Below are 56,988 nucleotides of genomic sequence, written 5' to 3' on the forward strand. Positions count from 1 at the left end.
AATTTGGCTGAATTAATTGCATTGGTACGTGAAAAATTGCCAAATGAAGCTGACCTTTATGCACAATTAATCTCGGCAAGTGAACTAGATGAAAGTCAATCTAATAAACTGATTTTTAAAGCATTAGCTTTATTAAGTCCACAATCAACATCACTCACGCCATCGGCAGAGGCATTATTGAGCCAACTAAAAGTCCAATCTGAAGGTGTGAAGCAATTTTGGCAATCAGGCTTACCGCAAACGCCATTTGCCAAACAATGTGAACAGATCCTATTGATGATTGAAAAGCTGAAATTAGGGGGCTCATTTGATGATGCTCAAGATACTGAGCAACAACTGGCTGAACTTCGGGAACTTAAGGAAGGTACCCAACGCCATTTACGCGCCGATTCATTGATCATGACATTGGCGGAGCAATTGAAGTTAAGCCAACAACGTATCGAACTTATCGATAAAATTGAACAACGTTGTGATGAATTGGCCATTTTTCCGAGTAAAGAAAATGAATCTATGATTTCGAATGCATTAGCCAGTATGCAATCAAGTTCGATAGAAGCGTTAACCACATGGGTCGATAAACTAGGCAGCGCCGTGAGTTTAGCTGAGCAACAGGTTGTTGCCACTGCGCAAAGAAAAACGGTACTCGATGGGTTAGGGAAACTCGGTTATCAAGTGCAAGACACTGACGTTAAAGCATGGTTGGATGATGGCAAAGTGGTCGTCACACACCCAGCAACACCGGGGTATGGGTTAGAATTAGGTGGAAAACAAACGCGTTTTCAAGCACGGACAGTGGCTTTTTTTGCAGAGCGAGATAATTCACGTGACCAGGATGTTGATGCCATTTGGTGCAATCAGCACCAACAATTGCAAGATATTATTGCTCAGACAGATGCGGAACTTGTTGTTGAGCTGGCATTACCGGCGGGAAGTGGGGAAATGAAAGTGCATGAAAACCAATCTGAAGCGCAGCGTCGCAATATGGTGGTGAACCAGTTAAAAACCCGTAGCAAATAGCACATTAATGCAGCTAGCTAAAGTCATTAAAAAAGCTGAATTCGTTATGTGTGAATTCAGCTTTTTTGTTATATCTCCCTGTAATTATGCAGTATGCATACTTTGCGGGTTAGTTCGGCTTCTTTTACGTGCAAGCACTAATTTGCTATAAAGCAGGGCTATCACAAAATACACCGCCTGAGTAACAACGATAGTTGGCCCAGTTGTTGCGTTGATGTGGAAACTCAGGATAGTCCCAATAACACTCGATGTTACCGAAGCAATGATGGCGACAACCAACATTTTCCCAAAACTACGGCATAACACAAAAGCAATAATGCCTGGGGAAATTAGCATTGCAATCACCAAAATAATACCAACAGCTTGTAATGAAGCAACGATGGTGAGAGCGAGTAGTGATAGCAAGCCATAGTGGATTAATTTCACAGGTAAGCCAATGACTCGTGCTTGGTTAGGGTCAAAGCAATACAGCATAAAGTCTTTACGCTTCAGTAAAATAATTGCGATGGTGATACCTGCAAACAGTAAAATCTGTTTAAATTCGCTATCTGTGATCCCTAAAATGTCACCAAATAGAATATGTGTAAGGTGCTGTTCAGTATCTATTTTAGCAAACATAACCAAGCCGATAGCAAACATGCCTGAGAAGACGATACCCATTACCGTATCTTCTTTTATCCGACTATTTTCCTTTAAATAACCTGTTGCCACAGCACAAAACAAGCCAGATGCAAATGCCCCTATCGCTAATGGAATACCGAGTAGGGAGGCTAAAATGATCCCCGGTAAAACGGCATGGGAAATTGCATCGCCCATCAATGACCAGCCTTTCAATACTAAAAAGCAAGAGAGGATAGCGCATACCGTTCCACTAACAATTGCCGTAATCAATGCTTTTTGCATAAAGGGAAATGCAAACGGAGCCATCAGTAAGTCAATGAAATCACTCATGAGATGCTCCTTGTTGGTGCGATTGGTGCAGTCGAGCAACTTCCTTTTTGGCTTTACGTTTTGAGGCAAAAATACCGTGCTTAGGCGCAAAGAAAAATGCCAGCAGGAAAATAATGGTCTGTAAGGTGACAATTAACCCGCCTGTAGCACCATTAAGGAAATAACTGATATAAGCGCCAACAGCACTGGTTACAGTACCAATGGTGACTGAAATAATGAGTAAGCGTTTAAATTGGTCAGTTAATAAATAGGCCGTTGCACCTGGAGTGACGACCATCGCAATCACAAGGATTGCGCCAACTGTTTGTAAGGCAGCAACAGTACAAGCACTTAATAATGTGAAGAAAATAATTTTTAGGCGTAGAGGATTCAAACCTATTGAGCGAGCGTGGCTTTCATCGAAAAAAACGGCTAATAAATCTTTCCATAAGCACAATAGGACAATAAATGAAACGCCGATAATAATTTCTACTTGTAATACGTCAGAATCTGCAATACCTAAAATATTACCAAAAATAATACTTTGTACATTAACAGATGTTGGATTCAATGAAACAATCAACAAACCTGCCGCGAAAAAAGTAGAAAAGATAAAGCCAATAACAGCATCTTCACGTAAACGAGTTAGATGCTTTACTAATGTCATGGCAAGTGCCGCAAGGATCCCGGTAAAAAAGGCGCCTGCCGCATAGGGTAAACCTAAAGCATAAGCACCCGCCACCCCAGGAACAACGGAGTGGGAGAGGGCATCTCCCATTAATGACCAGCCTTTCAACATTAAATACGCTGATAAGAACGCACAGACAGCACCAACAATGGCGCTGACCCAAATGGCTTTTATCATAAAATCATATTCAAAGGGCTGTAATAACATCTCAATCATTCGGAACCCTTAGCTTGGTTTTTTCGAACGGGGGCATCATGGTCATGACCATAGAATACAGCCGCTCTTTCATCATCGGTAATGACGGTGACAGAGCGTGGGTCATCATCGTCATGAAGCTCTTGACCAGACAGGTTAATATGACGCAATACGCCACCGAAGGCTTGTTGCAGGTTTCGTTGCGTAAATGTCGTTTCAGTAGGCCCACTCGCTAAAACAGTACGATTGATTAAGATAACATGGTCGCAGAACTCAGGCACACTGCCCAAGTTATGAGTTGAAACGAGAATGAGATGGCCTTCGTCACGCAAACTACGTAGCAGGTCAATAATGGCATTTTCGGTCTTAACATCAACCCCAGTGAAAGGTTCGTCAAGGAGTAAAACTTTACCTTCTTGTGCGAGCGCTCGAGCTAAAAAAACTCGTTTTTTCTGACCACCGGAGAGCTCGCCTATTTGGCGATGCTCAAGCCCTGCAAGGTCAACCCGTTCTAATGCCATTTTGACAGCATCTTTATCGGCCTGTTTAGGGATGCGAAAAAAACCCATTTTGCCATAACGGCCCATCATCACGACATCAGAAACGAGAACGGGAAAATTCCAGTCTACTTCTTCTGTTTGTGGGACGTACGCAATCACGTTTTCTTTAAGTGCGGTTTTTATCGGTTGATCATTTAATGTCACACTGCCAGAAGATGGGGTGACAAGCCCCATAATAGTTTTAAATAGCGTTGACTTGCCACTACCATTTACGCCAACTAAGGCACAAATAGAGCCACCAGAGATAGTAAAGCTTGCGTCATAGATAGCGGTGTGACCATTATTATATGTCACCGTCGCATCATCGACGATAAGATTCGGGTGTTCGAATTGACTTGAGTGATTCATATTACTGTGAAAATCCTTTCGCTATCGTGTCTACAGTCGTATTTAAAAGGTCAATATATGTTGGTACTGGGCCGTCAGCAGTTGAAAGTGAGTCTACATATAATACGCCACCGTATTTTGCCCCTGTTTCTTTACTGACTTGGCGAGCCGGTTTGTCAGAAATTGTACTTTCACTGAATACTACAGGGATGTTGTATTTACGGACAGTATCAATCACCTTTTTCACTTGTTGAGGAGAACCTTGCTCTTCCGCATTGATTGGCCATAAGTAGACTTCTTTAAAGCCGTAATCATTAGTTAAATAGCTAAATGCGCCTTCACTTGAGACTAACCAACGTTCATTTTCAGGGATACGATTTAAGCGTTCACGTAAAGGGGCATCAAGCTCAGCAATTTGCTGCGCATATTTTTTTGCATTGGCATTATATGTTTCAGCATTTTCAGGATCATATTTGACCAGAGCTTGACGAATATTTTCAATATAAATTTTAGCATTGGCAGGAGACATCCATGCATGTGGGTTCGGGTTGTCTTTATATTCACCTTCACGGATTGGCATTGGCTCAATTCCTTCAGTGACTACGACAGCAGGGACATTTTTAAAATTTTCAAAGAAACGTTGGAACCACACTTCCAAATTCATCCCGTTCCATAAGATTAAATCTGCATCATAGGCTTTCATAATATCTTTAGGTGTCGGTTGATAACCGTGAATTTCCGCTCCAGGCTTTGTTATAGACTCGACAATTGCCGCATCTCCAGCTACATTTTGAGCGATATCTTGAATAATAGTAAAAGTGGTTACGACTTTAAACTTTTTAGCAAAAGCAGGCTGACTAAAAAAAATGATTGCTACCAAAGCAAACATACTGGTTAGTAAAGGTGCAGATAATCGAGATACGTTCTTCTTCATAAAAGTTGACCCTGACATTATTGGTTTAGCGTTTTTTAACATACAGTTGTTAAGGTTTATAACAATTATATTTTATATCCCAACTGATAATGATTATCAATATCAATTGAGAAAAATAAATATAAAAAGTGTGGAATAGCATTATTTATCATTATAGGCTTCTAAGTCCCATGGTTATTTGTATGACTAAAACACGTCCTGAAGTAAAAGTTAAGTAAAAATTATTTTATTTTTCTTAGGATTAGTTATTCTGCCATCGGCTTTCACCGCAGAGGATTCGACAGTGAAAAAAATAATTGGCGGTACTTTTGTGTTACTGCTACTTGCAGGTTGTTCAAGCGAACCAGATAGGCCTGTAACGAAACAGCGAATGTTAGAGCCGACAGGGCCAATAACAGCACAAAATACGGCATTTCCAAGAACGCCCTTTGACGAATTTATTCGTGACTCTGCGGCTCGTTACAGTGTAGATGAAACTTTAATTAGAGCGATTATTGAGGTCGAATCCAACTTTAGGCCTGAAGTTGTCAGTAAATCCAATGCAATAGGTTTGATGCAAATTAAAGCTTCGACAGCAGGACGTGACGCCTATCGTTACCAAGGGAAATCGGGGGAGCCGAGTTCTCGTGACCTAAAAGATCCACAAAAAAATATCGATATTGGTACAGCTTATATTCGTATTTTAAGGGAACAGCACCTTGCTGGAATAAGCCATCCTCAGACATTATATTATGCAACGGTTGTTGCTTATGTGAATGGGGCAGGAGCGTTATTAAGAACGTTTGATAATAATAAAGGTCGGGCGATAGCGATGATTAATCGCTTATCACCGGAAGAGTTTTATCAACATGTACAAACAAAACACCCAGCACCACAAGCCCCACGCTATTTGTGGAAAGTTAAAAATGCTTACAATGCACTAGCGATGTCTTATTGATATTCCTTCATTAAATGTGGGAGCTGCGCGACAATTTCAACAATGCCGTTGATAACAAATTGCACTCCCATACAGATTAATAAGAACCCCATCACCCGCGCGATTGCATCAATACCGCTGTTTCCAAGCCACCTCATGATAGAAGTTGCGCCTCTTAAGCCAATCCAAACGATAAGACTGGCAATAAAAAAAGTAATCACGGGGGCAACTTTTAAAACCCATGGAGCGAAACTCACATTACCTTGTAATGATGCAGTGGAGCTGATGATCATCGCAATAGTACCCGGGCCTGCAGTACTTGGCATTGCAAGGGGAACAAAGGCAATACTCGGTGATTCTTGGCGTTTTTTGGGAACATTTGGGTCATCAAGCGCATTGGTAGTCTGGTCTTCCCCTACATCACTACTAGGGAATAGCATGCCAAAGCCAATAAATGCCACAATTAATCCACCTGCAATTCGAAGCCCTGGGATTGATATTCCAAATGTGTTCATGACTAATTGGCCAGCATAAAAAGCGATTGTCATGATTGCAAATACATAAATAGAGGCCAACAGCGATTGATGGTCACGCTGCTCTTTAGTCATATTAGCAGAAATGCTTAGCATGACCGCAATTGCAGTTAAAGGGTTGGCAAGAGGAAGTAATAGTACCAGGCCAATACCAACGGCTTGAAATAGCTCAAAAAAATTTGTCATGGAAGTTAGATTCAAGCTCCTGATTAATGTGAATAAAATACCTTATCCCAAATGATAGCAAAATTTCTTATAGATCTGTAGGTTAGCATTTATAACAAGTGAGGTATTTTATAGTAGGAGCCGGCTATAATACGGAGGAATAAGAGTTAATATTAACTATCATCTATTAGTTTGTAGATAATTGGAGTTGTTCACATTAACTGTGGATAACAATGGCCTTGTTCTGTGAGTAACTTGCTTTTTTTGTTAATTAACAAGTGGATGAGTTGTTGTGGTAAAAGTATTCAATTTTTATAGGCAAAAAAAAACCTTTTTATAGGGGTATAAAAAGGTTAAGGGCATTTCGTAACAGGTTGTCTTTAAGTTGATATGGAATGTAGTATATCTGCTGCAATGTTATTTACTGATAATTTATGTAAATTCATTAAAAGAATTCAATGTAACAGACAACCAAAGAGTAAAAAAATATGTTAAACGGAATCAACCATTTAACTTTAGCTGTAACTGATTTAGATAAAAGTATTGGTTTTTATCAAGCACTACTGGGTATGAAGTTACATGCGAGTTGGAAAAATGGCGCCTATATTTCCTGTGGCGATTTATGGTTATGTTTATCATTAGATACAACTCGTCAATTTTTGCCCCCAGAAAAAACGGATTACACACACTATGCCTTTAACGTTGATGCGAAAGACTTTCTTATCGTTGTTGATAGGCTAATGCAAGCGAATGTCATTGTTTGGAAAGAAAATAAAAGTGAAGGAGATTCTTTTTATTTTCTTGATCCTGACGGCCACAAATTAGAATTACATGTAGGCGGTTTATTACAACGCTTAAAGAGCTGCCAAGAAAAAACATATGAAGAAATGAAATTTTATTAAAAAGAGTTATGGATTTCTTTACAAAGGATTTTTAGTTTTAAAAATAGCTTTACGCAGAGTTGTATATCCTATTTTCAATTAATTTTGAGTAATAGGAAAAAGAATGAAAAAACTTATAGCGACATTAGCCGGGGCGTCTATGCTATTAGTTTTGGCAGCTGCCATGTTACTAATTGTTTTCCCTCAGCAGTGGAAGCAAAGTATTTATCCAAATATATCTCAAGTCTTACCGACATCACTCAGTGCTATTTTGCCGCAGAGTTTAGCCAGTAATGATATTTGTAATAGCTTAGAGGATAACCTGCAAAGTTTTGCTAACTATCTTAAAGTGAATCAGGATGTCGTTGATGTAAAAGGAATGAATAGTTTAGATGAACAACTGGCTAATATTCAAACCAGAATTGACTCTATGCCAAGTGATGTACGAAATTTAGTTTGCCAGCAGGAGTACAGTAAATTAGAAGGTTTAAAAAGTGTGTTTTCATTAGGTTCCAGTAACTAATCATTTTTGCCGTTAATATTACACCTCTATATACTCTTCCACTCAAATTTATATATTCATTTATGTTATGCTAATAACACCATGTTGGCTTACGGGTAATGTAATGAATATATTTAAATTGCCATTATTGAATTGGTTAGTTGCTAATGGAATCGCGGTTTATTTTCTTTCCAGACAAGGTCTTTTAGACTGGACGTTTTCCGGTTGGATGGGAATTTTAGGTATATTAGTTGCGCTGGAGAGTGTGAGTTGGGTCGCGACGAGTCTTTATTATTTTTATAAACATAAAACATCACCAAATCCTACAGTTAAGGCAACGCATTTAGTCACTAATGGGCCTTATCGATTTTCACGTAATCCGATGTATTTAGCTTTTACATCAATGAGCTTGGCTTTAGCTTTTTTCTCGCACTCTTCTTATTTTTTGGTCGCAGGGCTAGTATTTTGGCTGATTACTGATTTATATACGATCCCACAGGAAGAGCGTTTTTTATCTGCATCATTTAAAAATGAGTGGGGAGATTATAGTAAGCAAACGCGACGTTGGTTATAGATTAGTAGAAATGAGACGCTTTATCATTTAATCTGTTTTGTATACTGAAAAATTTATGCAAAATATGTTAAGGATAATAATGAACTATCAGGTTGCGCCATTTTGGGTATATTCGGGTAAACTCGCGTGTTTTATAGTGATTAGCGTATTTTTTGCTTTTTTTTCGGTAAGTGGTTTTATGCTTTATTTATTTACCGTTGGGATTGTTTGGGCTGTCGTAGTCTCATTTAAAATTCATGGAATGAAAGAAAAAGGAATAATCTTAAAAAATAGCGATACTTCTGATTGGATGGTATATGTGAATGGTATTCCAGTCCAAGAAAGAAGACAAACTCTGTCTAATCCCTGTTTTGCAACGATACAGCATGCGAAGTCATTCTTTAGTATTGCCTTTATTATTCGGGCATTAATTCAAATTATCTTTTGTGTCTATTTATTTTGGCAAATAGAGAAATTAGATAACATTTTTGTACTATTATACGGGGTAATTGCCTCGTCCTACATCATTTATTCATTATGGCAATCAATTAAATCGGTTATCATTTTTCAACAAAATAAGATAATCAGTGAAAAGTTAATCGCGCCTAGTGGATCCCGTTGGTATAGTGTGTTTTTCAAGCAAAAAGAGAAACTATTTCCTGCATTGGATAACTTATTCATCATTTAATCGGGAAGGTGTTGATTTTTCATATGAAGAAGAACAATTAGCGGTATTACGCTATCACCCTAAAATAGGTCTGTGTTATCATTAGTAGTTGAGTTACTCACGATGTAACGAAATAGGGCGTTTAAGTTGCCTGTATTTGTGTACATATCTTGCATAGTGAAGTGAGAAATCGTTAGTAACGTATTGATTTATAACTTTGGAATAATCAAGCAAGTGATCTTTCGTGTGGGTCACCACTGCTGATGAGGATTTTTTAATGCCTGTTATTACTCTTCCTGATGGAAGTCAGCGTCAGTTTGACCATCCCGTTTCTGTGATGGATGTTGCTCGAGACATCGGAGCGGGTTTAGCTAAAGCCTGTATCGCGGGTCGAATTAATGGCGAACGCGTTGATACATGTGAAATAATTGAACATGATGCAAACGTATCCATTATTACGAGCAAAGATGAAGACGGACTCGAAATTATTCGTCACTCTTGTGCTCACCTGTTAGGCCATGCAATCAAACAATTATGGCCAAACACTAAAATGGCGATTGGGCCGACTATCGATAATGGTTTTTACTATGATGTCGATTTAGACCACATGCTGACCCAGGAAGACTTGGAAAAGCTTGAAAAGCGCATGCTTGAGCTTGCCAAAACAGATTATGATGTGGTGAAAAAACGTGTTTCTTGGAGCGAAGCTCGTGAAACATTTGTGGCTAGAGGCGAAGACTATAAAGTTGAAATATTAGATCAAAATATTAGTCAAGATGACCACCCTGGTTTATATCATCACGAAGAATATGTTGATATGTGTCGCGGTCCACACGTACCGAATATGCGTTTTTGCCACCATTTTAAACTACAGAAAGTGGCTGGCGCATACTGGCGTGGTAACAGCGATAACAAAATGCTGCAACGTATTTATGGCACTGCATGGGCTGATAAAAAACAATTGGCAGCCTATTTATTACGTTTAGAAGAAGCAGCTAAACGTGACCACCGTAAAATTGGTAAACAGTTAGATTTATACCATATGCAAGAAGAAGCGCCGGGAATGGCATTCTGGCATAATGACGGTTGGACAATTTTCCGTGAACTGGAAACCTTCGTACGCACTAAACTGAAAGCTTATAATTATCAAGAAGTGAAAGGGCCATTTATGATGGACCGCGTATTATGGGAAAAAACAGGTCACTGGGATAACTATAAAGACGCTATGTTCACGACGTCATCTGAAAACCGTGAATATTGTGTAAAACCAATGAACTGCCCAGGTCACGTACAAATTTTTAACCAAGGTTTGAAATCATACCGTGACTTACCATTGCGTATGGCAGAATTTGGCAGCTGTCACCGTAATGAGCCATCAGGTGCATTGCACGGCTTAATGCGTGTGCGCGGCTTTACTCAGGATGATGCACATATCTTCTGTACTGAAGAGCAAATCTTAAGTGAAGTCACTAGCTGTATTGAAATGATTTATGATGTTTACGCAACTTTTGGTTTCGAAAAAATTGTTGTAAAACTATCAACCCGTCCTGAAAAACGTATCGGTACTGACGAGATGTGGGACAGAGCGGAAGAAGACTTAGCTAACGCCCTGAAATCAAAAGGTATTGAATTTGAATATCAACCAGGTGAAGGCGCATTTTATGGCCCGAAAATTGAGTTTACACTGTATGACTGCCTTGACCGTGCATGGCAATGTGGTACTGTCCAGTTAGACTTCTTCTTACCGGGTCGTTTGACAGCTTCCTATGTAGGTGAAAACAACGAACGTATCGTTCCTGTTATGATCCACCGTGCAGTGTTAGGTTCACTAGAACGCTTCATTGGTATCTTAACAGAAGAGTATGCCGGCTTTTTCCCAACATGGTTAGCACCACAACAAGTGGTTGTAATGAACATTACTGATAGCCAAGCAGACTATGTTCAAGAATTAGTAAGCAAGCTGCAAAGTGTTGGCATTCGTGCAAAAGCGGACTTACGTAACGAGAAAATCGGCTTTAAGATCCGTGAGCACACACTGCGTCGAGTCCCTTACATGTTAGTATGTGGTGATAAAGAAGTTGAATCAGGTAAAGTTGCTGTTCGTACCCGTCGTGGTAAAGACTTAGGCAGCCTTGATGTCAACGAATTCATGACAAAACTGCTTGAAGAGATCCGCAGTCGTCAACTCAATCAGATGGAGGAATAAGGTATTAAAGGCGGAAAAAAACTCCCAACAGCGCGTCCAAATCGTATTAACGATGAAATTCGTGCAACAGAAATCCGTGTCACTGGTTTAGACGGTGAGCAACTTGGTGTAATGAGTGTGCGTGAAGCCCTCTTTAAAGCAGAAGAAGCTGGTGTTGACTTAGTCGAAATCAGCCCAAATGCTGAACCACCGGTTTGTCGTATCATGGACTACGGTAAATATCTTTATGAGAAAAGCAAATCTCAAAAAGAACAAAAGAAAAAACAAAAAGTTGTTCAAGTGAAGGAAATTAAATTCCGTCCGGGAACAGACGAAGGCGACTACCAAGTTAAATTGCGTAGCCTAATTCGCTTTTTGGAAGATGGTGACAAAGCTAAAGTGACCCTGCGTTTTCGTGGTCGCGAAATGGCTCACCAACAGATTGGCTTGGAAGTGCTTAACCGCATCAAAACCGATCTGGATGAACTGGCGTCTGTTGAATCATTCCCATCAAGGATTGAAGGACGCCAGATGATCATGGTATTGGCACCAAAGAAAAAATAATTAAGCCAGTATGGTTATAGCAAGTCATTGCTAGAGCCTAGCAGCGCTCATTTTGGGCGCTGCTTCTCTGTTTTATCCGAGTTTTCTTTTTATTAATGATGAAAGTAACCTCATAGCAGCTAAGATACGGGTGTATTTTACGTCTTGTTATTTGCTTCATTAATGGATAAAAATAATTACGTCAAAGCAATAATTGGCCTCAATAGCCAAGTTTTCAAACAGTTCAGTATGATTTATTGCAAGATTTACTTGAGTAATCCGGCAAGAAGCATTAAAATCCGCGGTCGAATCACTTTGTCAGCGCATCGCGCATTGAAGACAAACACAGAATATCGTACACACGTCAGGTATTAACTATTGAGCGGCGAGTGTATTTGCTTGAGAGAAGCAAATCTCTTTATCCAATTGGAGGAATGAAGTATTAAAGGCGGAAAAAGAATCCCAACAACACGTCCAAATCGTATTAATGATGAAATTCGTGTTCCAGAGGTCCGTTTAACAGGTTTAGACGGTGAACAGTTAGGCATCATGAGCGCACGCGAAGCGCTTGAAAAAGCTGAAGAAGCAGGTGTAGACCTAGTTGAAATCAGCCCAAATGCTGAACCGCCAGTTTGTCGTATTATGGATTACGGCAAATTCCTTTATGAGAAGAGCAAATCTCAAAAAGAGCAAAAAAAGAAACAAAAAGTTGTTCAGGTGAAGGAAATTAAATTCCGCCCTGGTACAGATGAAGGTGATTATCAGGTCAAACTACGCAACCTGACTCGCTTTCTGGAAGATGGTGATAAAGCTAAAGTTACACTGCGTTTCCGTGGTCGTGAAATGGCTCACCAGCAGATTGGTCTGGAAATGCTTAACCGCATCAAAGCTGATCTGGAAGAGCTGGCATCCGTGGAGTCTTTCCCTTCAAGAATTGAAGGGCGTCAGATGATCATGGTGCTGGCACCGAAGAAGAAATAATTAGGCCTGCAAGTAATATTCATTTATAGCAATATAGATGTTATTCGCCTAGTTAATTCGTAGTTAATCACAATGCGAAGTTGGAAATAAAAGAAATGCCAAAGATTAAAACTGTACGTGGCGCAGCAAAGCGCTTTAAAAAAACTGCAGGCGGTGGCTTTAAGCGTAAGCATGCAAACCTTCGTCATATCCTGACTAAAAAGTCAACTAAGCGTAAACGCCATTTACGTCCGAAAGGAATGGTATCTAAGGGCGATCTGGGTCTGGTAGTAGCTTGCCTGCCTTACGCATAAGTAAACAATTTAGTTAATTAAGATAAAAGACGATAGGAGATAGCTATGGCTCGCGCAAAACGTGGTGTAATCGCACGTGCACGTCACAAAAAAATTCTGAAGCAGGCGAAAGGTTACTATGGTGCACGTTCACGTGTTTACCGCGTAGCATTTCAAGCGGTAATCAAAGCTGGTCAATACGCTTACCGTGACCGCCGTCAACGTAAACGTCAGTTCCGTCAACTGTGGATTGCACGTATCAACGCTGCAGCTCGTCAGAATGGTCTGTCTTACAGCCGTTTCATCAATGGCTTGAAAAAAGCTTCAATTGAAATCGACCGTAAGATCTTAGCAGACATCGCAGTTTTCGATAAAGCAGCATTTACTGCTTTAGTTGAAAAAGCGAAAGGCGCTTTAGCTTAATTGTTTGCTTGAAAAGAGGAGGGGAACTTCCTCTTTTCATTTATAGCTATTTGTGTTAATACTTTAGATACAGTTAGTTATTAGGAATTTATTATTATGCATTCTGTAATTTTTCGTTTCTTTTTTTACTTTAGCACCTGAATGTCGGGGGCTTTTGCGCGTAAATAGAAAGAAGAAATGAAAAGTTACGCTAAAGCCTCCTTAGGGAGGCTTTTTTGTTTCTAGTTTTAGATTAAGTACAGTAAAATCAGTTAAGTATTCATTCATTACCAAATGGAATGTGAAGCTTAATATATAGTGAATAACTAGCAAAAAGACCAAGTGGTCATAAAGGGGAAACAATGCCACATCTCGCTGAGTTGGTTGCACAGGCAAAAGCAGCCATTGAACAGGCCCAAGATGTTGCTACGTTGGAATCAGTGCGTGTTGAATATTTAGGCAAGAGCGGCCATTTCACACTACAGATGAAAACGTTGCGTGATCTGCCTGCTGAGGAACGTCCAGCAGCAGGGGCTGTGATAAATGAAGCTAAAGTACAGGTTCAAGATGCACTGAACGCCCGTAAGGACGGGATGCAAGCTGAAATTCTTAATGCACGTCTAGTGTCAGAAAAAATTGATGTGTCATTACCAGGGCGTCGTATGGAAAATGGTGGGTTACACCCAGTAACCCGTACAATTCAGCGAATTGAAGAATTTTTTGGCGAATTGGGTTTCTCTGTTGAAACAGGTCCAGAAATCGAAGATGACTATCATAACTTTGATGCGCTAAATATACCTGCTCACCACCCCGCGCGTGCGGACCACGATACTTTTTGGTTCGATGCAAAACGCTTACTGCGTACGCAAACATCGGGGGTACAAATCCGTACAATGAATGGCCAACAACCACCGATTCGTATCATTGCCCCAGGTCGTGTATATCGTAATGACTACGACCAAACGCATACACCTATGTTCCATCAAACAGAAGGCCTGATTGTTGATAAAGATATCAGCTTTACCAATCTAAAAGGCACATTACATGATTTCTTGAATAACTTCTTTGAAGAAGAAGTCCAAGTACGTTTTCGCCCATCTTATTTCCCATTCACAGAACCTTCAGCAGAAGTTGACGTTATGGGTAAAAATGGTAAGTGGTTAGAAGTATTAGGTTGCGGAATGGTGCATCCAAATGTATTACGTAATGTAGGTATTGACCCAGAAGTCTATTCAGGTTTTGCATTTGGTATGGGAATGGAGCGCTTAACAATGTTGCGTTACGGTGTTTCTGACCTGCGTGCATTCTTCGAAAATGATCTTCGTTTCCTCAAACAGTTTAAATAAGGCGGGTCTATCTCATGAAATTCAGTGAACTATGGTTACGCGAATGGGTAAACCCGGCGATCAGTAGTGAAGCATTATCAGAACAAATCACGATGGCAGGTTTGGAAGTTGACGGTGTAGATGCGGTTGCTGGCCAATTTCACGGTGTTGTTGTCGGTGAAGTGGTTGAGTGTGGTCAACACCCAAATGCAGACAAACTGCGTGTCACAAAAGTTAACGTGGGTGGTGAGCGTTTACTAGATATCGTTTGTGGTGCACCAAACTGCCGTCAAGGTTTGAAAGTTGCTGTTGCCATCGTGGGTGCAGTATTGCCAGGTGATTTTAAAATTAAAGCAGCAAAATTACGTGGTGAGCCTTCTGAAGGTATGCTGTGTTCTTATTCTGAGCTGGGTATTTCCGATGATCATAGCGGAATTATTGAATTGCCGCAGGATGCCACTATCGGTACCGATATTCGTGAATATCTAAAACTTGATGATAATGCGATTGAAATCAGCATTACACCTAACCGTGCAGATTGTTTAAGTATTCTTGGGGTTGCACGTGATGTCGCAGTTATTAATAAATTAGCGTTAAATGAACCAGTTATTAACGCAGTGTCTGTGACGACGAAAGACACATTCCCAATTCGAGTCGAAGCGCCAAATGCGTGCCCACGCTTTTTAGGGCGAGTGATCAAGAATATTGATGTTTCAGCTCCGACACCAATGTGGATGAAAGAAAAGCTACGTCGTGGTGGAGTCCGTTCTATTGACGCGGTTGTGGATATCACCAACTACGTTTTATTGGAATTGGGTCAACCTCAGCATGCCTACGATCTAGACCGTTTGGACGGTGCAATTGTTGCTCGTATGGCTAAAGAAGGGGAGAAACTGGTTCTTCTTGACGGTAGTGAAGCAACATTAAAATCAGACACTTTAGTGATTGCTGATGAATCTAAAGCACTCGGGATCGCGGGTATTTTTGGCGGTGAGCACTCAGGCGTTAACAACGAAACCAAAAATATTTTATTAGAGTGTGCATTTTTTGACCCGTTATCAATTACAGGCCGTGCGCGTAATTACGGTTTACATACCGATGCCTCTCACCGTTTTGAACGCGGTGTTGACCCACAATTACAGTTTAAAGCCATTGAACGTGCAACCTCACTGATCGTGGATATCTGCGGTGGTGAAGTGGGTGAAATCATTGATGTCACCAGTGAACAGCATTTACCGAAAGCAGCCAATATTAAGCTGACGCGCAATAAATTAGACCGTTTGATCGGCCACTTTATTGAAGATGAGTTAGTTACTGATATTTTGACGCGCTTAGGTTGCAAAGTCACTGTTTCTGCCAACACATGGGACGTGGTCGCACCGAGCTGGCGCTTCGATATGCAAATCGAAGAAGATTTAGTAGAAGAAGTTGCCCGGGTTTATGGTTATAACAGCATTCCAGATGTGCCACTGCGTGCCGACCTGATCATGACTAATCATAAAGAAGCTAACTTACCTTTAAAACGTATTAAAGCGATGTTAGTTGACCGTGGTTATCAAGAAGCAATTACGTATAGTTTTGTTGATCCTAAAGTTCAAGCTTTACTGCACCCACAACAAGACGCATTGATTTTACCTAACCCGATTTCTGTCGATATGTCAGCGATGCGTTTATCGCTGTTGACTGGTTTATTAGGAACGGTTGTCTATAATCAGAATCGTCAACAAAATAGAATTCGTTTATTTGAGACAGGTCTGCGCTTTATTCCTGATAATCAAGCAGAATATGGAATCCGTCAGGAACCAATGCTTGCCGGGGTGATTGCAGGCAATAGATTTGAAGAACATTGGTCATTAGATAAACAAGTTGTTGACTTCTTTGACTTAAAAGGTGATCTTGAAGCTGTTTTTGAATTGACTGGGAAACTAAATCAAATTACATTTAAATCTGAGGCACACCCTGCATTGCATCCAGGTCAAAGTGCTGGGATTTATCTGGAAAATGAACACATTGGCTTTATTGGTGTGGTCCACCCAGAATTAGAACGCAAACTCGATTTAAATGGTCGTACGGTGGTGTTTGAGGTTCGTAGTGATGCGATAGCGCAACGTGTCATCCCTGAAGCTAAGGCGATTTCGCGCTATCCATCGAACCGCCGTGACATCGCTGTAGTCGTGCCAGAAGATGTGGCTGCTGCTGAAGTTTTAGCAGAGTGTAAAAAAGTTGGCATAAATCATATAGTTGGCATAAACTTATTTGATGTGTACTGTGGTGAAGGAATAGCAGATGGCTACAAGAGCCTTGCTATCAGTCTTGTCTTCCAAGATACCCAACGTACCATGGAAGAAGAAGAGATCACTGCTACCGTTGATCTGTGTATTGCTGCGTTAAAACAGCGATTCCAAGCCTCCTTGAGGGACTAAACCTATGGCGCTTACTAAAGCTGAAATGTCAGAAAATTTGTTTGAAAAACTGGGTGTTAGCAAACGTGATGCTAAAGACCTTGTAGAAACTTTCTTTGAAGAGGTTCGCCTTTCCTTAGAAAATGGTGAGCAAGTAAAATTATCTGGATTCGGTAACTTTGATTTACGTGATAAAAATCAACGTCCCGGACGTAACCCAAAAACTGGGGAAGATATTCCAATTACTGCACGCCGTGTTGTTACTTTCCGCCCAGGCCAAAAATTAAAAAGCCGTGTAGAAAAAGCAACACCGAAAGAGTAATTATATCATTTGATATGAAAAAAGACCGCCTAGGCGGTCATTGCCAGCCCCAGAACATCGGGGCTAGCAATATTTTTCAATAACTTACGAATATTGTGATAAGTTAATTCGCATCATTACACCCCATATCGGTGGATGGAATGTGGATGCCTCCCCTTAAAGGGTTGCATGAAATGGCCTCATTTAAATAGTCAGGGGCAAAGTGTGCGTATGTCATTGTTTGCTGAATACTCGCATGACCCATGATTTTTTGAAGAGTGAGAATGTTGCCACCGTTCATCATAAAGTGCGCTGCAAAAGAATGCCGTAAAACATGCACGGCCTGACCATGCGGCAAATCTGGTTTAACTTCTTTCAGTATTGATCTGTAGGTCACATAATCAACATCGAAAAGTAATCCAGAATCTTTTACTTTTACAGTTCTCATTACATCATCAGAAATGGGAACAGTTCTATGTCTACCATTTTTCGTTTTCATAAATGTAACTCGCCCATGTAATAAGTTTTCAGCCTTTAAACTAATGGCCTCTCCCCATCTTGCCCCTGTACTTAGACATAAAATAGTTATGCGTAAGTAATCATCGGTCATGACATTCAGTAATTTTTCAATATCACTTTTTGTCAAATAGGCCATTTCTGGTTTTTCTTCTTTCAACTTACCAAGAGACTTAATCGGGTTATTTTTAGAGCACTCGCCAATTTCGGCCAATGAAGTAAAAATGCTCATTAGCAAATTAAACTCTCTATTGATAGTTGATGCTTTCACACCACTTTGTAATCTATCAGAGCAGTACCTAGCCAATAACTTAGGTGTAATCTGGTATACAGCAGGATTACCCATATCCTTAGTTATTCTTGTTAAAATAGCCTTATATTTTTGGGAATACTTTAGGTTGCGACCAATAAAATTCCACCAAATATCACATATATCATTAAGTGATCTGTAGTCTCTTGATTCGCTGTTCCACTCTTCACTATTGGCCGTTAGCATGACGCTTCTTTCATAAGCTATCGCATCGGCTTTCTTTTTAAATATCCGCTGAACTCTCTTTCCTGATCTGCCCTGCGGTCTGATATCCACTTTGTAACGTCCACCTTCAAGCGCTTTAATTGTCATAACTGCGCCCTCCGGTTAAACGAGGTAATTCTAGATTTTCATTAAAAACATAGTGTTGGTATATTTCCAACCAATTTTTGTACGTAAAAACAACTAGATTATTGGAGCGAGCCCACTGTGTGCGATAGCCGGTGATATTTGACCAGCCTCGGGGATAATTTTTCCAGTTGCAAACCAAACGCTATATTTTTCTAACTTCGGGTGTTTCAAGAATTTTTCCACAGAAAGCCAGTTGATGTTTTGTGGCACTGCCATTTTAATCTTTTCTACATCTAGTATTTCGTTAAGCTTCTCATTTAAAGTCATGCTTGTTTTTCCTCGTCTGTTTCATAATTTTTAGGGTCATAAAGTGCAGGTGCTATTTGTCCTGACTCTGGAGCGGTCTTACCTGTAATAAACCACAAAGCATATTTTTCAAATCTAGGGTGGTTTAATATTTTTGTGACCACGTCTACATCTGGCATAGTTTTGCCAGTTTCATAACGCCACAATGCATTAGTAGGAATACCAAGCATTTCAGCAACTTCCGGTCTACTTGAGAGTCTTTCGCTTTCACGCATCAAAAGCAATCTCTCTCCAATACTGATTTTCATATTGCAGTTCTCAACTATTTAAGGCAGAATTGATTTAAACTTAGCACAACGGGGTAATTCATTGCAGAAATACCCCAAAGGAGAAAGATTATCACATGAACGTGAAATTGTTAGAACTGTTGTTCAAAATTCCAGACCCGATCACCGCTGATGAATTTTGTCGTCGTACTGGCAAGTCAGAAAGTAGTGTTAGAAAGCTAATGGATCGCCGCCGTTTACCTATTCGCACAGAGCGCCAAATTCACGGTGAGGGGTTCAGTGATATGCGTTTAATGATTATGTATAACGAGTATTTAGAAATGTGCTGGGAAGTTGCTCGTAAGCTTCCAGCGGCAGAGCGAATGGGATGGAAAGATAGCTGGTTTAAGCGAGCTAAAAAGCTTATGGATGATTTAGATGTCGTTCCAGACAATTTAAAATCTGTAGAAAACGCTTTAAAGGGCTAGGTGAAAACATGAGCGCTTGTATAGAGCAAATATCAACCCATAGCTTTAAATATCGTAATTTCCTGATTGTGATGTTACCCGCTAAAACATTGAACCCAGTAACCCGCTTTCATATTCAACATAATGAATGCTCATTTGGTTTGTTTGATTCGATGGTTCAATCAACTAAGTATATTGACTCTTTATATGGTGAAAAAAATGACTCAATTACAATTTCAGCAGCATAAACATAAATTAACAAGTTCATCATTTAATGAATGTAAACGAAATAAAAAACGCCAATTATCGTTGATGGATAAAATATTATTGGTCGGTGGTGTTTTGTTCTTCTTATATTTGTTCTCAGTTTCTATTAGATAAAAGTAATGGGTAATTCCGCGGCTGTATTAGTGAAAACTAAACAGTTAATCCAGTTGCTAGACAACGTAAAGCAAGACGCAAGGCCAGCTGATGCAATTGCTCACCAAGCGAACATCAAGCTTTATCAGAACCAAGGGGCAACCTTTGAAAGCCGAGTCAATGGACTAAATCAAGCCGCAAAGTTAAGAACTTCAGTATTCCATTCTGATAAGGAAAATCCAGATAATAGAGAGCTAGCTGGTTTTATTGAATATTTAAGGTTAAGCGATGAACGGATGCTAAATATGATTTTTTATTTAGCGGAAATAAAAAGCAATCAACATCACTTAGGCTTCGATGAATTTAATAAAGAGGACAAGCAGTCCATTATTTCAGCAGTAAATCAAGTTAAAGCACTCGCGGCGCTATTACCTAAACATATCGCCATGCCTATTTAAGGTAAAAAAACAAATTAATGACGTTAGCGCGTCAGGGATTTCTACATTCTAAATTTGAGGCTTGGATAATGAAAAATAAAGAAATAAAACCAATATTAATCGGTACTGATCCTGCAACGGGTGAACATGATTATTCCGTTGTTGCTATCAGTATTAAAGCGATTCGTGAAGATGAACGCAAAACGATGCTTGATAAATTCTCCTCTCGCCTTGATGCCATTGCGTGCAAATTCATCAATGAAAAATTAAATGATGAACAAATTCACCAGTTATTGGTGAGTGAATCTATCCATTTTTCAAATCTGGCTGCGGAGTTAGATCATGTCTAAAGAAATTGACCGCGCTAGCGAGCACGAAATGCTTATGCGTGAACAGCAAATAAAAACCATTACTAACCGTTTAGTCAGTGTTTCCGCTTTTGAATGTGAAGATTGTGACAAGCCTATTTCAGAAGCACGCCGCATTGCATCACAGGGTTGCACTCGCTGTATTGACTGCCAAACGATTTTTGAGCTTAAAAGTAAACATTATCGGAGTGTGTGACGTGGCGAATAAAACGATTCTCAAATGGGCTGGCTCTAAAGTTCGAATTATGGAGCAGCTACGCCCACACTTACCAAAAGCAAAACGGTTAGTTGAGCCATTCGCTGGTTCGTGCGCCGTGATGATGAATACTGACTATGAGCAGTACCTAATTGCTGATGTTAATGACGACTTAATCAATTTGTATTTAATGATACAGAGCGATACCGAGTATTTTTTAAAAAAAGAACTTGAATGGCCTAGTTTAAATACTGAATTTCACTATAAAGCTCAACGTATTTTATTTAATGCCTTGAATAAAGATAGTTTCAATCATCCATTTCGGTTTTTATATTTAAATCGTCATTGTTTCAATGGGTTATGTCGTTATAACTCAAGAGGGGAATTTAATGTACCCTATGGGCACTATAAAAAATCATATTATCCAATAAATGAAATTCTTGCTTTTTACGATAAGGCGATGGATGCGAGTATTGTTTGTCTTGAGTGGCAGGATACACTTTCATTAGTTGAAGATAATGACGGTATCTATTGTGATCCACCCTACATGGGAGGGCGCGATAGTTTTACTCAATATCATACTGCGGGCTTTACTAATGCTGATCATGAAGCATTAGCGATTGTGCTAAAAGATATTAATGATATCCAAGGCAACCCGATCACTGTTTCCAACTCACCAGAAGCAAAAGAGCTTTACGCTGACCTCGGTTTTACTATCCATGAAATCGAAGCCCCACGCAGCATCGCAGGAAAAGGAAAGCGTACACCAGCTAAAGAAATTATTGCTGTTTTAGCGGGGGTTAATTAATGACTCTCGACCCTAAAAACGGTGTTTATATTAGCGGGACAGCTTTTGCTATTCAGCGCCATGTTGACGAAGATTCAAAAGTCGTTCAATGGCGATTATTGCAAATCAATAAATTCGCTCGTTGTTATGAATTGGTTTGTTGCCATTCTGATCCGTGGCTGCTTGCGATTGAATTAACCTCTTATCACGTTAATCGTGTTAGAGGTAAAGGCATCAAGATACTTGATGTTTATCGTGAAACAGTTGATATCATTTCACGCCGTTGTGAAACGGCAATTAATTTATTAAGGCCCGAAACATTAGGCGGTGCTCTTAATGTCTAAGACTATGAATTTTTCTATTTTCCCGATGACTTATACCGCGGATATGACTTTTCCATATCCGTGGAATAAACCCAAAGAAAATAACTATTACAAAGCTGATATTGATGCGCTTGAAAAATCCCTTACCCATGAACAACAAATTCATGCGCAAGCGATTTTAGGTGAGGTTGAATCTTTACCTCGTATTTTACGTTATCGCATTCAAAAACATTATGAGTACATCATTCAAGAGTCTGGCGAATATAAAGCCTATGAATTTTTGCGCTCTGATTTTTATAAACGAATATTTCCGCGAATTACGGCAGTTAATGCGCGATATGAATTGGATACAAAAGCACTATTGACGCTATCAACTCGTTTTACCCCTGAAATCAGCCAATTTAACCGCCTGTTTGATCTTTATGACAAGCCAATCAAAAAGCTTGCTGAACACATTTCTAGTGGTTTTTTCACATTGTATGAAGCCTATTGCGATCAGTTAACTGAGCAAAACGGCGGTGACCGCGAAATTATCTATGAAGATTCGGCACAGACCCAAATTTACGGAGCGCTGGCTGAATTGTCTTGTGATTTACATGTTGCCCCGCTTTATTATCAAAGCTATCTCAAAGTCTTAAAAAACCGTAACCGCCGCAGAGTAAAACAGGATTTAACTACGCGCCAAGTGATTGCGGCTGTTTCCCGCCTTGTAAATGCAGATTATTGGCATCGCAAGCTAAAAGCCCATAGAACACAATGGATTGAGGCAATCATGATTGCCAATATGGACGTGTGCATTAATCGTCACCCATACGCCAGCAAGCAAGCGATCCGCGCCGTTCAAGCGCAGCGTTTATCCAACATGCAATATTTGCAGGGCATGGATATTCAAGATGTTGAAACGGGTGAGCGTTTTGATCTGTTTGAAAAAGTCATGGCGAGTGTGTCAAACCCTGAAATTCGCCGCATGGAATTAATGGCGCAAATTGCAGGAATTGAGCGCGTAGCGAAAGAGCGTGGCGATATCGCGATGTTTATCACGTTAACGTGTCCGTCAAAGTACCACCCGACAAAGCAACGCAAAGGTAAAAATAAAAGCGATTTGCACGCTGTGCTCAATCATAAATGGAAAGATGAGGCTTACACCCCAAAAGACGGGCAGCGTTATTTAGTCAAAGTGTGGTCGCGCATTCGTTCCGCTTTCAATGATAACAATATCAATATTTACGGTGTTCGTGTTGTTGAGCCGCACCATGACGGCACTCCCCACTGGCATATGCTGCTTTTTGTGGATAAAGCCAGCCGTGCAAAAGCCATTGATATTATGCGTAAACGTGCGCTGAAAGAAGATGGTAACGAAGCTGGCGCACAAAAATACCGATTTGAGTGTAAACATATGAACCGTGGCGGTGCCGTAGGTTACATCGCGAAATATATTGCAAAAAATATCGATGGGTATGCCCTTGATGGTGAAGTAGACCACGAAACAGGCAAAGATTTAAAAAGCATGGCGGCAGCAGTGACCGCGTGGGCGTCAACGTGGCGCATTCCACAATTTCAATTCTATAAGCTTCCCTCTAAAGGCGCGTACCGTGAATGCCGCCGATTGCCTCGTGGTGTATCTATTGCTGACAAGCTTGGTGATGTTGCTGAGCGTGTTAGAGCTGCCGCAGACCAAGGCAAATTTGATGAATACATCATGTCACAAGGTGGCCCATGTATTCGCCGAAGAGAAGAAACCATCCGTGTTGCCCGTGAAGTCAGTGACGTGAATGTTTATGGTGAAGAAGTTCAAAAGGTTGTGGGTGTTTACCATCAACTCAAAACCGATGCTCCAGTACTTAAAACCCGTGAAAGAAAATATCAAATCGTCAAGAAAAGCGCCGTTGACGTTGATTTTAATCTTTTAAAGAGCGACAGCGGAGCGACTCGGAGTCCTGTCAATAACTGTAGATCGCGGATCACATCCAATCTATCAGATGTGCAATTTTACGAGCCTGAGCACGGCTCAGGTGAAGTATGCAACATTAAGGAATACGGTTTCGCATTTGTGGAAAAGAATGCTGGAGAATGTAGCCTAATACAAATTTTATATGACAGTCGATAATTTTAAGTCAAATATTTTAATGGCTAACATATTGATGTTTTATAGTATAGATTGGTACTATCGTATAATAAATATTATTCGGGAGTTATAGTGTCATGGTTATAGAAAATTTAGCAATCGGATTGATTGGTAAGGCTGCTGATAAAGTTACCGAGAAGGTTACTGGTGAGTTTGCGGAATTAATGGTAAATATTCTTAAAGACAAATGGAACCATAAGTCAAAAAAAGGGAATAGATTAATAAAAGAAATTAAAGATAATAGCAGTATCTATAATAATTTCATAAAATGTCATATAATGGAAAATTTGTATTTCAAAACTATTGATGGTAAACAAAAAAACATTTTCATTGAGGATGTTTTTATCGAGTCAGATATTAAAGATGAAGACGGGAAATTAAATTCAATTATTGATATACTACATGAGAGCAATGGAAATATAATATGTTTAGAAGGAATAGCCGGCCAAGGGAAAAGCACGCTATTAAGAAAAATTTTAATCGAGTGTATTAGATTTAAATTTAAATTACCAATATTCATAGAGTTAAGAAAAATAGAAAAAGAAAGCAGTATTATAGATGAAATTGTTAATATTTTAAAAATAGCAGGATTAAATGCAGATAAAGAAGGTGTAGAATCAGCTTTATCTAGTGGCCGTCTTCTTTTGTTACTAGATGGATTTGATGAAATTGAATCAACATTTAGTAAAAGTATATTTAATGAACTAGAATATTTAAAATTAAACATTAAAACTCCGATTGTTTTAACATCAAGACCTGACACTCCAATTTGTAATAGTTCCATGGTCAAAAATATGAAGCTAAAAAACCTCTCAGAAACTCAAGTATTAGAAATAATAAAGAAGAGAATGAGTGAAGATGATTTTAAAAAATCAAATGTTGCATTGAAAAACAATCCAAGACTAATGAAGTCATTAATTACACCTATTCTTGTATCCTTATTTTGTGCAAGTTACCCAGAAACAGATTACATTCCTGTTACTGCCAGCGATTATTACGGTCGTATATTCCATATATTATATGAGGGACATGACAAAAAAAAATCATACTATGATCGAGAGAAAAAATTTAATATACAAACAGATGATGCGTTTAAAGTATTTACTGCATTCTCTTTCCTTTGTTTCTCTTTAGCTAAACTATCATTTGATAAAGGGTTAGCCATAGAAAATATTAGTAAATCACTGACTAAAATTGGAGTTTCATCTACTAACTTAGAGCAAAATAACTTCCTTGATGATTTAATTAGAATCACTGGATTAATAAAAAATGATGGACACAATAGATATACATTTATACATAGAAGTATATTAGAATATCATACAGCCATATATATATTGGAATCAGATGAAAAAAAGAAAAAATATCAAGATTTTATATTAAAAAAATTATTATTATCTCAAGAAAGATATATTTCTGTAACAGAATTTCTTTTTGAAAAAGATAAAGAATCCACTATTAAAAATATTGCGATCCCATTACTTGAAAGTATAGGACTAACGGATAACAACAATGATAGTTTAAAAATAAAAGAAAACCTAATAAACATTTCCATTCCAGAAGCAAGGATAGCAGTCTTACTACATAAAGAAATAAAAGAAAAAGAAAAAGTCATAGGTAAGAACTCCGTTTCTCAAACAACAAAAGGATTTTATTTAGTAAAATTACAAAATTTAAATGACATCTCTAACTCAATTAACATATTTATTGATAATAAAAAGGAAAAATTAAATCCACTTCCTACAATAATTCAGCATACAATTTTTGAACAAGAAGGTGTAAAATCTAAAGTAATTGAAGAGACTTTTTCTAGCAGTGAGGATGTAAAATCTAAAGAAATTGAAGAAACTATTTCTAGTAGTGAAGGGTTTGAAGACATATTTCTTGATGAAAAAAATTCATTATCAATGATTGATTTAATTGACAGATTTAATCTAAGGGATGTTGTTTACAAAGATTTAGACCCTACAGTAACAAAAATAGTTAATTGTTATACAACACTCAGTCATTTGTTAAATGTCATGAATTCTCAAGATACTGACTTTGAATGGGAATAGATAAAACTTTCGCTAAATAATCATAGGTAAGAAATTCCGCAATTTTCCGCCTAAATCTGCATTAACAAAAAAGATCGTTACCTGCGCTAAGCCCCACCACTGGCGCAGTTCAGACGATCTCTTGCAGGTGCATGAAAACCGACCTATTTAGTGGGCAGGCGTGGCGGGGCTACGATTGCGCGGCGAGGTGTTTATTGTTAAATATCCGTCCGCAAAATTTCCGAGCCGTCACGGCGTTAAATTCAATTTTCTATAAGTAGATAGTAATTATTTTTGCGTGCGTTGAGGTGGCGCGTGGTGCTGTTTAAATCGGTATTTGATGAGGATAATTTATTGCGGATTCGTCTTGGCGAACTAATACAAGTTAGGGCAGTCGAGTAAAACGAAGCCAATTTTTGGCACCGGATTAGTATTTTGCGACATTACTCACCTCTTTTATTGTTTTAAACAATGGGCGAAATTTCACCTGAAGAATTGCGGGAGTTGTATAAATTTTTGTCGATAAAAATGATTTTAATTAAACGATTTATGTCTTTCGATTTTTGCAGATATCAAGCCAAAACCCTGAGCACCTTTAGTCTTTATAGACAAAAAATTTAACTTATGTTAGCGTTTAAAAGCACTGAAAAGAATTAATTACAACAACTTACCATTTAGAAAATGAAAAAAAACAAAAACAAAAACAAAAACAAAAACAAACCTAGAAATAGAAACCACTATAACTACGATAAGACTATTTTTAGTACTGATAGCCTAAATGACAATAGTATTAGCAACAATAGCCGTCCTTATATCCATTTCGAAACAATTACTTATCCATTACCTGATGAATTAAAACTTCCTATAGAATCAATCATTGGACATGGTAATCAAACACCTACCTATTTTATATGGTTATTTTGTACTTTGATATGTGCATTTACTTCTCTTGTTCTATGGAATGTTATCTCTGGAAAGTTTCTTTTTGTCACTATTGAGATCATACTATTAGTTTCATTTTTTACTCTACTAAAACGATTTAATAAAACTGTTGGTTATTTATCTGTCGATAATGACGGATTTCGCTTTTCTTGTGCCACATGTCCAAAAATGAACATTGAAATATGCTGGGAAAATATTTGTTCTGGGTATGTTGTTCATATCGAAACAGGCGGTAGATATAGGCCAGACTATCTTGTTTTTCAATATAAAAACGCCTTAAATGAAAGTGAAGAGTATAAATTACCCATCGAGAACTGGCTTAACTATTCTCCATTCTCTCCTGTAGAAAAAAGAAAATTAATGCTCAAAGCAATTCTTAAAGGACTTGCGAGAATTCCTGATATAAAAATCAATCAATGTGTATTTACTAAACTCGATATAGATCCAAAAACATTTGAATTTGCACCATCAAAGAGAAGGTCAGAAAATACATGTAACACTATTTTAACAATCATCGTTTTAGGAATTTTATTTATGCTATGGCCATTTTGGGCCACAATTTTACCTCCTTCATGGGCTTTAGTTTTGTTAATAATTTCAACTATTGTTATCGCCATTGGGTTAGTTCTATTCTTTACTTGGCTTTATCCAGAATTTGGAGGCAACATCAGCTATACCGATGATATTAATAAATAACCATCTTAACTGTAGCAATTTCATCATTTGGGTATCCAAATCACCTACCTACAGGCAAAAAATACCGCCTCAGTGGGCGGTATCATTGAATTAACGCGTGATATTATTCGTCGTCTAAGTCCAGCGAGTACTTATCAAACTTTATAATCTCCCCACCAAACCAATCATTAAGCTGCATCATCTTACTTTGTAGCGGCATCAACTCATTACGCACAAACACCTTTGCCGCTTTCTCAACATCCCCAAAGCCACCGACATTTTCAGGAATGATCCCCATGATTTGTGGTGGCACGCGGTGTGCCGCTAACATATCGTCACGACTTACATTTTTAATATTAAGGAATTCATCTTTTGCGGCAGCTTCGGAAAGTGGAATTGTTTGGATACCGTCTTTCTTTCCTCCTGGTGCATACAAAAATAAATTGCGGAAATTTCCCAGCCCTTTGCTGCTTTTCAGGGCTTCGCGGATTTTATCCACATCATCCGTTTTCTGTGCTGCATCACTGATATACAAGATATAACCCGCATGCGAACCATTCAGATAATACTTGCGGCGAAATAGTGTTGCTGCCTCATTCAAAAGCACCGACGGAATAGCGGCGAGATATTCAGGCAGGCCATATAACTCTTGGTTAATATCCGGCTCAATTAAATGAAATACTTTACCGGTTTGGAATTCATACGGTTTGATATCGTACCCATATTGCACAAACCAGTAAGTTTCTAAGTCAACACCTCGGCGGGTAAACTTTGCCGGCGTGTGCTTAAAGTTCAATGCTTGCCCCAGTCGGTTATCGCGCAATTCTAAATAACCATTACCAAACAGCAAAAAGTCTAACGCCCAACTATCAAACGCCTGACGGCTTAAGTATTTATTTGGAATGAATGTGCTGGTAAGAATATTGCGCTTTACATAAATCGCACTGCTGTGGTGTGGCGCTGCACGGAACGTACGTGCAAGGCCATTAAAACTGATAGGTGGCTCATAATAATTGTCAATTTGCACGCATTCGAGGTAATCAAAAATTTCACGCTTGTCTAACACGGGTATTGGGCTACCAAAAGTAAACGCCTCTGCGGGGGCGTGATCTGCGCTTTGCGTTAGCGTTTGTGATTGGCGTTTTTTATTTCTACGGCTCATTAAAATACCTCGACAATATTGTGCTGATTGTGATTTTCACCGGTGATCGGTTCGTTATAAAGGGCATGCATGGTTGCCCACGCTAAATCCGCATGGCTGGCCTCTTCACTGCGGTCTGCTTCATAGGTTGGGCGGTTGCCACTGGCCGTGGTGGCGCGGCGAATAGCCATAAATGATTGTGTGATATCATTGCTTCCCGCGTCATATTCAAGCCGGTCATGGCTAATGACGTCATAGGCCTTAAGGACTAAGGCATTTTTTAACGCGGGGTTATAGACAAATTCTTTTGCGGCAGGGAAAAATTCCCGCACGTTTTGTAGGACTCCGTGACCAATACCTGTGGAATCAATTCCGATGTATTGCACGTTGTAGCGTTCGGTGAGTTCTTTTATCGCGTCAGATTGCGCGCGAAAATCCATGCCACGCCATTGATGATGCTCAAGGATGCGAAACTTACCACCTTTGTGTAGCGGTGGCGCAATCACTACACAGCCGGCACTATCTCCGTTTTGGGTACCTTTGGCTGGGTCATAACCAATCCAAACGGGATGGAAAGCATAGGGGCGTATCATTAATGGTTGAACGTCGTCCCATATTTCCCAACTGTCTACCATGCATTTTTGCATTAACTGCAAGTTGAAAATGGACGCGATATCGTCAACAAACTCACACATCAACAAGTTTTCAAATTCATCAGGGCTATATTCTAAATAGAGCTGGTCAATATCAAATAAATTACAGCCGCCCCGCATGGCATCTTCAATGGTGACGATTTGCCGCCACTGACCATCCCCACACATCATGCCATTCACTAACGCTTGATGGCTGATATCGACCTCAACGTGATCGGCCTTACGACGACCACGATTAAAGAGCTTTCCAGACCAGAACGGATACGCGCTGTGGGTCAATGCCGAGGGGGTCGAAAAGTAGGTTTGACGCCATTTTTTGTGCATGGCCATACCGGAGGCGACTTTGCGTAATTCTTGGAATTTGGGTATCCAGAAATACTCATCAAGATACAAATTACCGTGGTAACTCTGCGCGGTACGGGCATTGGTGCCAAGAAAATACAGTGTTGCGCCATTAGGCAAAACTATCGGATCACCTTTTAAGTCAACATCAACCTCTCGCGCCATATCAATAATGTAACCTTTGAATACGTGCGCTTGGGCTTTACTCGCCGATAAAAATATTTGGTTTCGACCGGTAATGAGTGCATCCATAAAGGCTTCACGAGCGAAAAAGTAAGTTGCCCCGATTTGGCGTGATTTTAAGATGTTGCGAATTCGGTGCTTATGGCCGGCGCCGTACCATGCTTTCTGGTACTCAAACATATTTTCACGAAAGATTTCTTCCAGCTTTTCAATCTGCTCTTCGCTAAATAAATTCTTCTCAGGGGCGCGGCGTTCACCTTTATTGCGATTGGCCAGTTTCGGGTTCAAATCAACCTCATTGCCGCCGTTTTGGTACTTGTGAATTTTGGCATGCCGCTCTACTTGGCGATAAAGTAAGTCAATTTCTTTAAAGTCTTTACCCTCTTTATTTTCTTTGCTAATTAGCGTACAAAGTCGCATTTCCAGCGTCATTTCCACGCGCTCAACGGGGGTAATCTCATCCCATTTGTCGCGCCGTTTCCAGCTGTGGATAGTGGCAGCTTTTTCTTTGAGGATTTCAGCAATACGCGCAATTCGGTACCCGTTAAAATACAGGTGCATCGCGCGTTTTCTTGGGTCAAAATCGTGTAATGTTTTCATGTCGCCAGATTACTGGCTCAGACGACCAATCGCCCCGAGCTGCCATTGTGCCATTCTCCACACAATGGCAAAGCATTGTTTCTTAGCCCTCATCCCTGAAAACATAGGCTCATTATTTTTTTATTTACGCATGAAATTTATCTACGTACGAAATTTAATTGCCGGAGCCTGAGCAATGACAAAAAAATCTAAACCGGTGCGCCTTTGTGTTGAGGGAGCCACAACCGACGGGCGCAAAGTACAACGCCAATGGTTGACGGAAATCGCCAAAAATTACGATAAAAATGTTTATGGTGCCCGCATCAATATGGAGCATTGGAATTATTCTTTTATGCCGCGCTTCGGTGATGTTGAGTCGGTCTATACCGAGGAAATCAGCGAGGGAGCATTAGCAGGAAAGCTAGCACTATATGGCGTGTTAACACCAACACCTGAGTTGGTCGAAATGAATAAAAAACGTCAGAAAGTTTACACGTCTGTTGAAATCAATCCAAATTTCTCTGATATGAACGGTGCTTACTTGGTGGGCGTAGCCGTCACGGATAACCCTGCCAGCCTTGGCACGAGCATGTTGGAATTTAGCGCGGGTGCAGATAAAACCGCCACTTTCTCAGAACGCAAGCAAGATAAAGATAACGTCTTTACGGCGGCGAAAGAAACGGTAATTGAATTTACCGAAGAAGAAAACAAACCAGAAAAACCCAGCTTGAAAGATCGCATCATGGCGAAATTCAGTCGTGAACGTCAGCGCCATGATGTTGAACTCAATGACATTCACCAAGCGGTAGAGCTTTGCGCGGAAGAGCAAACCGAAACTGCACAAAAGCTGACTCAGCTTGAAACACAAGTTAAAGCGCTATCGGGTATCAAGCAAGAAAATGAAACCCTGCGCAGCGAGTTGGACCAACTCAAAAAAGATTTAAGCCAACAAGATAATGGGCAACACCGCCCCACATCTTTTGGTGGAAATACAACCAACACCGAAAACCTGACTGATTGCTAAACGGGAATAATAATGAGAAAAGAAACAAAAGTTAAATTTAACGGTTACATGACCCGCCTTGGTGAGATTTACGGTGTTCAGCCACACGAATTCACAGATTCAAAAGTGGAAATTGAGCCTTCGGCAGCCCAAAAACTGGAAAGCAAAATTCAGTTAAGCGCCGTCTTTCTGACCAAAATTAATATTATGCCAGTCAAAGACCAAGTGGGCGAAAAAATCGGCCTCGGCATTGGCTCAACGGTTGCCGGCACGACGGACACCACCAAACAAGACCGCGAACCGACTGACCCAACTCAATTGGCCAAACAAGGTTATCACTGCCGTCAAACAAACTTCGATACCGCTATTCGTTATGAAAAACTGGACATGTGGGCGATGTTTGAAGATTTCCAGCGCCGTATCCGCGATGCCATTATTCAGCGTCAAGCCCTTGACCGTATCATGATTGGCTTTAACGGGACACATCGTGCTGCAACCTCAAACCGCGAAGTCAATAAACTCCTGCAAGACGTGAATATCGGTTGGTTACATAAAATTCGCCTTGAAGCCCCTGAACATGTTTTAGGTTCTTCAACCGATAAAGACACTAACAAAATCACCCCTGAACCTATTAAAGTGGGTAAAGGCGAAGAGTATGAAAACCTTGATGCACTGGTTATGCAAGCCGTTGACCACGCGATTTCCGAAGTGTACGCCGATGATACCGATTTAGTCGTTATCTGTGGCCGCTCACTTTTAGCCGATAAATATTTCCCTATCGTCAATCGTGATCAAGCCAATACCGAGGCGTTAGCTGCGGATGTGATTATCAGCCAAAAACGCCTCGGTGGATTGCCGGCGGTACGTGTTCCTTATTTCCCGAAAAATGGAATGCTTATCACACGATTAGATAATTTATCTATCTACTGGCAAATCGAATCACGCCGCCGTCAAGTGGTGGACAATGCCAAACGTGACCGTATCGAAAACTACGAATCAGTGAATGAAGATTACATTGTTGAAGATTACGACTGTGTGGCGTTGATTGAAAACATTGAGCTAACGTCTGGAAAACCGGCGGAGCCTACTGAGCCGGACGAAGTAAAAGACGCGCCAACCGGAGAATAAGCTGTGAATCCGTGGGAACGAAAACGCATGCAGGTTGAAGCCAAGAACGTCAGCGCCTATGGCGTTCTTGCTGCCCCCTCGGCAGCAACACAAGTCAAATTGATGTTGCGCCAACACATGCGTGATTTAGGTAAAACCCAATCATTTGAACGCAAAGCCGCGTACAAACGTAAAGCCTTACCGCTATACGAAACGTGGATCACTGAAACATTAAAAGGCAATTCAGGCGTTCAAGATGATGTTTTGATGTATCTCATGTTGTGGAGTTTTGACGCGGGTTTGTACGCGCAAGGGCTAGATATTGCGGAGTATGCATTAAAACACAAGCTCGCCATGCCGTCAGGCCAATCCCGCACAACCGGTTGTGCTATTGCCGAAGAAATGGGAGATAGAGCCAAAGAAGCCTATACCGCAAAAAATCCCATTCCATTGGATATCTTGCAGCGCACCATGGCATTAATTGAGCATGAAGATATGCCCGATAAAGTCCGCGCCGAGCTACATAAATGGCTCGGTTACAGCTTGCGCGATAATGATTTTCCGCAACCGGCTTTATGTGAATTAATGCGTGCTCTTGAGCTTAATGAACGCTGCGGTGTTAAGCAGGATATTAAGAATATTGAAAAGTTTTTGTCAGCAAAAAACAGGGCTGATGAATAAAGAACGTGCCAACGCGCAAGGCGGCGCGAGATAAGAAATTTATTTTTCGGACTCTCGCCCACCGCCTACCTATTTTAAAGGTGACTTATGGATTTTGTATCACCCGAACCAGCAAACGAAAACGACGAGATACTCAAAGTGGGGAGTTTTTTCCCAGAGATTAATACGCGCACATTTCGTGATTCAATGCGAGTTGATGGAACGGTCACAACGAAACGGCTTATTGAAGCATTAACAAACGCCATGATTGAGACTAACCGTGAGCTAGTCAACTTCCAGCACCACGAAATGTCATTGTGTTATTCAACGTTAGAAAGCGTGCCCGCTAGCAAAGTTTACACCGGTGAAATAAGTGAATCAGAGCTAGTTTACCTTTATCGTCGCGCGGTATTCAGCACCGCCAAAGCCAATTTGACCGAGCGTTACCGCGATATAGATACCACACCAAACGGCAGCAAAAAAGCCGATGCCTTAGAGCCGAATATTGATGATTTACAGCGTGATGCTATCTGGGCAATTCAGCGCATCAAGGGAACGACACACAATATTGTTGAATTGATATGAAAATCAGAACGATAAAAGGTGACACCATAGACGGGATATGTTGGCGATTTTACGGCAGAACGACAGGCATGACCGAGGCTGTTTTGTTAGCTAATCCCAATCTTGCCGAACATGGTGCCGTGCTACCTGCGGGGCTATTGATTGATTTACCTGAAATTACCGAAGAGCCGGTACAGCCACTTATACAGCTATGGGATTGATACATGTTTGATAAAGATCCGAACAGTTTCGGTATCGCACAGTGGTTATTAATGCTCTTCATTTCAATGTGGGGAGGTGTTGTGAGATACATCATTGACGTTAAAACGAATAATGCCCCGTGGAGCTGGTTTGCGGCTTTTATGCAAATGGTCGTTTCCGGCTTTGTCGGGTTGTTAGGCGGATTGCTCTGTATTGAGGGAAATCAGAGCATTTATATCACCCTATTCACCACCGGTGTATTTGGTGCGATGGGAAGTATCGGACTTTCCTATTTATGGTCACGCTTTACTGGAGGAAAACATGTCTAACGTACCACGCGGCATACGCAACAATAATCCGGGCAATATTGATTATAACCCGAGAAACCCATGGCGAGGGGAGCTGGCCTTTGACCCTAGCATTGAGCCCCGTCATAGCCGTTTTGAGAAACCTGAATACGGTATTCGCGCATTATTCAAGCTTTTGCGAACCTATTCAACCTATGCAGGAAAACAAGGGGTTGGTTGCGGCAAAATTGATACGGTGGAAGAAATTATTGAACGTTGGGCGCCGGCAAAAGACCGTAATAATACAGAGGGTTATATTAATCGTGTCTGTAAAGAAACGGGCTTTGGTCGTCATGATTGCCTTGATGTTTATGACAAAGAAACGGCATTCAAAATCGCTAAAGCGATAGTTCATGTTGAAAACGGTCAGCAGCCATACAGTGATGAGCAGTTTGAAAAAGGGTGGGCGATGTTGTGATGTTTGAACCCAATAATGCGAGACGAAAAGCTTATGTTTAATATGAAAAAGTGGGTAATCGCTTTCGCATTATTCCTTGTCGCCGGTGTCATATTCGCCGGCTGGCAAGGTCTCGAAAAAATAGATCGGCTTAATGAACGAGTCGGCATACTCACGGCAGAAAACCAACAACTTTCGTTAGACGTTGATAAAAAATCCGCGCTGATCTCTGAGCAATCATTAAGTTTTCACCGTGCAAATCAAATCGCGGGTGATGCCTATCGTCGCGGTATTATTCAACGTGCCGCCGCCGAGGAAAGAAAAATTGAATATAAAACCCTTCTTAAAAACGAGCCAACGTGTGATTTACCTGTGCCTAAGTATCTTGCTGATCGGGTGCTCGACAACGCCTACCGTATCCGTGCAAACGCAATGCGTTCCCATTCCGAAAACACTAACCCAGCAAGTACCCCCACCGCTACCGGACGGGTTCTAACTTATTGCGATTTGGCTTTGATGGTTGACCCTTTACTCGCGGCCTTAGAAACCACCAATATTCAATTGGGTGCGATCGAATTATTTGATGAGGAGCGGAACGGTGAAAAAACTCACTAGCTTACGGGCGTACTTAGACAGTAAAATTCCGTTTCTCAAAGATAACCCTGAAAACCTGTATTTATTTGTTGAAAATGGGCGGATTATTTCCACCTTGGAAGAAACGCCCAGTTTTGAATATGAATACACCGCCAATATCATTATTGAACGTTATTCAGGTGATCAGAATGTCTTAATTGCCGTAGTCAATGACTGGCTAAGAAAAAATCAGTCTGATATTTCGGCGAACCCTGCTAAGCGGCAACAAGATTTTAGATTTGAAGCGGTGATTTTAGATAATAAAACCGCCCACATTAGTATTGATTTAAATCTCACTGAGCGCGTATTAGCGATTGATAAAGAAGGAAAATATGTGATTGAGGCCACCCCTGAGCCTGCAAACCCTTTTGATGAATGGCGCACCACACAATGAATGATGATACTTTGCGTCAACTTGACAGTGAATTAACGCATTTATTAAATCGCATGTCGCAAGGCCAGCGCCGGCAGCTCGCCAAAGAAATCACTCGCGATTTACGCCGTTCTCAAATTAAGCGCATTTCACAACAAAAAAATCCGGATGGCAGCCCATATACCAAACGTAAAGCGAATTTCATCACGGTACAACGTGAAATCCAATTTATGTGGCATGGCCAAAAACGTACCTTACGGAATTGGCGTGGTAATAGCAAAACAATCACTGGCCAAGACGCGAATAAAAAAGCGCAGCGCTCATTTCGTAAATCAGATATTCAGCGCTATATCAGCATCAAGAAAGATAAAATCAGTACAGAGCGCAAAACCAAGCAAACCCGCATGTTTAAAAAACTGGCCACCGCCCGTTTTTTACGCGCCTATAATAGCGATAAAGAAGCCGCTATTTATTTTTTACCTTCAGCGGCAAATATTGCCGGTGTACACCAATTCGGTTTAACAGAGCGTATTGGTAATGCAAAAATAACCTATCCATCACGCCAGTTGTTAGGGCTCACTCCGCAAGAAATCAGGCATATTGAAAGTCAGATTATTGATTTCCTCTCTCGATAATGTGTATCACCGACTGCACAAAAGGCAGTAGCTGCAATCAATACACTATCAATGGCACGCTTAAGAAAATCATTTTTTTGAGGTTGCCATGCGCAAATACATTCCGCTAATTCCTACTCTATTTATCATTATTTACTCACTGGTTATCTTTTTTGATACGGGCGTAGGTAACTATATTTCTGTGGTGATCATCAATACGTACATTTCACTTCACGGCTTTAAATTATTTTTTACTCTCACGCCTTTTTTATCCAATAAAGATTATGAATATACCTTTGAGGGCTTCGAAAAGCTTCTCATACCGCTTGATGAATGGATTTATCGAACGGTGATTTTATTGACAGCGATCGGTGTGATTATCCTATTCATAACAAGTCAGTGGGTTGTCGTGCCATTCTTTGTATTTTGGTGTTTTTGGCAGGGGTTGGCTCGCGGTGTGCTTTTGTCGGCAGTCAAGGCAGCGAGTAAATAAACTATGTCTGCCGAGATTCGTCGCCTAATCAAAAACCTGATCCGCACAGGCACTGTGACTAATGTTGATGCACAAAAAGGATGTCGTGTTAAAACTGGTGAACTAGAAACCGACTGGCTAAATTGGATCACCTTGCGTGCTGGTAATACTCGCACCATGAATGCACCTAGCGTGGGTGAGCAAGTTCTTATCCTTGCTTTAGGCGGCGAACTTACCACGGCATTTGTGCTAACCGGTATCTTTTCCAATGAACATGCCGAGCCGACCAGTTCACTCACAGCAGACCACCGAACCTATTCAGATGGGGCAATCATTGAATATGAACCCGCCACTGGTGCATTAATCGCAACAGGGATTAAAACGGCTACGATTGAGGCCAGTGAGCAAATCAACGCCACCACAAAAGTGGTTATCGTCAATGCGAGCAAGCAAATTAACCTCACCACTCCAACGGTGATTTGCTCACAAAACCTGACCTGCGCCACACTCAATGTCACCGAGGGCGGCGAAATGACGGGAGATATTGTTCATAAAAATGGGACGTTTTCATCAAATGGGGTTGTTCTGGATGATCACGATCATGGTGGTGTTGAGCGTGGCGGAAGTCGCACGGATGGTCCTCAATGAGATATTGCGGCATGAATCGAATGGATGGAAAAATCATTTCCGATATTGAGCATATACGCCAATCCGTACGCGATATTCTAATCACCCCTATCGGCTCGCGCATCGCACGGCGAAATTATGGCTCGCTATTATCAGAACTTATTGACCAACCCCAAAATCCAGCCCTGAAATTACAACTGATGTCAGCCTGTTATACCGCGCTCATAAAGTGGGAGCCGCGCATTTTGTTAACGCGTATTAATTTAAGCAGCACCGAGACCGCGCAGATGGTGATTGATATTGAAGCCACAAACCAAGACACCAACCAGCCCCTTAATTTTTCGGTTAATGTGAGGTAACCATGGCAGCCAGTATTGATTTAAGTTTATTGCCAGCACCGGATGTGGTCGAGCTATTAGATGTTGAGGTGCTATTTGCTGAGCGAAAAAACACGCTAATTAATGCTATGCCATCGGAACAGCGGGAAGCTATCGCCCGTACTTTGGAATTAGAATCCGAACCGCTCACCAAATTATTGCAAGAAAGCTGCTATAGAGAATTAATTTTACGTCAGCGCATCAATGAAGCGGCTCGCGCAAGTATGGTGGCCTTTGCCACTGGTGCCGACCTTGACCAACTCGCGGCCAATAACAACGTGAAACGCTTGATACTTTCGGAGGGTGATGAAAGCGCCATTCCACCCATTGCGCCGGTGTATGAGTCGGATTCCAATTTACGTATGCGTATACCGGCCGCTTTCGAAGCGTTAAGCGTAGCTGGCCCTATTGGCAGTTATGAATATCATGCACGCTCTGCCGATGGTCGGGTTTCTGATGCCTCGGTAATTAGTCCGCTACCGGCTCATGTCACGGTCACTGTTTTATCTCGTGAGGGGAACGGGAGCGCACCGGCTGATTTAATTGAGAAAGTCGATATGGCGTTAAACGATGAAGATGTTAGGCCGGTTGCTGATCGTGTGACTGTGCAATCGGCAACCATCGTTAACTATGAAATCGACGCGGTGATTTACTGTTATCCATCACCTGAATACGAACCGATTATGGCGGCGGCAGAAGAACAAGTGAAACGTTATGCGACACAGCAACATCGCTTAGGACGTGACATTGTGCTCAGTGCTATTTATGCCGCGTTGCATGTGCAAGGCGTGCAACGTGTGGAGCTGAAAAAGCCGGTTGCAGATATCAAATTGGATAAAACACAGGCCAGCTTCTGCACACAAATTAACGTGGCACTAGGGGGCTCGGATGAATAGCCGGTTATTGCCTGTCGGCTCATCACCGTTAGAGCTCGCAGCGGCTGAATCATTAGCCCAGATTGAGCGCGTACCTATTCCTATTCGTGAACTTTGGAACCCTGATAAATGCCCCCTGCATTTGCTGCCGTATTTGGCGTGGGCGTTCAGTGTTGACCGATGGGATAAAAACTGGACGGAAAAAGCCAAACGGGATGCCGTGAAAGCCGCGATGTTTATTCATAAGCACAAGGGCACGATAGGTGCCTTGCGCCGCGTAGTTGAGCCATTGGGCTATTTAATTCGCGTGATTGAGTGGTGGAAAACCAACGAAACCGCCGGCACGTTTCGCCTTGATATTGGTGTGCTTGAAACCGGTATAACCGAGGAAATGTATCAAGAGTTAGAAGCATTGATTTTTGATGCGAAGCCGGCAAGCCGTCATTTAGTTGGGCTCACAATTCAACTAGAAACCAAAGGCCAAATCTATTGCGCAGCAACCAGTTATAGCGGTGATGAATTAACTGTTTACCCATACACGCCAGATGTGATCAGCTCAGGCGGCACGCTTTCCACAGGGGCAGCGGTACACGTTATTGATGAAATGAGGGTGACTCTCCAATGAAATATTTTGCATTGCTTACCACTTACGGTGAGAAAGTGCTCGCAGAGGCGACTGCCCTCGGCACGAAAATTGAATTAACACACATGGCGGTTGGTGACGGCGGCGGCACCTTGCCCGCACCCGATACCAAACAGACTAAATTAGTCAATGAAAAGCGCCGAGCAGCAATTAATACGTTATTTATTGACTCAGTGAATACCAATCAAGTTATTGCGGAACAGGTGATCCCCGAAAATGAGGGCGGTTGGTGGATACGGGAAATCGGTTTGTTTGATAAATCGGGGTTATTGGTGGCCGTGGCGAATTGCCCTGAAACCTATAAGCCCCTGCTAGCCGAGGGCTCAGGTCGCACACAAACCATTAGAATGATTTTGATTGTTAGCCATACCGAAGCGGTTACTTTGAAAGTTGACCCCGCAATTGTGCTTGCAACGCGCGGCTATGTGGATGACTCAGTAAAAACAGCGATTGAGGCTCACGTTAAAAGCCGTAATCACCCCGATGCAACGACGAGCGCCAAAGGTTTTGTGCTACTGGCTGATACACTCAGCGAGGATAATACTAAAGCGGTCACACCCAAGTTGGCCACAGAAATTAACCAACGGGCTGTTAATGCACAAAATTCAGCGAATGCGGCCAATACAGCAGCAACTAATGCAAATAACAATGCTAATGGCCGAGTACCAAGCACTCGCAAGGTCAATAATAAGCCGTTGAGTACCGATATTACGCTAAGTGCGGGTGAAGTTAATGCATACACTAAAACCGAAACAGACACCAAAGTCGCCGACGCTAAAAAGGCCGGTACCGATGCAAATACGAATGCCAATGGGCGTGTGCCTAACACTCGAAAAGTAAATAATAAGCCGTTGAGCGCTGATATCACTTTAAGTGCTGGTGATGTGGGGGCGTATACCAAAGCAGAAACGGACACTAAAGTCGCGGATGCGAAAAAAGCCGGTACGGATGCAAATATGAATGCCAATGGGCGAGTACCTAGCACGCGTAAAGTAAACAATAAGCCGTTGAGCACTGATATCACTTTAAGTGCTGGTGATGTTGGCGCTTATACTAAAGCAGAAACCGACACTAAAATCGCCGATGCGAAAAAAGCGGGTACAGATGCACAAGCTACCGCTAACGCAGCGAATACTGCAGCAACCAATGCGAATAACAATGCCAATGGCCGAGTACCAAGCGGGCGCAAGGTAAACAATAAACCATTAAGTGCAGATATCTCGCTGAATGCAGGGGATGTGGGGGCGTATACCAAAGCGGAAACTGACGCAAAAGTGAATGCTAAAGGCGGGAAAGATACAGCCAGTAAAGCTGCTAACGGATGGTGGAAGTGTGCAGATACGGGGCTTATTTTTCAATGGGGACGGATCACTGCAGTTAAAAATACATTTCCAATTGCATTTCCAAATGCAATTACTTCGCTAGTTATGTCACCAACATCAGGCACGTTGTCATCACAAAGAATCGGATTTTGGGACAAAACGAGGTTTGAAGCTACTTTTGAATACGGAAATAACACTGGTTTTTACTTTGCTGTGGGGTATTAAAATGACAGAAAAAAATTATTACTACAGTGCATCAACAAACGCATTTTATCCCGTTTCGCTGGAGCAAGATTATATTGATGCCAGTACATTTCCATCCGATGCTATGCTTGTTGAGAATGCTGTTTTTGAAGAGTTTACCAGAGTCAATTCAGGCAAAGTAAGAGCAACAAATGAGAAAGGTTTGCCTGTTTGGATTGAAGCACCTGAACCCACGCAAACGGAATTAATCGCCGAAGCCGAATATCAAAAACAGGCGCTATTAACTGAGGCTACCGCAGCAATAGCACCTTTGCAAGATGCCGTTGATCTTGGTATTGCGACAGATGAAGAGCGGGGGCAGTTAAAAAAATGGAAAAATTACCGTGTTTTGATAAATCGTGTTGATACTTCGATAGCACCAAATATTAATTGGCCTGAAAAGCCAGAATGAGATATGAGATAGCTTAATTGTTAATTAACTGTAGTAGTATTAAGCTGTTATATTTTAATTTTAGGAAGCCCAATGTTTCAACCACATGTTTTAGTTTTAAAAGGCCCGAGTAACTCAGGTAAAACCACAACTATAAAATTGGTTTACCATAAAATAGTAACAAATGTTTATCATAAACTATTATCCGATTTTAAAGGCGAAATTAAAGTCACCAATTATTTAAGCAAAAAAGCGACCTCCGATATAAAACTTTTGATTGAAATAGGTGATTTTAAAATAGCTTTCGAAAGTCAAGGTGACCCTGTTGCACCAACCAAAAAGCATCACCGTCTTCGAGACAGCCTTCCATTTTTTGTTGACGAAAAATGTCATATCATTATTTGTACATCAAGAACCAGTGGGCAAACGACTAAATACGTTGAAGCATGTAAACCGCAATATGTTATAGCTCCTTTTATAAAATATGTAGAGCCTGAAGAAAAAATGGAATCTAAGTGGGAAGAGTCCGCTGAAGATATTTTTAAAAAAATACTTGAGCTCTACAATTCATTTTTAAAAATAAACGCTAAAAAATAATTTATTACATTCATTTCGACATTGCTCAATGTAAGCCCCTTCTCTCACGGGGCTTTGTTTCATCCCCCACACAACGCCCATTTCGTGCATTTGCCTTAACCCCAACCCAAAATTGAGCTATTGCAAAATAGAGGACGCTAGTAATGGCTCAAGATTATCACCACGGCGTGCGAGTGATTGAACTCAACGAAGGCACGCGACCTATTCGCACCATCAACACCGCCATTGTCGGAATGGTGTGTACTGCCGATGATGCAGACACAAAAGCCTTTCCACTCAATACCCCTGTTTTAATTACAGATGTGAAATATGCGGCAGGTAAAGCCGGCGAAACTGGCACGCTTGCACGCTCATTGGACGCTATCGGCAACCAATCAAAACCGGTTACCGTGGTTGTGCGTGTTGAACAAGGGGAAAGCGAAGCAGAAACCACGTCGAATATCATCGGTGGCACCACACCTGATGGACGCAAAACCGGCTTGCAGGCATTAACCGTGGCGCAAGGCCGCTTAGGTGTTAAACCTCGCATTCTAGCCGTACCGGCTCATGATACACAGGCGGTTTCATCAACGCTCGCCGGTATCGCGCAAAAAATGCGAGCCATGGCTTATATTAGCGCCTATGGCAGTAAAACTATTTCAGATGCCATTGATTACCGTAAAAACTTTAATCAACGTGAATTAATGTTGATTTGGCCTGAATTCCAAAGTTGGGATACCGTCGCGAATGCAGAGAGTAATATCTACGCCACCGCGTGTGCCTTGGGTTTACGTGCCAAAATTGATAATGAAATCGGCTGGCATAAAACCTTGTCTAACGTTGGCGTTAATGGTGTAACGGGCATTTCTGCCGATGTGTCATGGGATTTACAAGACCCTGCCACCGATGCCGGCTTACTTAACGAAAACGATATCACCACGCTAATTCGCAATAACGGCTTCAAGTTTTGGGGCTCCCGTACTTGCTCTGATGATCCGTTGTTTGCCTTTGAGTCCTACACCCGCACCGCGCAGGTGTTATCCGACACCATCGCTGAGGGGTTGGACTGGTCAATTGACGGTACGCTCAATCCCTCACTGGCTCGTGACATTATCGAAAGTATCAATGCAAAACTGCGCAGCATGACAACGCAAGGCTATTTGTTAGGCGGTGAATGTTGGTTCGATCCAGACGTTAACACCAAAGAAGAGCTGAAAAGCGGCAAGTTATACATTGATTATGACTATACAGCCGTACCCCCACTGGAAAACTTACTGTTACGTCAGCGTATCACTGACCGCTATTTATTGGATTTTGGCTCAAAAATTAAGGGGTAATCATGGCCTTACCACGCAAACTTAAAGATTTAAATTTATTCAATGAGGGTGAAAGCTATATGGGGCGTATTGAAGAAATCACGCTACCGAAAATCACCCGTAAATTTGAAACCTATCGCGGCGGCGGCATGAATGGCGGCGTCAAAATTGATATGGGGTTAGAAGATGATGCACTCTCTGCCGAATTAACATTTGGAGGCTTAGAAGCCCAGCTTTATAAGCAATGGGGGATCACTCAAATTGATGGCGTGATGTTGCGCCTCAATTGTGCTTATCAACGCCAAGATACCAAAGAATACACCGCCGTTGAGGTCGTGTTACGGGGTCGATTCAGTGAAATTGACTCCGGTAATGGCAAGGCCGGTGAAAATACCCAAGTCAAAGCGCCTTTTAATGCCACGTATTACAAACTCATTTGGGATGGTGAAACACTCATTGAGATTGATTTACTCAATATGATTGAAAAAGTTGATGGTGTTGACCGCCTAGAAGAACAACGCGCCGCATTAGGTTTATAGGAAAAGTAAATGACTGAACCCGTAGAAAAAAATCAAATCACCGTCACGCTAGATGAACCCATCACGCGTGGAACAACCACAGTGACAGAGATTGTGGTACGTAAACCCAATTCTGGCGCATTGCGTGGTGTTCGTTTAGCCGCACTGATGGAAATGGATGTGGATTCGGCGATGTTGGTATTACCCCGCGTCACCGCACCGGCATTGACGAAACCCGAATTAATCATGATGAACCCAGCGGATATGCTGAATTTAACCAAAGAGCTTGTGCTTTTTTTGTTACCGAAGTCGGTGACTATGGATTTCCAGAACGATTAACCGTGAATGACTTAGTGGCAGATATTGCCACTATTTTTCACTGGTCACCGGCTGTCACTGATGAATTTTCCCTGACTGAATTATTAGAATGGCGTTATCACGCCCTTAAACGTAGCGGTGTAGAAGATGAGTAAAGATTTACGCTTACAGGTAATTTTAAGCGCCGTTGATAAGTTTACGAAACCGTTTAAGAGCGCCCAAGCCTCGAATAAAAAACTGGCGGAAACCCTCCGCCAATCTAAACAACAACTCAAAGAGCTCAACAACCAAGCCAAGCAAATTGACGGGTTTAAGAAAACCAAGCAATCCCTTGATAATGCCAGTCAAGCGTATCAACAGGCTACCGCCAAAGTTAGCCGGCTCGCACGTGAATTATCCAGCGTTCAAAATCCCACGAGGGCCCAATCACGGGAGCTTGACCGCGCAAAAGCGGCTGCAGCAAAACTCAAAGCCGAAACAGGCACACTAAGTGCCTCACTGCAGCGCCAACGGGAAGCCCTAAAAGGCAGTGGTATTTCAACACGCCAACTAAGTCAAGCCCAAATCAAATTAAATAGCGACATTGCCAGCACAAGCCGGCGATTACAGCAACAAGAACAGCAACTAAAACGGGTGGCCAACCAAGAAAAGCGAATGTCTGCGGCAAAAAATAGCTATCAAAATGCCATGGGAGTGCGTAATAAAATGGCCGGTAGCGGCGCGGGTATGCTTGCATCCGGTGTGGGGTTAGGTTATGCGGCTAAAAAAGTCTTAGTACCCGGCTATGATTTTGAAATCGGCATGTCGAAAGTGCAAGCCTTAACCCGCCTTGATAAAAATTCCGACGACTACAAGATGTTAAGGGAGCAAGCGCGAGACCTTGGGGCAACAACCGCATTTACCGCTAATGAAGTTGCACAAGGCCAAGCGTTCTATGCCATGGCTGGTTTTAAGCCAGAGCAAATTAAAAATGCCATGTCCGGCACTTTATCCATGTCATTGGCCGGTGATATCGACTTGGCCACCACGGCTGATATTGGTTCCAACATCTTGACCGGCTTTAAGCTGAATTCTAATGAAATGAACCGTGTCAGTGATGCACTTGTCGCCACGTTTACGCGGTCTAACACCAATCTCACTATGCTTGGCGATACGATGAAATATGTTGCGCCGGTTGCTTCGGGGCTCGGTGTCGATTTAGAAACCGCCGCCGTTGCCGCCGGTAAACTCGGTGATGCGGGTATTCAAGGCAGTATGGCCGGTACAGGCTTACGCTCTATTTTAGGGCGCTTGGCAGAGCCGCCGAAAATGGCTGGTGAAGCCCTTGATAAATTGAAAATTAAAACCCGTGATGCCAAAGGTAATTTGCGCCAATTTACCGACATACTCGCCGAACTAGACAAAAAAACTAAAAAAATGGGTACGGCAGAGCGTGCTGGACTGTTTAAACATATTGCCGGTGAAGAGGCATTTTCTGCACTCTCAGTATTGGTTGACCAAGCTGGCTCCGGTCAGTTGCAGGCCATGATCGCTGAAATCAAAGCCGCTAAAGGGGAAGCGGAAAAAGTCGCCAAAACCATGACAGATAACCTTGATGGCGACTTAAAAAACTTAACCTCGGCTTATGAAGATGTGGGGATACAAGTTTTTGGCGGTGCGGATAGCCCTTTGCGGGATATCACTAAACGAGTCACAGACCTCATTTCGAAGTTTGGCCAATGGGCAAAGAAAAACCCTGAACTGGTTAAACAAATCACCATGATCACGTTGGGATTAGGTGCCGTGCTGGCCGTTGGTGGCGGTATCACATTGATGATTGCGGCATTAATTGGACCACTCGCCATGGCGAAATTAAGTCTGTCCGTATTAGGTATCAAAGGCAGCGGCTTTCTATCATTACTGATTAAGCCTATTAAGTTAATTGGAACGGCATTTATGATGCTAGGCCGTGCGCTATTAGCTAACCCGATTATCTTAATTATCACGGCTATCGCTGGCGCAGCTTACCTGATTTATAAATATTGGGATGATATCGTTCCGTACGCTAAAAAATTATGGAACAGAGTCACAGAGATATTTTCCCAATTCTGGGAGGGGGTTAAATCCTATGTGCTGAATTGGGGGCTTGTCGGGCTGGTTTATCAGCACTGGGATGAGATTGTCGCTATCACTTCTCGTATGTGGGCATTGGTGAAGAAAACCATTTCTGATAAGTGGGAGCAGATTGTCGCGGATGTTAAAGGTTTACCGGAACGCTTTAAACAAATTGGCGGTGAGATCATTGATAGCCTGAAAAACGGCATTCTGGAAAAGTGGGAATCACTGAAAGCCCAATTTGCCGAACTTAAGCAAATGGCTACAAACATATTGCCCGATTGGATGCTTTCGGATGAAACCAAAGCTGTGCGCGCCATGTCACAAGTGACCGTTATTCAAGCGGGTATGAAAAGTGCGGGCATGTTCGACAATGGCGGATTTATCCCACGTGGACAATTTGGCATTGTGGGGGAATATGGACCCGAGCTTGTTGATGGGCCAGCTCATATCACTAGCCGGAAAAAAACTGCTGCACTGGCTGCGGCGGCATTAACCATAGGCTCTATGACAGCGACAGCAAAACCCACCCATCCTTATGCTTTACCCGCAAATAGCTATCAATCCGCGCCAACAACCATAAACCAAAGCAATCATGCGGCAAATACTGCACCGGTCACTATCAATGTTTACCCATTACCGAATCAGTCAGCAAACGATATTGCAAGAGAAGTGGCTAGACAATTAGAGCAAAACCAACGGCGTGAACAGGCAAGACGACTGAGTCGGTATCAAGACAGCGAGGACAATTAATTATGGCAATGGCAGCACTGGGCTTGTTTGTCTTTCAATTAAATACAACGCCTTACCAAATGATGCAAATTAATCAAAAATACCGTTATGGGGTAAATAACCGCATCGGTAAACGTCCCGCAGTTCAATTTATCGGCCTTGATAATGACGATATCACATTAAGCGGCTCATTATTTCCGTCACTGACTGGCGGCAGGCTGTCATTACTGGTATTAGAGCAAATGGCAGAAACGGGAAAAGCATGGTCGCTGATCGATGGCTCTGGCACCATTTACGGTATGTTTGTGATTGAAGAAATCACCCAATCGAAAAGTATTTTTTTTGATGATGGCTCGGCCAGAAAAATTGATTTTACGCTGAAATTAAAACGTACGGATGAATCGCTGACTCAAATGTTTGGCGATCTAGGTCAGCAGCTCAATGATATTCGCGGAGCCTTACCGCTATGAGTTTTTTAACCAAAGATGAGTTAACTCCTGCTTTTGTGCTTGCGGCCGGCGGTGAAAATATTAATAGCCTGATTCAGGGGCGTTTAATGTCATTAACCATGACGGACAATCGCGGCTTTGAAGCTGACCAATTAGATATTGAGTTGGATGATAGCGACGGACAACTCGCCTTACCAAAGCGAGGTGAGACCCTGTCATTGCATCTTGGTTGGAAAAACGAACCGCTGATCTACAAGGGGACGTTTACGGTTGATGAGGTTGAACATAGCGGCGTGCCAGATAAGCTCACGATCCGTGGTCGTAGTGCGGACTTTCGCGACACTTTAAACGTCAAGCGTGAGCAGTCTTACCATCAAAAATCGTTGGGCGATATTGTCCGCACCTTGGCGGAACGCAATAAGTTAAAGGCGGTTATTGATGAAAAATTAGATAAAATTAAACTCGCTCATATCGACCAAACCAACGAATCGGACGGCTCATTTCTCACACGAGTGGCTAAATCCGAGGGGGCAATTGTTGCGGTTAAAAACGGAAATTTACTGTTTATGAAACAAGGTCAAGGGCTCACCGCAACTGGCCAACCGATTCAAACGATGCACATTAATCGCTCAGTCGGTGATGGTCACCGTTTTACACTGGCTGACCGCGGAGCATATACCGGCGTTATCGCTAACTGGCTTGATACACGTGAGCCGAAAAAGAAAAAAGCAGTGACGGTAAAGCGTAAGCGAAAAAGCAAACAACCTACAAAACCCGCTGAACCGAAAGAAAAACAAGGGGAATATCTAGCTGGCGAACAAGGAAACGTTCTCACGCTTTCTCATACCTACGCCACGAAAGAAAATGCCGCCCGAGCCGCAAAAGCCAACTGGGAAAAAATCCAACGTGGTGTTGCGTCATTTTCGATTCAACTCGCCGTTGGTCGTGCAGATCTCTACCCTGAAATGCCTGTCACCGTCAGTGGATTTAAACCCGAGATTGATAACGCGGACTGGACATTAACGCGAGTCGTTCATTCACTGAATGACGGTGGTTTTACAACCGCATTAGAATTAGAAGTGAAGATTTCGGATTTAGATATGGCTGATGAATAATTTTTTAGACTGTATGGATATACATGATATAATTTACATAACATCAACATCATGACAAAGGATACATAATCATGATGAATTGTCCTGAATGCGGTCACTCTGCACATACACGTAGTTCCTATCAAGTCTCATCCGAAACCAAAGAACGCTATAACCAGTGCCAAAATATTAATTGTGGTTGCACATTTGTCAGTCACGAATCAGTGACCAAAATTGTTGTAAAGCCTGTGCAGGTTAATCTAGTTGAACCACATCCGTACAAATACCAGCAAAAAACACTTTCACTATAAAATTAGCCCCTATGAACAAGGGGCTTTTATGATTTAAATAATATCAATTTGATTTTCTACTTAAGTTAGCTTTAGCGCTTAGAAGTTTTAATTGTGCGTTCTCTTGATGATATTGCACCCACTTTTCTTTTAAACATGAATCACTAATTACTCCCCTTTGGTCATAATCATCAGAGTTTGGATTTTTTAGTTCTATGGAGTCAATATTTTGTTCAACTAGCCCTAAAAAGCTTAAGAATAGTTGGTCAAATGAGGGGGTTATATATGCTACATGGCTGTTTTCAAAATTTAATGGAATATGCAATATTGGACAATATATTGTTTCTTTAAGATTATCTTTTTTAAAGTCAACAATGACTTCCTTAACTGCTCTCCTAAATGCATAAGATACAATAGTTTTTTGAGATGCAGGCTTAACACAGTGAACCCAACTAATGTCAGTAGATTTACCATCCTGCCGGTGTATATAAAGGCATTTGTTATTATGAAAATCTTTTTCTACTGTGATACTTGCTATACCGCACCCAATTTTTTCTTCATATTCGCTATGTAATTTAAACAATTCTGAAAAAAAAATTTCATCTTCCTCAGTGAGTTTCTGGCCAAATTGATAAAAAGAAATTCTCCTCCTGATTTCCTCTATAGCAGACTTTTTAGTTTTAAATTGATAATCCCCGAAAATTATAGGTTTAGCCATGATACTTTCCTATTTGACTGTATTCAGATGCATTATTACATATGGTAATAGAATAAATGTGAAGCCCCTATTAATGAAGGGGCTAATGCTAAAAGTGGGTTACATGTGGATGTAATGTGGATGATGCTTTATAAATCCTTTTATAAAACATACAGTTACAGATAAACAAAAGACCGCCTAGGCGGTCTTTTGTTTTTGGGTGCTTCAAAGTTATAGCTTAGTGTGAATTAATGCCTCAAGAAAGGTGACCATTCTATCGTTAAGTGATATTGAAAAAGGGATAGATTGTTCTGTTTGCAATCTTGGGGCTAGGCATATTGCAAGGCTTCTTGCATTCATATTTATTGCTGGGTTTTTAGCAATATCAGCCAAAAGAGAGGTAAGCATATTGAATAATGGTGGTGACGGTGTTACATCGTCAAATCTATTTTTTACCTTGGCTAATATTTTCGTTTCTTTTTCGTCTGTGATGCTATTTTTTTTCATAAACTCGATAATATATTGCTGATTTTGGTAAGCACTCTCTAAAGCTTTGTCAGGAGATTCCTTTAAGAAATAGGCAGAGAAATTTTGCTTGTCCATGATCCGTCCAAATAATTCTTTATAAGCCAAAGTTAGGGTTGGTAGACTTATCTCATTATCTGCAATAAATTTCTGAGTAAGCGGCTTATTAGAAGATAAATGTAGCAAAATGAAATGCATATCTTCTTTTTTACCGCAAAGCCTAAAAAGCCCTTTTGTTGACGAAAACTCAGGATGTAGCCTGATTACCTTATCTAACACATTGAGCTGATGATGCATTTTTCGTTCGTCATCTGAAATATTCTGTTGGGCATTAATTAAGCGTATATTTTTATTAAATTGCGAAGTTACGGTTGTTTTATCAAGCTCAATTTCTGACGGGCTTTTGGGCGAATACACCATATTACTTGTTAATTTGCTAATATAATTAATCGATTGAGCGGTTTCACTGCTTATAATATTTGTGTCTTGTGGACGATATAATGGGTTTTCATTAACTTTGAACCTTTGATGATGAGTAAATAGTGTATGAGATAATATTTTATTACATACAGATTTTATTCGCTGTAAAAACGAATGGGGTTTAGGTTGTTGGGCAAAAAGGTTAGTTTGTAGTTTGGGTTGACTGTTTGTTGCAATCAATGTTGAGCTCATAAAGTTCCTTTAGTTTATCGTTGGTTAAGTTGCAAGGATCTTAAAGTGATAATTGTCGTATTACTTTCATAAATAGATATAATCGAGAAACCCATAACGCAGTTTTAAATATTATTAACCTAATGAATAATCACTTAATAAACCTGCAAAAAAAGCAGCACCGTTCTGATATTAGACTAATCATTGTGTTAATGATTTTTTTGGCTATCGTAGCTGTTATTGGGTTAAGTGTTGGGGAAATTCAACTATGGCCAAGCCAATGGAATAGTGAAAGTGCGCAGCTTTTTGTCTGGCAAATTCGCTTTCCCCGCACACTAGCGGTCATTGTTATTGGTGCAGCTCTTGCAGTCACAGGGGCTATAATGCAAGCCTTATTTGAAAACCCTTTAGCAGAACCAGGTTTATTAGGGGTAAGTAATGGTGCGGGTGTTGCTGTGGTGCTGACTGTATTATTATCGTCAGGCGTGACACATTATTGGCTATTAAGTGTTAGCGCGATTATGGGGGCTTTATTGTTTACCACCATATTGCTTTATTTTGCTCGTCGTAAGAACCTGAATAATTCCAGTTTATTGCTTGTTGGGGTTGCACTTGGTGTGATTAGTGGGGCCTGTATGACATGGATGGTGTATATGAGCAGTAACCTTGATTTGCGGCAGTTACTGTATTGGATGATGGGGAGTTTTAGTGGGGTTGATTGGCGTCAAATTGGCCTTGTTATTGGTTGTTTACCTTTTTTAGTCTGGGTGCTCTTCCAAGGTAATATACTGAATTATCTTTCATTGGGAACAGTACAAGCTTATCAATTAGGTATCTCAGTCCATAAATGGCGCGTTATATTAATTATTATTAGTGGTGTATTAATTGGCCTCAGCGTCGCTATTGCGGGGGCGATTAGCTTTATTGGTTTGGTTATTCCTCATATATTGCGGTTAAGTGGTTTAACAGATAACCGAGTATTATTAGTTGGTTCTGCTGTAGCAGGAGCATTAGGGTTATTAATTGCAGATATACTGTCTCGGTTATTAATCGTCAATGCTGAAGTCCCTATTGGTGTTATTACTGCCACGTTAGGGGCACCGATATTTATTTTCTTGTTAATTCGTCACCAACAATGGCGGTAGAAGTGATAGATAACAAATTAATTATTGATATTAAAAATATAACTATCGATACACGATTGATTAATGTTTCAGCTCAAGTGCGGGCTGGAGAACAAATTCATCTATTGGGTGCGAATGGGGCGGGAAAAAGTACATTATTAGCTGCGATAAGCGGTTATTTACCTGTAGGTGGCGATATTTTAATTGATAGCCGAAGTATACGGCAATATCGTATCGCACAATTGAGCCAACAGCGTGCTTATCTTTCACAATTAGTTAGTGATGTTCCTATACTCAAAGTTTTTCAATATTTTGGTCTTTTTTCGCCTGATACCTTGTTTTCCAATGATATTTTTGATCGCTTATGTTCAGATTTTCAACTGACATCATTATTAAGTAAGCCTATTAGCCAACTCTCGGGTGGAGAATGGCAGAGGGTTCGAATTACCGCCGCATTTTTGCAGGTTTGGGATAAACAGCAATGTAAGGGAAAATTCATATTATTGGATGAGCCGACCAATAATTTAGATATTATTCAGCAAGCGATGCTTGATAAATGGATTAAATATTTTTGTGATTGCTTAGGAACCGTTATAATGAGTGGTCATGACCTTAGTCATTCATATAAAAATGCATCTTGTATTTGGATGATGAAACAAGGACAGTTAGTCGCAGTAGGGAAACCAGAGTGCATAATGACAGAAAATAATTTATCTGACATATTTATGTCTGAAATTAAGTTAAGTCACAGTACATCTCATCAAGTGTGGCAGGTTATAAATTTAGCGGGTAAGCAATAAGTTGTTTTTATCACACATTTTTACATGATAATCCCGCAATGTTTGCAGGTGTTGAGGTTCGGTTAAAGTATAATTAACTAGAATATTCTATTCACAATGAAAACTAGGCTATTAACAATATGAGCAATTTCTTACCATTTTCAAAACCAGCAATTGGTGATGAAGAGGTCAAGGCAGTAGAAAACGTTCTGCGTTCAGGCTGGATAACAACAGGCCCACAGAATCATCAGCTAGAAGACGATTTTTGTAAGCGCTATGGCTGTAAACATGCAATTGCATTGTCATCAGCTACTGCAGGCATGCATGTTGTATTAATGGCATTGGGTATTGGTCCTGGTGATGAAGTCATCACGCCTTCTCAAACATGGGTATCAACAATCAATATGATTGAGTTGCTCGGGGCAACACCGGTCATGATTGATGTTGATCGTGACACATTAATGATCCAACCTGATGCCGTAGAAAAAGCGTTAACAGAAAAAACAAAGGCCATTATCCCAGTACACTATGCGGGAGCTCCTTGTGATCTTGACGCATTGCGTTTGATTGCTCAAAAAGCCGGTGTAGCATTAATCGAAGATGCGGCACATGCCGTGGGTACTCGTTATAAAGATGAGTGGATTGGCGAAAAGGGAACGTCTATTTTTTCTTTTCATGCCATCAAAAATGTCACCTGTGCGGAAGGGGGATTAGTCGCAACCGATGACGATGAACTTGCTCAGCGTGTACGTACACTCAAGTTTCACGGTCTAGGGGTTGACGCGTTTGATAGACAAATGCAAGGCCGTAAGCCGCAAGCCGAGGTTGTTGAGCCCGGTTTTAAATATAATTTATCGGACATTCACGCCGCGATTGCTGTGGTGCAGTTATCACGAGTTGAGCAATTAAATCAGCGTCGTGCGGAACTTACAGCTCGTTATCGTGAGTTGCTGAAAAATTCTCCTTTACAAATGTTGAGTGTCCCTAGTTACTCACATTTACATGCAAATCATTTATTTATGGTACGTGTCGATAAAGCAGCATGCGGCATTGATCGCGATACATTCATGGAAAAATTGAAAGAGCATGATATTGGAACAGGGTTGCACTTTCGTGCCGCACATACACAAAAATATTATCGCGAAAAATATCCTGAGTTAGTTTTACCTGAATCAACATGGAATAGCGCCACATTGTGTTCGTTACCTTTATTTCCCGATATGACTGATGCAGATGTTGAACGGGTCGTTAAAGCTGTAGAAGCAGTTCTTTTGGAGTCAAAATAGTGTCACACGCAGATGAATTTGATGAGATTAAAAAAGTCTCAGTGGTTATCCCTGTCTATAATGAAGAGCAGAGTTTACCGCAATTGCTAGAACGTACTATCAAGTCATGTAAACAATTAACTCAATCCTATGAATTAATTCTAGTCGATGATGGTAGTAGCGATCGTTCTGCACAAATGCTTACAGAAGCCGCAGAAAATCCAGATAACCACGTTATTGCAATTATTTTAAACCGTAACTATGGGCAGCATTCTGCTATTATGGCGGGTTTTAACCAAGCTGATGGCGACTTAGTGATTACTTTGGATGCGGATTTACAAAATCCACCAGAGGAAATCCCACGTTTAGTGCAAACAGCTATGCAAGGTTATGATGTAGTTGGTACGCGCCGTGCGAATCGCCAAGACTCTTGGTTTCGCAAAACAGCCTCTAAAATGATCAATGCGATGATCACCAAAGCGACAGGGCGTTCAATGGGAGATTACGGCTGTATGTTACGTGCATACCGCCGTCATATCATTCAAGCTATGTTGCAATGTCATGAAAGAAGTACATTTATTCCTATTTTGGCAAATACATTTGCACGTAGAACCATTGAAATTGATGTAGCGCATGCAGAACGCGAGTTTGGTGATTCTAAATACAGCTTTATGAAGCTGATTAATTTAATGTATGACTTATTAACATGCCTGACTACAGCGCCACTACGTTTATTGAGTGTTGTAGGAAGTATTATCGCTGCTGGCGGTTTTTTATTAGCGGTATTGTTAATTGCATTGCGTTTAATTTTTGGCGCAGAGTGGGCAGCAGATGGCGTATTCACTCTGTTTGCAGTACTCTTTATGTTTATTGGTGCGCAATTTGTTGCCATGGGGCTACTGGGCGAATACATCGGTAGGATCTACAATGATGTGCGCGCTAGACCTCGTTATTTTATTCAAAAAGTCGTTGGAGCAGATGCGAAATCCAACAAAAATCAGGAAGAAGACTAATGAAAGCTATTGTTTTTGCCTATCATGATATTGGCTGCGTAGGGCTAAAAGCGCTTGAAAAAGCAGGTTTTGATATCCAAGCAGTGTTTACACACACTGATGACCCAAATGAAAACCACTTTTACTCCTCAGTTGCGCGTTTAAGTGCTGACATGGAACTTCCTGTTTTTGCGCCAGAAGACGTTAATCATCCATTATGGATTGAACGTATCCGCGAAATGAAACCTGATGTGATTTTCTCTTTCTACTATCGTGATATGTTAAGTGAAGAACTGTTAGCTATCGCGCCTAAAGGTGCGTTCAATCTACATGGTTCGTTACTACCTAAATATCGCGGTCGTGCGCCTATTAATTGGGCATTATTAAAAGGCGAAAGTGAAACAGGTGTGACCTTGCATAAAATGGTAGCTAAGGCTGACGCTGGCGATATCATTGCTCAAGAAAAAGTGGCGATTACCGATACAGACACTAGCCTGACTCTGCATGCGAAAGTACGTGAAGCGGCGGAAGTTTTATTGAATAAAACACTGCCATTAATTGAAGCTGGTAGCTACAAATCTGTTGCACAAGATGAAAGCCAAGCAACGTACTTTGGTCGTCGTACCGCTGAAGATGGTTTGATTAATTGGAATAATAGCGCAAAAGAAGTTAACTGCTTAATTCGAGCAGTAACTGAACCTTATCCAGGTGCGTTCACTTATTTAGGCGCACGTAAAATGGTTATCTGGCGCGCACGCGTTTTAGATGATAACCAAGGTAAAGCAGCTGGTACGGTACTTTCGAGTGATCCACTGCGTATTGCTTGCGGCCAAGGGGCTATCGAAGTGATTAGCGGCCAAAGCGAGACTGGTTTATATATGCAAGGTAGCCGCCTTGCTAACGAAATGGGTATCGTAACTGATGTCCGTGTTGGGGCAAAACCAACAGCACAAGTTAAGCGTCGCACACGTGTTCTTATTTTAGGTGTGAATGGGTTTATTGGTAACCATTTAACAGAGCGCCTATTAAAAGACGGTAACTACGATATTTATGGCATGGATATCGGTTCTTCTGCGATTGAGCGTTTTATTGGTAACCCACGCTTCCACTTCATTGAAGGTGACGTTAGCATCCATACAGAATGGATTGAATACCACATCAAAAAATGTGACGTTATTCTGCCTCTGGTTGCGATTGCAACGCCAATCGAATATACCCGTAATCCATTACGCGTTTTCGAATTAGACTTTGAAGAAAACTTGAAAGTTGTACGTTACTGCGTGAAATATAACAAACGTATCATCTTCCCATCGACGTCTGAAGTTTATGGTATGTGTGATGATAAAGAGTTTGATGAAGACGAGTCACGCTTAATCGTCGGCCCAATCAATAAACAACGTTGGATTTACTCAGTTTCTAAACAATTACTTGACCGAGTGATTTGGGCATACGGTGCGAAAGAAGGTTTAAAATTCACCTTATTCCGTCCATTCAACTGGATGGGACCTCGCTTAGATAGCTTGAATTCTGCACGTATTGGTAGTTCGCGTGCGATTACTCAGTTAATTCTAAACTTAGTTGAAGGTTCGCCAATTAAACTGGTTGACGGTGGTGCACAAAAACGTTGCTTTACAGATATTAAAGACGGTATCGAAGCGTTATTCCGTATTATCGAAAACAAAGATGGCAAATGTGATGGTCAGATCATCAATATCGGTAACCCAACTAACGAAGCGAGTATTCGTGAATTAGCAGAAATGTTGTTGGAAAGCTTCGAAAAACACCCTCAACGTGGGAAATTCCCTCCATTTGCAGGCTTCCGTGAAATCGAAAGCAGCAGCTATTATGGCCAAGGGTATCAAGATGTTGAACACCGTAAACCAAGTGTTGAAAATGCACGTCGTTTACTGGATTGGGTTCCAACTATCGATATGAAAGATACTATCGAAGAAACATTAGATTTCTTCTTACAAGGTGCAGTTGAAGAGTTAGGTAATAAAGACTAATGAAAAAAGTTGGCTTGAGAATTGATGTGGACACCTACCAAGGTACTTTGAAAGGGGTTCCACAGCTACTCAAAGTGCTCAAAGAGCATAATATTCAGGCCAGCTTTTTCTTCAGTGTAGGACCCGATAAC

Annotated in this window: 69 protein-coding genes and 1 other annotated feature (2 of these 70 cut by a window edge); of the genes, 57 read left to right on the top strand and 12 right to left on the bottom strand. The window is 41.2% G+C overall.

Going from position 1 to position 56,988, the window contains the following annotated elements:
* On the top strand, positions 1-1,017 hold the 3' portion of the coding sequence (locus PSF28_RS03030; protein WP_272684602.1) for a hypothetical protein. It extends 336 nt beyond the left edge of the window; only the last 1,017 of its 1,353 coding nucleotides appear in the window; its start codon lies off the left edge, out of view; the stop codon is at positions 1,015-1,017.
* Between the two features lie 84 nt (positions 1,018-1,101).
* Here the strand turns inward: PSF28_RS03030 and PSF28_RS03035 are convergent, their stop codons facing one another.
* From PSF28_RS03035 to PSF28_RS03050, 4 genes are read right to left on the bottom strand one after another with little or no spacing between them, the layout of a single operon-like run.
* Positions 1,102-1,968, bottom strand: coding sequence for a metal ABC transporter permease (locus tag PSF28_RS03035; protein ID WP_272683334.1), 867 nt, complete (start codon positions 1,966-1,968; stop codon positions 1,102-1,104).
* Positions 1,961-2,851 carry a metal ABC transporter permease gene (locus PSF28_RS03040; protein WP_272665102.1) on the bottom strand — a complete coding sequence of 297 codons (891 nt, stop codon included), beginning with the start codon at positions 2,849-2,851 and terminating at the stop codon, positions 1,961-1,963. Before PSF28_RS03040 ends, PSF28_RS03035 begins: the two co-directional genes overlap by 8 nt.
* Entirely contained in the window at positions 2,848-3,738 is an 891-nt protein-coding gene (locus PSF28_RS03045; protein WP_109911242.1) for a manganese/iron ABC transporter ATP-binding protein, read from the bottom strand. Before PSF28_RS03045 ends, PSF28_RS03040 begins: the two co-directional genes overlap by 4 nt.
* Position 3,739: 1 nt before the next feature.
* On the bottom strand, positions 3,740-4,651 hold the full coding sequence (locus PSF28_RS03050; protein WP_210837712.1) for a metal ABC transporter substrate-binding protein: 912 nt from the start codon (positions 4,649-4,651) through the stop codon (positions 3,740-3,742).
* A 283-nt stretch (positions 4,652-4,934) separates the two neighbouring features.
* Here PSF28_RS03050 and PSF28_RS03055 point away from each other — a divergent pair, with 283 nt between their 5' ends.
* Positions 4,935-5,588, top strand: coding sequence for a transglycosylase SLT domain-containing protein (locus PSF28_RS03055; protein ID WP_272684603.1), 654 nt, complete (start codon positions 4,935-4,937; stop codon positions 5,586-5,588).
* Here the strand turns inward: PSF28_RS03055 and PSF28_RS03060 are convergent.
* Entirely contained in the window at positions 5,582-6,286 is a 705-nt protein-coding gene (locus PSF28_RS03060; RefSeq protein ID WP_115167387.1) for a MarC family NAAT transporter, read from the bottom strand. The genes PSF28_RS03055 and PSF28_RS03060 overlap by 7 nt on opposite strands.
* Positions 6,287-6,753: 467 nt before the next feature.
* On the opposite strand from PSF28_RS03060, the gene fos reads away from it, so the two are divergent.
* The 13 genes from fos to ihfA all read left to right on the top strand — a co-directional run bounded on the left by fos (position 6,754) and on the right by ihfA (position 17,300).
* Positions 6,754-7,167 carry a fosfomycin resistance glutathione transferase gene (gene fos, locus PSF28_RS03065; protein WP_210840154.1) on the top strand — a complete coding sequence of 138 codons (414 nt, stop codon included), beginning with the start codon at positions 6,754-6,756 and terminating at the stop codon, positions 7,165-7,167.
* Between the two features lie 103 nt (positions 7,168-7,270).
* Entirely contained in the window at positions 7,271-7,669 is a 399-nt protein-coding gene (locus PSF28_RS03070) for a hypothetical protein (RefSeq protein ID WP_210840155.1), read from the top strand.
* A gap of 103 nt (positions 7,670-7,772) precedes the next feature.
* The gene (locus PSF28_RS03075; RefSeq protein WP_272684604.1) at positions 7,773-8,222 is read left to right on the top strand and encodes a methyltransferase family protein; all 450 of its coding nucleotides are present in this window, start codon (positions 7,773-7,775) and stop codon (positions 8,220-8,222) included.
* 79 nt (positions 8,223-8,301) lie between these two features.
* Positions 8,302-8,889: a hypothetical protein gene (locus PSF28_RS03080; protein WP_272684605.1), complete on the top strand. Its 588-nt coding sequence runs from the start codon at positions 8,302-8,304 to the stop codon at positions 8,887-8,889.
* Between the two features lie 256 nt (positions 8,890-9,145).
* Positions 9,146-11,074, top strand: a complete 1,929-nt coding sequence (gene thrS, locus PSF28_RS03085; protein WP_272684606.1) for a threonine--tRNA ligase — start codon at positions 9,146-9,148, stop codon at positions 11,072-11,074.
* Between the two features lie 3 nt (positions 11,075-11,077).
* Positions 11,078-11,617: a translation initiation factor IF-3 gene (gene infC, locus PSF28_RS03090; protein WP_071524538.1), complete on the top strand. Its 540-nt coding sequence runs from the start codon at positions 11,078-11,080 to the stop codon at positions 11,615-11,617.
* Between the two features lie 420 nt (positions 11,618-12,037).
* Entirely contained in the window at positions 12,038-12,577 is a 540-nt protein-coding gene (infC, locus tag PSF28_RS03095; protein WP_071524539.1) for a translation initiation factor IF-3, read from the top strand.
* A 95-nt stretch (positions 12,578-12,672) separates the two neighbouring features.
* The gene (rpmI, locus tag PSF28_RS03100) at positions 12,673-12,870 is read left to right on the top strand and encodes a 50S ribosomal protein L35 (protein ID WP_004263702.1); all 198 of its coding nucleotides are present in this window, start codon (positions 12,673-12,675) and stop codon (positions 12,868-12,870) included.
* 45 nt (positions 12,871-12,915) lie between these two features.
* Positions 12,916-13,272 carry a 50S ribosomal protein L20 gene (rplT, locus tag PSF28_RS03105; protein WP_004263714.1) on the top strand — a complete coding sequence of 119 codons (357 nt, stop codon included), beginning with the start codon at positions 12,916-12,918 and terminating at the stop codon, positions 13,270-13,272.
* A 90-nt stretch (positions 13,273-13,362) separates the two neighbouring features.
* Positions 13,363-13,492 (top strand) — a sequence feature (Phe leader region).
* Entirely contained in the window at positions 13,369-13,413 is a 45-nt protein-coding gene (pheM, locus tag PSF28_RS23630) for a pheST operon leader peptide PheM (RefSeq protein ID WP_136134757.1), read from the top strand. Its footprint overlaps the feature before it by 45 nt.
* A 121-nt stretch (positions 13,493-13,613) precedes the next feature.
* Positions 13,614-14,597, top strand: coding sequence for a phenylalanine--tRNA ligase subunit alpha (gene pheS / locus PSF28_RS03110; protein ID WP_210839245.1), 984 nt, complete (start codon positions 13,614-13,616; stop codon positions 14,595-14,597).
* 14 nt (positions 14,598-14,611) lie between these two features.
* Positions 14,612-16,999 (top strand): phenylalanine--tRNA ligase subunit beta, encoded by a 2,388-nt coding sequence (gene pheT, locus PSF28_RS03115; protein ID WP_272684607.1) that lies wholly within the window; start codon positions 14,612-14,614, stop codon positions 16,997-16,999.
* Between the two features lie 4 nt (positions 17,000-17,003).
* The gene (gene ihfA, locus PSF28_RS03120; RefSeq protein WP_004263721.1) at positions 17,004-17,300 is read left to right on the top strand and encodes an integration host factor subunit alpha; all 297 of its coding nucleotides are present in this window, start codon (positions 17,004-17,006) and stop codon (positions 17,298-17,300) included.
* 103 nt (positions 17,301-17,403) lie between these two features.
* Here ihfA and PSF28_RS03125 read toward each other — a convergent pair whose 3' ends face one another.
* From PSF28_RS03125 to PSF28_RS03135, 3 genes are all read right to left on the bottom strand, one after another.
* Complete coding sequence (locus PSF28_RS03125) at positions 17,404-18,417, bottom strand: phage integrase (RefSeq protein WP_226693237.1); 1,014 nt, start codon at positions 18,415-18,417, stop codon at positions 17,404-17,406.
* 93 nt (positions 18,418-18,510) lie between these two features.
* On the bottom strand, positions 18,511-18,723 hold the full coding sequence (locus PSF28_RS03130; protein ID WP_272684608.1) for a hypothetical protein: 213 nt from the start codon (positions 18,721-18,723) through the stop codon (positions 18,511-18,513).
* Positions 18,720-19,010 carry a helix-turn-helix domain-containing protein gene (locus PSF28_RS03135; protein ID WP_272573331.1) on the bottom strand — a complete coding sequence of 97 codons (291 nt, stop codon included), beginning with the start codon at positions 19,008-19,010 and terminating at the stop codon, positions 18,720-18,722. The genes PSF28_RS03130 and PSF28_RS03135 overlap by 4 nt, the downstream gene beginning before the upstream one ends.
* 95 nt (positions 19,011-19,105) lie before the next feature.
* Between PSF28_RS03135 and PSF28_RS03140 the strand changes: the two genes are divergently transcribed.
* The 10 genes from PSF28_RS03140 (at position 19,106) to PSF28_RS03185 (ending at position 27,705) form a co-directional block, all read left to right on the top strand.
* Positions 19,106-19,456, top strand: coding sequence for a hypothetical protein (locus PSF28_RS03140; protein WP_272684609.1), 351 nt, complete (start codon positions 19,106-19,108; stop codon positions 19,454-19,456).
* A gap of 8 nt (positions 19,457-19,464) precedes the next feature.
* A complete protein-coding gene (locus PSF28_RS03145; protein WP_272684610.1) occupies positions 19,465-19,683 on the top strand; it encodes a hypothetical protein in 219 nt (72 codons plus the stop codon).
* A 138-nt stretch (positions 19,684-19,821) separates the two neighbouring features.
* Entirely contained in the window at positions 19,822-20,253 is a 432-nt protein-coding gene (locus PSF28_RS03150; RefSeq protein WP_272684611.1) for a DUF5347 family protein, read from the top strand.
* 68 nt (positions 20,254-20,321) lie between these two features.
* Positions 20,322-20,582: a DUF2732 family protein gene (locus tag PSF28_RS03155; RefSeq protein ID WP_272684612.1), complete on the top strand. Its 261-nt coding sequence runs from the start codon at positions 20,322-20,324 to the stop codon at positions 20,580-20,582.
* On the top strand, positions 20,575-20,796 hold the full coding sequence (locus tag PSF28_RS03160; RefSeq protein WP_048606886.1) for a TraR/DksA family transcriptional regulator: 222 nt from the start codon (positions 20,575-20,577) through the stop codon (positions 20,794-20,796). Before PSF28_RS03155 ends, PSF28_RS03160 begins: the two co-directional genes overlap by 8 nt.
* A gap of 1 nt (position 20,797) precedes the next feature.
* A complete protein-coding gene (locus PSF28_RS03165) occupies positions 20,798-21,604 on the top strand; it encodes a DNA adenine methylase (RefSeq protein ID WP_272684613.1) in 807 nt (268 codons plus the stop codon).
* The gene (locus PSF28_RS03170) at positions 21,604-21,927 is read left to right on the top strand and encodes a hypothetical protein (RefSeq protein WP_272684614.1); all 324 of its coding nucleotides are present in this window, start codon (positions 21,604-21,606) and stop codon (positions 21,925-21,927) included. Before PSF28_RS03165 ends, PSF28_RS03170 begins: the two co-directional genes overlap by 1 nt.
* Complete coding sequence (locus PSF28_RS03175; RefSeq protein WP_272684615.1) at positions 21,920-24,013, top strand: replication endonuclease; 2,094 nt, start codon at positions 21,920-21,922, stop codon at positions 24,011-24,013. The genes PSF28_RS03170 and PSF28_RS03175 overlap by 8 nt, the downstream gene beginning before the upstream one ends.
* A 95-nt stretch (positions 24,014-24,108) precedes the next feature.
* Positions 24,109-26,088 carry an NACHT domain-containing protein gene (locus PSF28_RS03180; protein ID WP_272684616.1) on the top strand — a complete coding sequence of 660 codons (1,980 nt, stop codon included), beginning with the start codon at positions 24,109-24,111 and terminating at the stop codon, positions 26,086-26,088.
* A gap of 660 nt (positions 26,089-26,748) precedes the next feature.
* Positions 26,749-27,705 carry a hypothetical protein gene (locus PSF28_RS03185; protein WP_272684617.1) on the top strand — a complete coding sequence of 319 codons (957 nt, stop codon included), beginning with the start codon at positions 26,749-26,751 and terminating at the stop codon, positions 27,703-27,705.
* Positions 27,706-27,808: 103 nt separating this feature from the next.
* On the opposite strand, the gene PSF28_RS03190 is transcribed toward PSF28_RS03185, so the two are convergent.
* Together PSF28_RS03190 and PSF28_RS03195 are read right to left on the bottom strand one after the other, a co-directional pair.
* Positions 27,809-28,846 (bottom strand): phage portal protein, encoded by a 1,038-nt coding sequence (locus tag PSF28_RS03190; RefSeq protein WP_272684618.1) that lies wholly within the window; start codon positions 28,844-28,846, stop codon positions 27,809-27,811.
* Entirely contained in the window at positions 28,846-30,603 is a 1,758-nt protein-coding gene (locus PSF28_RS03195; RefSeq protein ID WP_272684619.1) for a terminase ATPase subunit family protein, read from the bottom strand. The genes PSF28_RS03190 and PSF28_RS03195 overlap by 1 nt, the downstream gene beginning before the upstream one ends.
* 175 nt (positions 30,604-30,778) lie before the next feature.
* On the opposite strand from PSF28_RS03195, the gene PSF28_RS03200 reads away from it, so the two are divergent.
* The 26 genes from PSF28_RS03200 (at position 30,779) to PSF28_RS03325 (ending at position 48,839) form a co-directional block, all read left to right on the top strand.
* Positions 30,779-31,606 (top strand): GPO family capsid scaffolding protein, encoded by an 828-nt coding sequence (locus tag PSF28_RS03200; protein ID WP_272684620.1) that lies wholly within the window; start codon positions 30,779-30,781, stop codon positions 31,604-31,606.
* 12 nt (positions 31,607-31,618) lie between these two features.
* Positions 31,619-32,713 carry a phage major capsid protein, P2 family gene (locus tag PSF28_RS03205; protein ID WP_272684621.1) on the top strand — a complete coding sequence of 365 codons (1,095 nt, stop codon included), beginning with the start codon at positions 31,619-31,621 and terminating at the stop codon, positions 32,711-32,713.
* Between the two features lie 3 nt (positions 32,714-32,716).
* Entirely contained in the window at positions 32,717-33,373 is a 657-nt protein-coding gene (gene gpM / locus PSF28_RS03210) for a phage terminase small subunit (protein WP_272684622.1), read from the top strand.
* Positions 33,374-33,460: 87 nt separating this feature from the next.
* The gene (locus PSF28_RS03215) at positions 33,461-33,937 is read left to right on the top strand and encodes a head completion/stabilization protein (RefSeq protein WP_272684623.1); all 477 of its coding nucleotides are present in this window, start codon (positions 33,461-33,463) and stop codon (positions 33,935-33,937) included.
* Positions 33,934-34,137: a tail protein X gene (locus PSF28_RS03220; RefSeq protein WP_129467193.1), complete on the top strand. Its 204-nt coding sequence runs from the start codon at positions 33,934-33,936 to the stop codon at positions 34,135-34,137. The genes PSF28_RS03215 and PSF28_RS03220 overlap by 4 nt, the downstream gene beginning before the upstream one ends.
* Before the next feature lie 3 nt (positions 34,138-34,140).
* A complete protein-coding gene (locus tag PSF28_RS03225) occupies positions 34,141-34,446 on the top strand; it encodes a phage holin family protein (RefSeq protein ID WP_036962068.1) in 306 nt (101 codons plus the stop codon).
* Positions 34,439-34,882, top strand: coding sequence for a structural protein (locus PSF28_RS03230; RefSeq protein WP_116068821.1), 444 nt, complete (start codon positions 34,439-34,441; stop codon positions 34,880-34,882). The genes PSF28_RS03225 and PSF28_RS03230 overlap by 8 nt, the downstream gene beginning before the upstream one ends.
* A gap of 33 nt (positions 34,883-34,915) precedes the next feature.
* Positions 34,916-35,476, top strand: a complete 561-nt coding sequence (locus PSF28_RS03235) for a DUF2570 domain-containing protein (protein ID WP_272684624.1) — start codon at positions 34,916-34,918, stop codon at positions 35,474-35,476.
* Positions 35,460-35,888: a phage tail protein gene (locus PSF28_RS03240; RefSeq protein WP_272684625.1), complete on the top strand. Its 429-nt coding sequence runs from the start codon at positions 35,460-35,462 to the stop codon at positions 35,886-35,888. The genes PSF28_RS03235 and PSF28_RS03240 overlap by 17 nt, the downstream gene beginning before the upstream one ends.
* On the top strand, positions 35,885-36,502 hold the full coding sequence (locus PSF28_RS03245) for a phage virion morphogenesis protein (RefSeq protein WP_264403055.1): 618 nt from the start codon (positions 35,885-35,887) through the stop codon (positions 36,500-36,502). The genes PSF28_RS03240 and PSF28_RS03245 overlap by 4 nt, the downstream gene beginning before the upstream one ends.
* Positions 36,503-36,590: 88 nt before the next feature.
* Positions 36,591-36,974, top strand: coding sequence for a hypothetical protein (locus PSF28_RS03250; protein ID WP_180312220.1), 384 nt, complete (start codon positions 36,591-36,593; stop codon positions 36,972-36,974).
* A 3-nt stretch (positions 36,975-36,977) separates the two neighbouring features.
* Complete coding sequence (locus tag PSF28_RS03255; protein ID WP_102140739.1) at positions 36,978-37,601, top strand: phage baseplate assembly protein V; 624 nt, start codon at positions 36,978-36,980, stop codon at positions 37,599-37,601.
* Entirely contained in the window at positions 37,598-37,939 is a 342-nt protein-coding gene (locus tag PSF28_RS03260; protein WP_272665080.1) for a GPW/gp25 family protein, read from the top strand. The genes PSF28_RS03255 and PSF28_RS03260 overlap by 4 nt, the downstream gene beginning before the upstream one ends.
* Positions 37,940-37,941: 2 nt before the next feature.
* Positions 37,942-38,853 carry a baseplate assembly protein gene (locus PSF28_RS03265; RefSeq protein WP_272684626.1) on the top strand — a complete coding sequence of 304 codons (912 nt, stop codon included), beginning with the start codon at positions 37,942-37,944 and terminating at the stop codon, positions 38,851-38,853.
* Positions 38,846-39,457 (top strand): phage tail protein I, encoded by a 612-nt coding sequence (locus PSF28_RS03270; protein WP_272665078.1) that lies wholly within the window; start codon positions 38,846-38,848, stop codon positions 39,455-39,457. The genes PSF28_RS03265 and PSF28_RS03270 overlap by 8 nt, the downstream gene beginning before the upstream one ends.
* A complete protein-coding gene (locus PSF28_RS03275) occupies positions 39,454-41,022 on the top strand; it encodes a phage tail protein (RefSeq protein WP_272684627.1) in 1,569 nt (522 codons plus the stop codon). The genes PSF28_RS03270 and PSF28_RS03275 overlap by 4 nt, the downstream gene beginning before the upstream one ends.
* Position 41,023: 1 nt before the next feature.
* Positions 41,024-41,452, top strand: coding sequence for a tail fiber assembly protein (locus PSF28_RS03280; protein ID WP_272684628.1), 429 nt, complete (start codon positions 41,024-41,026; stop codon positions 41,450-41,452).
* A 72-nt stretch (positions 41,453-41,524) separates the two neighbouring features.
* On the top strand, positions 41,525-42,028 hold the full coding sequence (locus tag PSF28_RS03285) for a hypothetical protein (protein WP_272665075.1): 504 nt from the start codon (positions 41,525-41,527) through the stop codon (positions 42,026-42,028).
* 143 nt (positions 42,029-42,171) lie between these two features.
* A complete protein-coding gene (locus PSF28_RS03290; protein WP_272665074.1) occupies positions 42,172-43,344 on the top strand; it encodes a phage tail sheath protein in 1,173 nt (390 codons plus the stop codon).
* 2 nt (positions 43,345-43,346) lie between these two features.
* Entirely contained in the window at positions 43,347-43,862 is a 516-nt protein-coding gene (locus tag PSF28_RS03295; RefSeq protein WP_036962042.1) for a phage major tail tube protein, read from the top strand.
* A gap of 9 nt (positions 43,863-43,871) precedes the next feature.
* On the top strand, positions 43,872-44,180 hold the full coding sequence (locus PSF28_RS03300) for a phage tail assembly protein (protein ID WP_036962040.1): 309 nt from the start codon (positions 43,872-43,874) through the stop codon (positions 44,178-44,180).
* A gap of 14 nt (positions 44,181-44,194) precedes the next feature.
* Complete coding sequence (locus PSF28_RS03305) at positions 44,195-44,314, top strand: GpE family phage tail protein (protein WP_036962273.1); 120 nt, start codon at positions 44,195-44,197, stop codon at positions 44,312-44,314.
* Positions 44,307-47,006, top strand: coding sequence for a phage tail tape measure protein (locus tag PSF28_RS03310; RefSeq protein WP_272684629.1), 2,700 nt, complete (start codon positions 44,307-44,309; stop codon positions 47,004-47,006). Before PSF28_RS03305 ends, PSF28_RS03310 begins: the two co-directional genes overlap by 8 nt.
* Before the next feature lie 2 nt (positions 47,007-47,008).
* Positions 47,009-47,455, top strand: a complete 447-nt coding sequence (locus PSF28_RS03315) for a phage tail protein (RefSeq protein ID WP_272684630.1) — start codon at positions 47,009-47,011, stop codon at positions 47,453-47,455.
* Positions 47,452-48,549 (top strand): phage late control D family protein, encoded by a 1,098-nt coding sequence (locus PSF28_RS03320; protein WP_272684631.1) that lies wholly within the window; start codon positions 47,452-47,454, stop codon positions 48,547-48,549. The genes PSF28_RS03315 and PSF28_RS03320 overlap by 4 nt, the downstream gene beginning before the upstream one ends.
* A 71-nt stretch (positions 48,550-48,620) precedes the next feature.
* Positions 48,621-48,839 (top strand): ogr/Delta-like zinc finger family protein, encoded by a 219-nt coding sequence (locus PSF28_RS03325; RefSeq protein WP_272684632.1) that lies wholly within the window; start codon positions 48,621-48,623, stop codon positions 48,837-48,839.
* 43 nt (positions 48,840-48,882) lie between these two features.
* Here PSF28_RS03325 and PSF28_RS03330 read toward each other — a convergent pair whose 3' ends face one another.
* Entirely contained in the window at positions 48,883-49,536 is a 654-nt protein-coding gene (locus PSF28_RS03330) for a DCL family protein (protein WP_272684633.1), read from the bottom strand.
* Between the two features lie 210 nt (positions 49,537-49,746).
* On the bottom strand, positions 49,747-50,712 hold the full coding sequence (locus PSF28_RS03335) for a hypothetical protein (RefSeq protein WP_272684634.1): 966 nt from the start codon (positions 50,710-50,712) through the stop codon (positions 49,747-49,749).
* Between the two features lie 122 nt (positions 50,713-50,834).
* Here PSF28_RS03335 and btuC point away from each other — a divergent pair, with 122 nt between their 5' ends.
* The 6 genes from btuC to arnD form a co-directional block, all read left to right on the top strand.
* Positions 50,835-51,836 carry a vitamin B12 ABC transporter permease BtuC gene (gene btuC / locus PSF28_RS03340; RefSeq protein WP_272684635.1) on the top strand — a complete coding sequence of 334 codons (1,002 nt, stop codon included), beginning with the start codon at positions 50,835-50,837 and terminating at the stop codon, positions 51,834-51,836.
* 2 nt (positions 51,837-51,838) lie between these two features.
* Positions 51,839-52,615, top strand: a complete 777-nt coding sequence (locus tag PSF28_RS03345) for a vitamin B12 ABC transporter ATP-binding protein BtuD (RefSeq protein ID WP_336298955.1) — start codon at positions 51,839-51,841, stop codon at positions 52,613-52,615.
* A gap of 119 nt (positions 52,616-52,734) precedes the next feature.
* A complete protein-coding gene (gene arnB, locus PSF28_RS03350) occupies positions 52,735-53,880 on the top strand; it encodes a UDP-4-amino-4-deoxy-L-arabinose aminotransferase (protein ID WP_109911251.1) in 1,146 nt (381 codons plus the stop codon).
* Positions 53,880-54,872, top strand: a complete 993-nt coding sequence (arnC, locus tag PSF28_RS03355; RefSeq protein ID WP_210839235.1) for an undecaprenyl-phosphate 4-deoxy-4-formamido-L-arabinose transferase — start codon at positions 53,880-53,882, stop codon at positions 54,870-54,872. The genes arnB and arnC overlap by 1 nt, the downstream gene beginning before the upstream one ends.
* On the top strand, positions 54,872-56,857 hold the full coding sequence (arnA, locus tag PSF28_RS03360) for a bifunctional UDP-4-amino-4-deoxy-L-arabinose formyltransferase/UDP-glucuronic acid oxidase ArnA (RefSeq protein ID WP_210839233.1): 1,986 nt from the start codon (positions 54,872-54,874) through the stop codon (positions 56,855-56,857). Before arnC ends, arnA begins: the two co-directional genes overlap by 1 nt.
* Positions 56,857-56,988, top strand: partial view of a 4-deoxy-4-formamido-L-arabinose-phosphoundecaprenol deformylase gene (gene arnD / locus PSF28_RS03365; RefSeq protein ID WP_210839231.1) — the start only. The gene runs 762 nt beyond the window's last position; 132 of the gene's 894 nt are visible here — the first part of the coding sequence; the start codon lies at positions 56,857-56,859; the stop codon falls past the right edge of the window. Before arnA ends, arnD begins: the two co-directional genes overlap by 1 nt.

The organism is Providencia sp. PROV130 (assembly GCF_028482225.1).
In the GTDB taxonomy this organism is placed as follows: domain Bacteria; phylum Pseudomonadota; class Gammaproteobacteria; order Enterobacterales; family Enterobacteriaceae; genus Providencia; species Providencia rettgeri.

Coding starts and splice junctions, on each gene's coding strand:
- PSF28_RS03190 (WP_272684618.1), bottom strand. CDS start 28,846: ATGAGCCGTAGAAATAAAAAACGCCAATCACAAACGCTAACGCAAAGC.
- thrS (WP_272684606.1), top strand. CDS start 9,146: ATGCCTGTTATTACTCTTCCTGATGGAAGTCAGCGTCAGTTTGACCAT.
- PSF28_RS03170 (WP_272684614.1), top strand. CDS start 21,604: ATGACTCTCGACCCTAAAAACGGTGTTTATATTAGCGGGACAGCTTTT.
- PSF28_RS03275 (WP_272684627.1), top strand. CDS start 39,454: ATGAAATATTTTGCATTGCTTACCACTTACGGTGAGAAAGTGCTCGCA.
- PSF28_RS03220 (WP_129467193.1), top strand. CDS start 33,934: ATGAAAATCAGAACGATAAAAGGTGACACCATAGACGGGATATGTTGG.
- PSF28_RS03205 (WP_272684621.1), top strand. CDS start 31,619: ATGAGAAAAGAAACAAAAGTTAAATTTAACGGTTACATGACCCGCCTT.
- PSF28_RS03035 (WP_272683334.1), bottom strand. CDS start 1,968: ATGAGTGATTTCATTGACTTACTGATGGCTCCGTTTGCATTTCCCTTT.
- PSF28_RS03300 (WP_036962040.1), top strand. CDS start 43,872: ATGACTGAACCCGTAGAAAAAAATCAAATCACCGTCACGCTAGATGAA.
- PSF28_RS03315 (WP_272684630.1), top strand. CDS start 47,009: ATGGCAATGGCAGCACTGGGCTTGTTTGTCTTTCAATTAAATACAACG.
- PSF28_RS03050 (WP_210837712.1), bottom strand. CDS start 4,651: ATGAAGAAGAACGTATCTCGATTATCTGCACCTTTACTAACCAGTATG.
- PSF28_RS03255 (WP_102140739.1), top strand. CDS start 36,978: ATGTCTGCCGAGATTCGTCGCCTAATCAAAAACCTGATCCGCACAGGC.
- PSF28_RS03075 (WP_272684604.1), top strand. CDS start 7,773: ATGAATATATTTAAATTGCCATTATTGAATTGGTTAGTTGCTAATGGA.
- PSF28_RS03230 (WP_116068821.1), top strand. CDS start 34,439: ATGTCTAACGTACCACGCGGCATACGCAACAATAATCCGGGCAATATT.
- PSF28_RS03060 (WP_115167387.1), bottom strand. CDS start 6,286: ATGACAAATTTTTTTGAGCTATTTCAAGCCGTTGGTATTGGCCTGGTA.
- PSF28_RS03335 (WP_272684634.1), bottom strand. CDS start 50,712: ATGAGCTCAACATTGATTGCAACAAACAGTCAACCCAAACTACAAACT.
- PSF28_RS03135 (WP_272573331.1), bottom strand. CDS start 19,010: ATGAAAATCAGTATTGGAGAGAGATTGCTTTTGATGCGTGAAAGCGAA.
- PSF28_RS03200 (WP_272684620.1), top strand. CDS start 30,779: ATGACAAAAAAATCTAAACCGGTGCGCCTTTGTGTTGAGGGAGCCACA.
- arnA (WP_210839233.1), top strand. CDS start 54,872: ATGAAAGCTATTGTTTTTGCCTATCATGATATTGGCTGCGTAGGGCTA.
- PSF28_RS03080 (WP_272684605.1), top strand. CDS start 8,302: ATGAACTATCAGGTTGCGCCATTTTGGGTATATTCGGGTAAACTCGCG.
- PSF28_RS03150 (WP_272684611.1), top strand. CDS start 19,822: ATGGGTAATTCCGCGGCTGTATTAGTGAAAACTAAACAGTTAATCCAG.
- PSF28_RS03330 (WP_272684633.1), bottom strand. CDS start 49,536: ATGGCTAAACCTATAATTTTCGGGGATTATCAATTTAAAACTAAAAAG.
- PSF28_RS03285 (WP_272665075.1), top strand. CDS start 41,525: ATGTTTCAACCACATGTTTTAGTTTTAAAAGGCCCGAGTAACTCAGGT.
- PSF28_RS03245 (WP_264403055.1), top strand. CDS start 35,885: ATGAATGATGATACTTTGCGTCAACTTGACAGTGAATTAACGCATTTA.
- PSF28_RS03215 (WP_272684623.1), top strand. CDS start 33,461: ATGGATTTTGTATCACCCGAACCAGCAAACGAAAACGACGAGATACTC.
- PSF28_RS03180 (WP_272684616.1), top strand. CDS start 24,109: ATGGTTATAGAAAATTTAGCAATCGGATTGATTGGTAAGGCTGCTGAT.
- PSF28_RS03325 (WP_272684632.1), top strand. CDS start 48,621: ATGATGAATTGTCCTGAATGCGGTCACTCTGCACATACACGTAGTTCC.
- PSF28_RS03235 (WP_272684624.1), top strand. CDS start 34,916: ATGTTTAATATGAAAAAGTGGGTAATCGCTTTCGCATTATTCCTTGTC.
- PSF28_RS03125 (WP_226693237.1), bottom strand. CDS start 18,417: ATGACAATTAAAGCGCTTGAAGGTGGACGTTACAAAGTGGATATCAGA.
- PSF28_RS03195 (WP_272684619.1), bottom strand. CDS start 30,603: ATGAAAACATTACACGATTTTGACCCAAGAAAACGCGCGATGCACCTG.
- PSF28_RS03320 (WP_272684631.1), top strand. CDS start 47,452: ATGAGTTTTTTAACCAAAGATGAGTTAACTCCTGCTTTTGTGCTTGCG.
- rplT (WP_004263714.1), top strand. CDS start 12,916: ATGGCTCGCGCAAAACGTGGTGTAATCGCACGTGCACGTCACAAAAAA.
- PSF28_RS03225 (WP_036962068.1), top strand. CDS start 34,141: ATGTTTGATAAAGATCCGAACAGTTTCGGTATCGCACAGTGGTTATTA.
- PSF28_RS03310 (WP_272684629.1), top strand. CDS start 44,307: ATGAGTAAAGATTTACGCTTACAGGTAATTTTAAGCGCCGTTGATAAG.
- PSF28_RS03250 (WP_180312220.1), top strand. CDS start 36,591: ATGCGCAAATACATTCCGCTAATTCCTACTCTATTTATCATTATTTAC.
- PSF28_RS03295 (WP_036962042.1), top strand. CDS start 43,347: ATGGCCTTACCACGCAAACTTAAAGATTTAAATTTATTCAATGAGGGT.
- fos (WP_210840154.1), top strand. CDS start 6,754: ATGTTAAACGGAATCAACCATTTAACTTTAGCTGTAACTGATTTAGAT.
- PSF28_RS03130 (WP_272684608.1), bottom strand. CDS start 18,723: ATGACTTTAAATGAGAAGCTTAACGAAATACTAGATGTAGAAAAGATT.
- arnB (WP_109911251.1), top strand. CDS start 52,735: ATGAGCAATTTCTTACCATTTTCAAAACCAGCAATTGGTGATGAAGAG.
- PSF28_RS03260 (WP_272665080.1), top strand. CDS start 37,598: ATGAGATATTGCGGCATGAATCGAATGGATGGAAAAATCATTTCCGAT.
- PSF28_RS03040 (WP_272665102.1), bottom strand. CDS start 2,851: ATGATTGAGATGTTATTACAGCCCTTTGAATATGATTTTATGATAAAA.
- PSF28_RS03265 (WP_272684626.1), top strand. CDS start 37,942: ATGGCAGCCAGTATTGATTTAAGTTTATTGCCAGCACCGGATGTGGTC.
- PSF28_RS03160 (WP_048606886.1), top strand. CDS start 20,575: ATGTCTAAAGAAATTGACCGCGCTAGCGAGCACGAAATGCTTATGCGT.
- rpmI (WP_004263702.1), top strand. CDS start 12,673: ATGCCAAAGATTAAAACTGTACGTGGCGCAGCAAAGCGCTTTAAAAAA.
- PSF28_RS03175 (WP_272684615.1), top strand. CDS start 21,920: ATGTCTAAGACTATGAATTTTTCTATTTTCCCGATGACTTATACCGCG.
- PSF28_RS03290 (WP_272665074.1), top strand. CDS start 42,172: ATGGCTCAAGATTATCACCACGGCGTGCGAGTGATTGAACTCAACGAA.
- PSF28_RS03270 (WP_272665078.1), top strand. CDS start 38,846: ATGAATAGCCGGTTATTGCCTGTCGGCTCATCACCGTTAGAGCTCGCA.
- PSF28_RS03280 (WP_272684628.1), top strand. CDS start 41,024: ATGACAGAAAAAAATTATTACTACAGTGCATCAACAAACGCATTTTAT.
- PSF28_RS03145 (WP_272684610.1), top strand. CDS start 19,465: ATGAGCGCTTGTATAGAGCAAATATCAACCCATAGCTTTAAATATCGT.
- PSF28_RS03185 (WP_272684617.1), top strand. CDS start 26,749: ATGAAAAAAAACAAAAACAAAAACAAAAACAAAAACAAACCTAGAAAT.
- ihfA (WP_004263721.1), top strand. CDS start 17,004: ATGGCGCTTACTAAAGCTGAAATGTCAGAAAATTTGTTTGAAAAACTG.
- PSF28_RS03045 (WP_109911242.1), bottom strand. CDS start 3,738: ATGAATCACTCAAGTCAATTCGAACACCCGAATCTTATCGTCGATGAT.
- PSF28_RS03140 (WP_272684609.1), top strand. CDS start 19,106: ATGAACGTGAAATTGTTAGAACTGTTGTTCAAAATTCCAGACCCGATC.
- PSF28_RS03070 (WP_210840155.1), top strand. CDS start 7,271: ATGAAAAAACTTATAGCGACATTAGCCGGGGCGTCTATGCTATTAGTT.
- pheT (WP_272684607.1), top strand. CDS start 14,612: ATGAAATTCAGTGAACTATGGTTACGCGAATGGGTAAACCCGGCGATC.
- pheS (WP_210839245.1), top strand. CDS start 13,614: ATGCCACATCTCGCTGAGTTGGTTGCACAGGCAAAAGCAGCCATTGAA.
- btuC (WP_272684635.1), top strand. CDS start 50,835: ATGAATAATCACTTAATAAACCTGCAAAAAAAGCAGCACCGTTCTGAT.
- PSF28_RS03155 (WP_272684612.1), top strand. CDS start 20,322: ATGAAAAATAAAGAAATAAAACCAATATTAATCGGTACTGATCCTGCA.